The sequence below is a fragment of the Devosia sp. genome (genome assembly GCF_036676215.1).
In the GTDB taxonomy this organism is placed as follows: domain Bacteria; phylum Pseudomonadota; class Alphaproteobacteria; order Rhizobiales; family Devosiaceae; genus Devosia.
The window spans coordinates 1-57671 of the sequence record NZ_JAKFDJ010000089.1; the positions used below are offsets into that span (position 1 = coordinate 1).

Here is a 57671-nt window from a genome sequence, read left to right on the forward strand (position 1 = left end):
GAGAATGAGCGCGAGATCCATGGCTCAGCTCTCCGACTTGACGGTGTTGCGCGCGTCCGCCTCGGCCTTCTGGGCCGGAGAAAACAGCATGAAGGCGCGCTGCAATCCGGGACGGAACATGCCCTCCATGGCGCCAGTGAACAGGATCACCAGGGCCTGGATGACGACGACCATTTCCTTGGACAGACCGGGGATGACATATTGCAGCTCATTGCCGCCCTGATAGAGCGCGCCGAACAGCAATGCGGCAAACAGAATGCCGATGGGGTGGTTGCGGCCCATCAGGGCCACGGCGATGCCCACGAAGCCGGCATCGGCGACATAGTCGAGCACCAGCCGGTATTGCACGCCCACGATCTGGTTGACCGCCACCATGCCGGCCAATGCGCCCGAAAGCGTCATCACGATCATGATGGTGCGTGAATTGGAAATGCCGGCATAGGTGGTGGCGGTCGGGTTATGGCCGAGCGCCCGCATGGTGAAGCCGAAGCGGGTGTGCCAGACGAGCACGTAGACGCCCACCAGGCATAGCAGCGCCAGCAGCAGGGTGAAGTTCACGTCGGTGTTTCGGAACCACGGAATGAAGGTGCCGAGCTTGGGCATGCGGCCCGCGACATCGATCATGGCGGATTCGGGCGCCAGCACGCCGGCGGGCTTGAGCACATTGACCACCATATAGACCATGATCGCGGCGGCGATGAAGTTGAACATGATGGTGGTGATGACGACGTGGCTGCCGCGCTTGGCCTGCAGCCAGCCGGGGATGAAGGCCCAGAAGCCGCCGACGGCAGCGCCCGCCAGGATGGCGATCGGGAAGGTCACCCACCAGGGCAGGAATTGCAGCGGCAGCGCCACGAGGATAACCCCGAGGCCGGCAATATAGGCCTGGCCATTGCCGCCGATATTGAACAGCCCGGCATGGGCGGCGACGGCCACGGCAAGGCCGGTAAAGATGAAGTTGGTCGAGTAGTAGAGCGTATAGCCGATATTGTAGCCGCTGCCGAAGGCGCCGCCGACAATGGCTTCGAGCGCTGCCAGCGGATTCTGCCCGATGGCCAGCACGACCAGCCCGGAAATGACGAAGGCCAGGACTAGGTTGATGATGGGCAGGAGCAGGATGTCCGCCCAGCGCGGCAGGGGTCGCAAAGCGCTCATGTGGTCTTTCCTTCGGCCGCCGCGCGCGCCGGGGCCGTCTTGTCGCTGATGCCGGCCATCATCAGGCCGAGCTCGCCTTCGGTGGCGGTGGCCGGATCGGCCTCGCCGACGATGTGACCATCGAACATCACCAGGATACGGTCGGCCAGCGAGCGGATTTCGTCCAGCTCCACCGAGACCAGGAGAATGGCCTTGCCGGCGTCGCGCATCTTGATGATCTGGTTATGGATGAACTCGATGGCGCCGATGTCGACGCCACGGGTCGGCTGACCAACGATCAGCACGTCGGGATTGCTCGACATCTCGCGGGCCAGCACGATCTTCTGCTGGTTGCCGCCCGAGAAGTTGGCGGTCTTGAGCCGTTCATTGGCGGGGCGGATGTCGAATTGCTCGATGCGATCGCGTGCCTTGGCGCGCGCGGCGTCGATGTCGAGAATCCAGCCCTTGCCGTAGGCGTCGTCATCCTGGTAGCCGAGAATGGCGTTCTCCCATTCCTCGAAGGCGGTCACCAGGCCCATGCGCTGGCGATCCTCGGGGACATGGGCGAGCCCGGCCCGGCGGGCGCGATCGGCGCCATCATCGCCTTCGAGCGACAGCGGCTTGCCCTTGAGACGGACGGTGCCGCTCGACTGGTCGCGCATGCCGGACACCGATTCCAGCAATTCGCTCTGACCATTGCCGGCGACCCCGGCAATGCCGACAATCTCGCCGCCACGAACGGTAAAGCTCACGTCCTTTACGCGGGTAATGCCCAGGTCGTCCTTGACGACGAGGTTCTCGACCGAAAGGAACACTTCGCCCGGGGTGGCGGGGCCCTTCTCGACCCGCAGCAACACGCGGCGGCCGACCATCAGCTCGGCGATCTCACCGGGATCGGTCTCGGCGGTCTTGAGCGTGGCGACCATTTCGCCCTGGCGCATGACCGAAACATAATCGGTAATGGCCATGATCTCGCGCAGCTTGTGGGTGATCAGGATGATGGTCTTGCCCTGGTCGCGCAGCTCGTTGAGCACGCGGAACAGATCGTCGGCCTCAGAAGGGGTCAGCACGCCCGTCGGCTCATCGAGGATCAACACGTCGGCGCCACGATAGAGCGCCTTCAGAATTTCGACGCGTTGCTGGGTGCCGACGGACACATCCTCGATGATGGCATCGGGGTTCACGTCGAGCCGGTATTCCTTGGCCAGCCGCACCAGTTCCTTGCGCGCGCGGGCCAGACTGGGGCCCAGCAGCGCATTGTCCTCGACGCCGAGCACGACGTTTTCGAGAATGGAGAAATTGTCGACCAGCATGAAGTGCTGGTGCACCATGCCGATGCCCAGGGCCAAAGCATGATGGGAATCGGTGATGGCGTGGGTTTTGCCATCGACGCGGATTTCGCCCGAGTCGGCAGTGTAGAAGCCATAGAGGATCGACATCAGCGTCGACTTGCCGGCGCCGTTCTCACCGACAATGCCATGCACGCTGCCGCGGCGAATGGCGAGGTCGATATCCTTGTTGGCGTGGACCGGGCCGAAGCTCTTGTTGATCTTGAGGAGTTCGATGGCGAATTCTGAAGCAGCAGCGGCCCCGGAGGGCCGCTGCGCAGAACTGTTACCCGTATGGGTGTCGGATGCCACGATAGGACTCAGACGCCCGGGCAGGTCGAGTCGACGGTGTAGTCGTGCACCGTGATAGCACCGGACTGGATCTGGGCACTCAGCTCGTCGACCTTGGCCTTGGTGTCCGCGTCGATCAGCGCTTCATTGTGCTCGTCCAGCGAGTAGCCGACGCCTTCTTCGGCCAGGCCCAGCACGGAAATGCCAGGCTTGAAGGTGGCGTCGTCGCCGCCTTCCTTGAAGGCGGTGGTGACAGCGACGTCGACGCGCTTCAGCATCGAGGTCAACACCGAACCGGGATGCAGGTAGTTCTGGTTGCTGTCGACACCGATGGAGAACTTGCCAGCATCGGCAGCCGCCTGCAGCACGCCGAGGCCCGAACCGCCAGCAGCGGCGAAGACGACGTCTGCACCAGCGTCAAACTGCGCCTTGGTGAGTTCGCCGGCAGTGACCGGGTCGTTCCAGGCAGCCGGGGTGGTGCCGGTGTAGTTTTCGATCAGAGTGATGTCGGGGTTGGCAGCCTTGGCGCCCTGGGCATAGCCACAGTAGAACTTGTGGATGATCGGCACGTCCATGCCGCCCACGAAACCGACCGTGCCGGTTTCCGACTTCAGCGCCGCCAGGGCGCCGACGAGGAACGAGCCGGTGTGCTCGTCGAAGATGATCGACTGCACGTTGGGCTGATCGACCACGGCATCGATGACGACAAAGTTGGTATCAGGGAACTCGGCGGCGACCGTGTCGAGCGCCGTGCCCCAGGAGAAGCCGGCCATCACGATGGGATTGGCGCCCTGGCTGGCGAAGCGACGGAGCGCCTGTTCGCGCTGGGCATCGTTCTGTAGCTCAAGGTCGATATAGCTGCCGCCGGTTTCGGCCTTCCAGGCCTCGGCGCCGTTGAAGGCAGCTTCGTTGAACGACTTGTCGAATTTGCCGCCGAGATCATAGATGATCGCCGGGTCGGCGAAGGCGGCACCCGTCAGAACCGCGCTCAGCGCGACGCCGCCAGCGATGGCCTTGGTGAGATTTGAAAATTTCATTGAGTTCGTCTCCCTGTCTCACACTGGAGCGTTGGCGCTTGACGCCAACGGACAATCTCCGTGCGCTAACAAGGGATACAATCGTGCAAACGAAGCGCCTGCAAGAGGGAATCGCGGAAATTTTTCCGATTGGTCAAATTTTGGCCGGCATGCTTACCGGCGCGGCAGCCCCGGCCCGCAGACCGGGCACAATTCACCAATGAGCGAGGACGCCCTCGAATATCTGGCCGAGGTCGGCGTCGGCATAGAGCACAGCCAGGATGGCGAGCGACGCGATGGCGAAAAGGGCGATTGTGTCGCGGGTCCGGCTGTTCATGGTATTTGTTTCAAACTGGAAGAGTGGCGGTGAATCCTAGCCCAGGACCGGTTGCAAGATTGTGATGCTTTGGGGGCATCCGGCGGCACGGTTAAGGTACGCTTAAGGCTCGGTCTGGTCGACGCCCAGCGGCGTCACCTGCGCACCCATGGCGCCACCGAACCGCTCGAAGAAGCCGTCGATGACCTTCTGGGCCGAGTTGCCGATGATGGCCCTGCCCAGCTTCATGACCTGGCCCGAAGCGCCGCCATTGGCGGCAAATATCAGCAAGGTGTCCTCGCCGCTGTCCGATAGCACGATGTCGGCCGAGCCCTCCGCCATGCCGAGCAGGCCACCCTTGCCCCGACCAGCCAGCGTATAGCGCTCGGCCGGCACGATGTCGGAGAGGGCAAGCTCGCCTTTGAACACGGGGTGGACTACGCCGAGGTTCACCTTGATCTCCAGATCAAGTGTGGTCTCGCCCGACCAGACGATCTTGTGGCAACCCGGAATGGCCGCCTTGAGCGCCCCGGTATCATTGAGGGCGGCCCAGACCGCAACGCGGGGCGCGGCGATGATGTAGCGACCACCGAAATCCATCAGCAGGCACCCTGCCGGCGCTGTCGTGACACCGCCCCAATACCGCCTTGATGCAGCTTGAAAGAAAGGCCTGCCATTACTGTGCCATCCCGCTCTTTACGTGCGGCTTTTTCGCACCAATATGGTCTAAATAGTTGCCCCGGCACCGTGATGCAATTGTCATGGGACCGGGCAGCAGCGATCTATAGCGCGAGCAAGCGCATTCCGCCGGTTCGGCATCTGACTACGGGGAGCGAGTGAATGGCCAATGAAGTGAGCACGGCACCGGCAACCGCAACGGCGTCTGCCGTGGTGGCCGAAAGGCCCTTGCAGTATCTGGACAAGGCCGTCAACGCTATCCGCGACCTGGGAATCTGGCCTGAGCAGCAGGGCGAGCAGCCGATCACTGGCCTGCTCAGCCAGATCACCGAACTGGACGAGACCCGCGTGGTGCTGATCGGCCGGACGCTCAGCCAGGCCAGCGCCTTCAACGAAGTGGTGCGCGAGCAGATCGCCGCGATGAAGATCGGCGAGCGCTATGAAGACATCACCAAGGGCTTCGATTCCATCCGCGACGATGCCAAGGGCATGGTCGACCAGTTGGCCGACAACAAGCTCGACATGCTCGAACGCGCCGGCAACGTCTGGATGAAGGTCAGCCGCGGCGACATTGCCACGCGCTTCAACAAGATCCGCGACATCTACCTGTCGGTGTCGGCCGATACCAAGGACCAGATCGACCGCGAACACACCATTCTGGAAGCCTATCGCGATTTCCGCGGTGCGCTGAAGCAGGCCGAAGTGATGGCGCTCGAGGTGCTGCACACGGCCGAGCAGCGCCTTGAGGCCAAGAAGAATATCCTCAACGCTGCGTCGACCGCCGTGTCGGGCTATGCCGGCAGCGTACCGGCGGATCGCGCGCGCCTCGAAATGGATCGCGACGAAAAGCTGCGCGAGATGCAGAACGAGGAAAAGCGCTACCAGATCGCCAAGGACCTCTCGGACAATCTCACCATCTCCTACAACACCTCCGAAGTGGTGATGGCGCGGCTGATGCAGACGACCAATGCCAAGGAGCGGGTCTATCAGCAGTCGATCTCCTTCTTCTCGACCAATGAGACCGTGCTGACGGCCCTGTCGGCATCGTTCACCGGCATGTTCGGGCTGCACGAATCCACCGAAACGCTGAACGCCATGAAGGAAGGGATGAGCAAGAGCCTCGAGACCCTGTCCGAAATCGGCGATCGGGTGACGGAAGAAGCGGTTCGGGCCGGTTACGGCCCCACGATCCGTGCCGATGCGGTCAAGAAGCTGGTCGATTCCGTGGTCAACTTCCAGGAGAAGAGCCGCACGATCATCAACGAGATGCGCGTCGCCTCGACCAAGAACTCGGCCGAAATCCGCGACGCTGTGGAAGACGGCAAGCGGCGCCTGGCGGCACTGGCTGCCGACGGCAACGCCCTGCTACTCGAAACCAGGAACTGAGGACGCCGTAACCACGGGTGAACGCCAACAATGAGTGACGTGACAGCGAAGCCCGCTGCGCCCCTGGATGAAGTCATGCTGGCGATGGACGTGGTCGACACGCTCCGTCACCGGCAGGACCTGGCTGTGCGTGAGCTGGGCACCGATGCCAAGGAAAAGCAGCTGCTCGACAAGCTGCGCGACATCTATCACCACCAGGGCATCGAGGTTCCCGACCATATCCTGCGCGAGGGCGTCGCGGCGCTGCAGGAAAGCCGCTTCGTCTACGATCCGCCCAAGCCGGGCTTTGGCACGAGCCTCGCCAAGCTCTATGTCAGCCGCAAAAGCTGGGGCAAGCCGGTGGGTGCGGCTCTTGTCGCCTTGCTGTTGCTGGGTGTGGGCTATTTCGGCGTCTGGCAGCCGTACCAGAATGGGCAGGCCGAACAGGCGCGGATCGAGCTGGCCGAAGGCCTGCCGGCCCAGATGGATGCGCTCTACCGGACGATTTTCGAGGAAACCAAGGTGCAGCAGGCCGTGGCCGACGCCGAGGCGCTGCGCAGCCGCGGCAAGACCTTCGCCGCCGAAGGCAACCGCGCCGGCGCTGAGCAGGCCGTCGCGGACCTGACCGCCCTGCGCGACCAGTTGCGACAGGAATATACGCTGCGCGTGGTGAACCGCTCCGGCGTGCAGTCCGGCTTCTGGACCATTCCCGAAATCAATACCGCGGCCACCAATTACTACATCGTGGTCGAAGCGCTCGACAGCGCTGGCAATGCGCTAAGCCTGCCCATTCTCAATGAGGAGAATGGGGAGGTCGAGGTGGTCAGCCACTGGGGCGTGCGCGTGCCCGAGAATGTCTATGACAGGGTGGCCGCCGACAAGCTTGACGATGGCATCATCCAGATCAACGAAGTCGGCCGGAAATCTGATGGCTTCCTTGAGGTCGAGTACAATTTGCCGGTTCTCGGCGGCGCAGTGACGCGGTGGTAAAGCAATGAGCATCCGCGGACCCGAAGCACTGGCCAGTCTCGACGAGGCGATGCGCGACATCCGCCGCGAGGAGGAGGAAATCTCCAAGCGCCTCGCACGCTCGGCCGAAAAGCTGGGCAAGATCCGCGAGAACGAGGCCGAGCTGTTTCGGCAACTGGCGCAGTTGCGGCTCGATCCTGCCGTGCAGGGTGAATTGGACGGCGCCATCTCCTCCGCGGAAACCAGGGCCCGCGAGCAGCTCAAGGCGCATGCCAAGAATCTGAGCAAGGCCGAGAAGGACGTCGCGGAAAGCGATGCCGCGCTGACCCGGCTGACGGGTGAGCGGGCCGACGCCCTCAAGGTCTATGAGGGGCACCAGGCCGAACTCAAGGCGCTAGGCAGCCGGCTAGGGGCGTCGATCGCGCGCGATCCGGCCTTTGCCGCAAAGCGACAGCAGGCGAGCGAACTGGCCGACATTGCCGGCCAGTCCATGCGCAAGACCGAGCAGGCAGAGCAGGATCGCGAGCAAAAGGGCAAGCCCTACCGCGACGACGCCCTGTTCATGTATTTGTGGGAGGCCGGCTACGGCACGGCCAGTTACCGGGCCAACAATCTCATCCGCTATTTTGACGGCATGGTCGCCAGTCTCGTGGGCTTCCACAAGGCGCGGCCCAACTTCGCCATGCTCAACGAAATCCCGCTGCGGCTGCGCGAGCATGCCGAGCGGCAGATCGAAAACGCCCGGCATGCCGAGGCCGAGGTCGACGCGCTGGAGATGGCGGCCATCGACGATGCCGGCGGCAAGCCGATGCGCGAGGCCATGGAGGCGGCGCAAAAGCAGATCGACGCCCTCGACGCCGAGATCGTGGCGACTGAAGACCGACGCGACGAGGCTGCCAAGACGCTGGGCATGCTGTCCCAGGGCGGCGATGCTGCATTCGAAGATGCCTTGGCGGGGTTGGCAACGGCGCTCGGCCGCGAAGATATCCAGACGCTGCTGGCCGAGGCGCGTCGCACCCGCACCGGGCAGGACGATACCATCGTCGCCCAGATCGATGATGCTCGGGCGCGTGCCAAGGAAGAAGAAAACGAAACGCGCGAGCTGAACGACCGGCTCAGGACGCTGGCGGCACGCCGGCGCGAGCTGGAAGATATCCAGTGGGAGTTCAAGAAGCAGCGCTTTGACGATCCTCGCTCCAGCTTCCGCGACGACAAGCTGGTGGGCGACGTGCTCAACGACTTCCTGCGCGGCGGCATCTCGGCCGCCTCCTATTGGGACCAGTGGCGACGCAGCCAGAACTGGAGCGCCGGGACGTCCGACTGGGGCGGCGGCGTTGGCCTGCCCAATAACGGACGGCAGCGCTCCAACTCACCCTGGCCGGAAGGGGGTGGCAGCACCATGAACTGGCCTGATGCCAGCTTTGGCGGCGGCGGGAGCGGCAAGCCCAGGAGCAAGGGCGGCTTTGGTGGCGGCTGGGGCAGCGGTTCAGGCAGCGGCGGCGGCTTTTCCCGCCCGCGCACCGGCTCGACCGGCACGCGCAAGCATGGCGGCTTCAAGACCGGTGGTGGATTTTAGCCCGCCTCTAATTCGACGGCGGCTGCGCCATCAATTCCCAGACATTGCCTTCGCTATCCTCGAAATAGGCTGAATAGCCCCATTCCGACTGCGTACCCTCGGTGATGATGGCGCCACCCGCGATCAGCACCCTGCGCAGGATGTCGTCGACTTCGGACGGGCTCGCCGCCTGGTGGCTCAGCACGAAGCCGGGCGTGCCGGGGATCGCCACATCCTTGCCCGCCGTCTGGGCGATCTGGTCGCGCGGAAACAGCACAAAAGAGAAGTCATCGTCGAAGAAGAAGGCGACGTGGTCTTCCCCTGCCCCGATCTGCTCGTCGGTGATGTCGAACAGGGTGCGGTAGAAGGCAAAGGCCCGCTCCAGGTCGTCGACGCCGATGGTGATGATGGAGATCGATGGCTTCACGGGGTGCTCCTGTTTTGCCGCAACCTAACGACGAAGCGGCCGGAGGTCATCCCCCTCCGGCCGTCCAGCAGTGTCGTCAGTGCGCGTGCTCGGTAGTGGGCGCGTCGGCGGCCGAGGCCTCGACCGGCAATAGCACTTCCACCGAGCCGGCCTTTTCGAAGGTCAGCGTCACGGTGATGCTCTCACCCTCGACAAAGGCCTGGTTGAGCCCCATGAACATGATGTGGAGGCGCCCGGGCGCCAGCGCGACGGTTTCGCCGGCCGAGATTTCCAGCCCGTCGGTGAGTTCGCCCATTTTCATCACATCGCCTTCCATCGCCATCGCGTGGATCTGGGTCTTGTCAGCGACGGTGGAGGCGGCCGAGATCAGACGGTCAGCCTCGGTGCCGGTGTTTTCGATGGTGAGGAAGCCCCCACCCACCGGCGCATTGGGCAGGGTGGCGCGGGTGAAGGGCAGCGAGATGTTGATGGGCCCCAGATGGATGACGCCATTGTGGGCGAAAGCGGGCGTGGCGACGAGAATGGCGGCCGCAAGGGCAGCGCGAAGCAGACGAAGCATGATGAAATTCCGGTTTTGAGAGGTCTGGATGGCCGAGTGGCCGACGGGATCAGACCGTGACCGGAGGCGCCCGCGGACCGCTGGGAGAAGTGACCGGAACCGGCGTGAAGGCCGGCAGGTTGAGCAACAGAGGGGTGGCGAGCGACGCGAGGTCGAGAGCGGCGGGCAAGACGGCGGCAGTTGGAAGCACAAATTCAGTCTTGGCCACACCCGTCGCCGGGCATTTGCTGACTTCTGCGTCCTGGTCGCCATCCGTCACGCCAACGGAGGTGCAGAGCGCCCAGCCCGTTTCCAGCGCGGTATATCCCAATTCCTCGAAGGCGCGCTGGCTGGCGCGTGCTTCATGGATCGGCGCCAGCACCGTCAGCAAATAGATTGCCAGCACGGCCAGGGCCGTTCCGATCTCTCTGCTCATGGTGCGCATTGTGGGCATGGCGCATCCTTAGGCGCGATCGCGGCGCTGCTCAATGGCCGTTTTGTCGCGGACTATTGATCCACGTCATGGCATCAAGTGCTGGGCACGTATGTCTCGCTGCACAGCGCGATGAAACTCTTCATCGCGGCCGAGAGCGGGCTGGTCTTGCGACGCGCCACCAGCAATTGCCGCAGGGCCCAGGGTTCGGCCAGCGGTGCGCAGACCAGGTCGGTTCCCGCCAGCAGATGCAGGCTCGTTGAGCGCAGAAAGCCGATGCCGAAGCCAGCTTCCACCATGCGCACCAGCGCGGGAAAGCTCTCGACCCGCACGGTCTCGACCAGCGGCTTGCCGGTCTTCCGCGCTGCCTCGCCGACAAGGCGATCCAGCGAGCCAGCCTGGTGGATGCCGACAATGGGATGGTCGATCACGCTGGCAAAATCGATGTCCTTGCGTGGATCGAGCCGGTCGGCCAGCGCATGATCGGGCGGCGCCAGCACCCAGACGCGATCATCCTCGAAGGCCTTGATCTCGAAACGGGTGAAATCGTAATTGTCCGAGACGATGGCGATATCCGCCCGGCCCTCGTCGAGCGCCAGCAGCGCCTTGGCCGCGCCCATTTCCTGAATGTCCAGATCGATGCCGGCATGCTTGGCCGAATAGCGGGCCAGCAGTTCCGGCAGGCGCCCGGTCAGCGCCGAACTGGTACAGGCCAGCCGCAGGCTGCCTCGCTGGCCGCTGCCGAAATCGGCCATGACCGCGTCGAGATCAGCGATGGCGCGCAGCACAGTGCGGCAGCCCTCGGCATAGGCTTCCCCGGCGCTAGTCAGTTTCACGCCCTGGGCCGAGCGATCGAACAGCACCACGCCCAGCCGGCTTTCGAGATCGGAAACGCGGCGGCTGACCGCCGATGAGGCAATGCCCTCGCGCTCGGCAGCACGGCCGATCGAGCCGGTTTCGGCCAGCAGCAGAATCAGGCGCGCGGTAACACTGTCGAACGGTGCCATTTCGTCTCCCTGAAACGGCACCATACTCATCGGCGTCAGTTCAGCAAGGAAATGCCGCGGGCGAGATAGAAAATGCCAATAGCCGTAACGATCCAACGCGTCCATGCTCTGAAGTTGGCATCCGTCAGCCGCTGCAGCACCCAGTGGCCGGCGCTGGTGCCGGCGATAGCGAATGGCGCGGCGAGCGCAATGGCGGCCCACTCGAAGGGCGTCAGCACCATGGTAGCGTTCCAGTAAAACAGCACCTTGGACGCGTGGGAGATCACCTGGGTCGCCGCCTTGGTGGCGATGATCTTGCGGCGGTCCATCAGCGTGCGGATGAAGAAGATGTCGACGGTGGGCCCGGACACGCCGACCGCCAGATTGAGCCCGCCGCCGAGCAGGCCGCAGATGAAGCCATGATGGGGCTTGCTCGCGTCGAGGGCGAGCCAGGATTGCGGAATCCAGACCAGGATCGGCAAGAGGCCGATGACGATGCAGATGGTTGCCAGATTGGGCGTGTAGCGGATGACAAAGAGGATGATGCCCGCGGTGAGCAGACCCAGGCAGATAATGCCCAGGATTGCCCAATCAATGAACGCACGGGAGAAGACGGCGCGCGACCCATTGGCGATGATCTGGATGGCACCCTGAACGGCGATGGCCGTGGGCGCTGGCAGGATGGCCAGCAAGACCCCGAGCAGGATGAGTCCACCGGCCATGCCGAAAATGCCCGACAGCATGGACGTACAGAACACCGCCAGCAGCAGGGCGGCGGCAAGCCAGAGACTCATGATTGTTTCCCCAAACTGGCTCGTTTCATGCGCCGAGTTGGGCAGAGCGAACAGCGCTAATGCGGCAAGGGGTGTTGCTGTTCTTCACCTCTCCCTGGGGGGAGAGGTGAAAGCGCGCGACCTACTCCAGCAGCGACGGGAAATAATCGCTTGCGGTGGGCGCCAGCAGGTCGGGGATGTCGGAGAGGCTCACCGTCAGCAGATCCTCGGTACAGGCGTGAATGACATGGGGCAGGCCTTCGAGCGTGAACACGACCTTGTCGCCCGACGCGAAGCGCAGGCCCAGGTTGGTGGTGATCAGGTCTTCCATGCCGCATTCCTGGGCGAACCCGGCGTCGCTCGGCGCAAAATTGTTCAGCACATAGTCGATGAGGCTCTGGCCGGCGGCCCAGACATATTGCCCGGGCGCCTCCAGCGCGGCGGCCTGATCGACCACCGCGTCGTAATCGCCGATCTTGCGGGTCGCCACCCAGTCCTTCAGCACCTTGCCCAGTGCCAGTTGCTTGCCGGTCCTGACGTCGATGACGAAACTGTTGAAGTGGTTGTTGGGATGGGCGCCGCCACACCAGGTGCTGCCGGATTCGGTCCAGCCCAGCACGGTCGGCGAGAGATAGCCCAGCGCGATGTTTTCGCCATCGAAGTCGCCCAGCGAGCTACCGTCCATGCTGATGCCATGGCCCGAATAGCTGAAACCTGAATAGGCGGTGTTGAGGCAGGAAAAGGCCGCCAGATTGATGGTGGCGTGGCGTTCGGCCAAGGCCCGGTTGGCCGCCTCGGTGGAGCTGCCATCGGCCAGGGCGACAATGCGCGGAAAGGCGAAGACGCTGCGCGGATCGCTGACGAAGCGGAAGCTTGAGCCATCGAGCGTCTGCACCGGGCCTTCGGTCAGCGCCACATCCATCTTGGCGAAATCATAGGGCGCCGTTGCCGCGGTAAAGGGCTCGCCGTCGCCATCGATCTGCGTGAAGGCGTTATCGGCGAGGCCCATCGGGCTGAGTATGCTACCCTTGGGCAGCGTGCGGCGGCCGATTTCGGTGAGGGCGACATAGAGCGTCTTGCCGGGCTTGTCGGCTGGCGCCCAGGTGCCGCTCAGCTGGCTGCCATCGGCGGAAAAGTTCAGCAACCACAGCCCGCCGATCGGGGGCTCGGTCACGGCGCCATCGGCATCGAGAATGCAGGTCTCTTCGCTGCACGGCGCTTCCTCGGCCAGCTCGATGCTGTCAATGCCGTCCAGATTGTGCAGCGGAATGTCCCCGCCCACCCGCATATAGCTATAGCGCCCCGTCATCATGCCTTCCGCCGGATCGGTCAGCTCGACCAGGATGTCGCTACGCCCCAGCGTGCCCTTGTAGGTGATGGCATCGAGTGCCAGAACGGGCGTCGTGGACAGCAGGATGGCGGTGACGATGAGCTGGCGCATGGATGGTTCCCCCTGTGGCCTCATCTAGCATGCCGACCTGAACGCGTCCTGAATGGCTTCCTCTTCACCTCTCCCCCAAAGGGAGAGGTGAAATGCTCACGTACTCGCGGCCCTGGCATTGGCCTGTGCCACCAGGTCGTCGGGGATGTCGTCGAAGCTGGCATAGTTCATGTTGTAGAGCTTGGCGTAGAGCCCGTTCTTTTCCATGAGCTGGTCGTGATTGCCAGTCTCGATCAGTTCGCCATTCTGCAGCACGATGATGCGGTCGGCGCCGCGGATCGTCGCCAGCCGGTGGGCGATGACCATGCCGGTGCGGCCCTTGAGCAGGGTCAGCAGCGCCTTCTGGATCTGCCGTTCGGTATAGGAGTCGATATTGGCGGTGGCTTCGTCGAGCACCAGGATCTTGGCGTCGGCCACCAGCGCGCGGGCAAAGCTCAGCAATTGGCGTTGCCCCAGGGAAAGATTGGAGCCGCGCTGTTCGAGGATGCTGTCATAGCCCTCGGGCAGGCGCATGATGAAGTCATGCGCGCCCACAGCCTTGGCGGCGGCGATGACGTCGTCACGCGTGGCCGAGGCCTTGTTGTAGCGGATATTGTCGAAGACGCTGCCGGTGAACAGGAAGGGCTCCTGCAGCACCATGGCGACCTGCTCGCCCAACGATTCCTGGGTCACGTCGCGCACGTCGTGGCCACCCACGAGCACGGCGCCGGACTGTACTTCGTAGAAGCGATGGACCAGCGACATGGCGCTTGTCTTGCCCGAGCCGGTCGGGCCGACCAGGGCAACGGTTTCGCCCGGATTGACCTTGAAGCTGACATTCTTGAGCACCGGACGATCGGCGGCATAGCCGAAGACCACGTCCTTGAACTCGACCGAACCGTCCATGTCGCGCGTCAGCGTCACGGCGTCGGGCTTGTCGTTGATCGAGGTCGGCACATCGAGCACTTCGGTGATGCGGCGGCCCGAAGTCATGGCGCGCTGCATGATCGAGTATTGCATGGTCAGCGAGCGGATGGGGTCGAAGAAGCGCTGGATGTAGAAGATGAACGCCACGATGACGCCGATCTCCAGACTCCCATTGAGCACCAGCGAGCCGCCGACCACGACCACAATGGCCATGGCAACGCCGGTGAGGCTGTCGACGATCGGCACCATGACCTGGGCATAGCGCGAGCCGGTGAGCTGGGTCTGCAGGTTGGTATAGGCCTTGTCGTCATAGAGGTCGAAATTGACCTTCTGGCGATCGAGATTCTGCACCGTGCGCACGCCATTGATGCCCTCGGCCATGGCGCCTGCAGTGATCGAATTGGTTTCATGGGCCGCCCAGAAGGCGCGCTTGGCCGGCGGAAGCCAGAAGATGCGCACGATGAACAGCACCGGCATGGTGGAAAGCGTCAGCAGGCCCAGCCGGAAATCGAGCGTCAGCAGCACCACGACGATGCCGACCAGCAGCACCATGTCGCCGACCGAAAGCACCGAGGTCTCGAGGAATTCCTGCATGGAATTGACGTCGCCCTGCAGCCGGCTCATCAGCCGGCCGACTTCAGTCTTGTCCATGAAGCTCAGCGACACACGCTGCAGCTGGTTGAACATGGCGCGACGCATGTCGAACAGCACGTTCTCGGCCACCTGCCCCACCTGGCTTTCCTGAATCCAGGAGGCCGCGTAGTTGATGACGACCGCCACGGCGAAGGCAGCGACGGCCCAAGCCAGATTGGTCGAATTGCCGCCCTCGGTCATGCCGCTATCGATGGCGCGGCCGATGATCAGCGGAATGGCAAGCTGGGTGGCGGTGAAGACCAGCACGGCAAGCACCGACAGATAGATGCGCAGGCGATAGGGACGCACGAAGGCCCAGATGCGCCGCACGGTCCTGGGGTCATAGGCCTTGCCGAAGATTTCCTCTTCGATGCGATGGCTGCCGACGCTGGCGCGGGGTGGGCGCTGGCCCGGAAAGGCGGCGACTTCGCGGTCTTCTTCGTCGACGGCGCTCATTGGGCGGCGCTCCCGATCTCGATATCAATGTCCTCGGTGGGGCGGGTCTGCAGGTCGTAGAGCGCGCGATAGCGGCCGCCCCGCGCCAGCAATTCCTCGTGGCTGCCCTGCTCGATGATCTTGCCGCCCTCGAGGAACAGGATGGTATCGGCATGCAGGAGCGAACTCAGCCGGTGGCTGATCACCAGCGTCACCCGGTCGCCGGCATAGCGGCGCATGGCGCTGCGAATGCGGTGCTCGGTGCCCGCGTCGATGGCGGCGGTGGAATCGTCGAACACCATCACGGCGGGCTTGAGCACGAGGCTGCGCGCAATCGACAGGCGCTGGCGCTGGCCGCCCGACAGGGAAATGCCACGCTCGCCCACCACCGTGGCATAGCCGGCCGGCAGGCCCATGATGTAATTGTGCAGCTGGGCGCTTTCGGCGGCCTTTTCGATCTTGGTTTCCTTCGACCACGGGTCGCCATAGGCGATGTTGTTCTCGATCGTGGTGGTGAAGAGGAACGAATCCTGCTGCACCACGCCGATCGCCCGGCGCAGCGATTGCAGGCTCACCTTGCTGACATCCTGGCCATCTATGGTGATGCGGCCGCCGCTGACATCATAGAAGCGCGGGATCAGGTGGGCGAGCGTCGACTTGCCGCTGCCCGGAGCGCCGACAATGCCGATGGTCTGGCCGGCTTTGGCCTCGAAGCTGACGCCATCGAGCGTCGGATGGGTGGCGCCGGGATAGGTGAAGTGCACATTTTCGAAGCGCAAAGTGCCTTCGCTCACCTTGAGGTCGGGCACGCCGGGCGCATCGGCGATGGCCAGCGGTTCATCGAGAAAGGCGAAGAAGCGTTCGCCGCAGGTGGAGGCGCGGGCAAAGGAATTGACCATCAGGCCAAGCTGGCGCACCGGCATCTGCAATATGGTCATGAAGGTGAGAAAACTGGCCAGCGTGCCCACGCTCATCTCGCCGGCAATGACCTTGTTGCCGCCCACCCAGAGCACCAGCCCCATGGCGGCAAAGAAGGAAAAGGTCATCGCACTGGTGTTGCGCACGCGGATATTGACGCGGTCATGCGCCAGCTGCAGCGCGTCCCTGGAGGCCACATCGAACTTGGCGAGCTCGAAATTCTGCCCGGAAAAGGCGCGGACGACGCGGATGCCGCCGAGATTTTCTTCCATCACCCGGGTCAGGGCCGAGAGCTTCTGCTGCAGGGTGACCCAGGTGGCGCGCAGGGTCAGCTGCGCTACCGAGGAACGCCAGGCGACAAAGGGCACGAAGCTCAGGGCCAAGAGGCCCAGCACGACATCGGTGGTCAGCAGCATATAGGCGCCAACCCCGATCAGCACCGAGAGCAGCACCATGCGCACCTGACCGGTGGCAAAGAACATGCGCACGCCGTCGAGGTCGAGCAGGCCCATGGTGATCAGGTCGCCGGTATGGACCTTGTCATGGTAGGAATAAGACAGCCGCTGCACCTTGTCGTAGAAGGCCAGCCGCAGCTCGTAGCCGAGATGGTGTCCCACCGATTCCGAATAGTAGTTCTGGATCAGGGTGAAAAAGCCGCGCGCCACCGAGACGCCGAGCAGGGTCATGGCGCTCCAGAACAGCGCCTGTTCGGCGCCGGCCGCGCCGGCTTCCAGAATGCCCTGCGCCTGATCGACCGAATAGCCGAGCAGGCGGGGGATCAGCAATTGCAGCACCGAGGCAATGATGGTCGCACCAACCGCTGCGGCCGCCTGCCAGGGGTGACGAAGCGATAGAAGGGTGATCCGCAGCAGCGGCCCCCGGCCCTTTCCGGCCTGGGCCGCGGCCACATGCGCCTGTGCATCGCCGCGTGAATGGACGCGGCCAGCCTTATCGGTGGTCAAGGAAATATCCAGACTTCAATAAATGTGTGGGTCCGAACCGGCGTGGAGCCAACCGTGGCCGGGGCCCGGACAAATCAAAACTCGCGCGACTAATCAACGCCCGTTCGCCGTACCGTTCAAGATCGAATCTGAGCAAAAAACGCAAAGAATAACGTTCGTACGACGCGCAGGCGTCACTGCGGCGCGTTGAGCTCGGGATAGATCACGGCCGAACATTGCCGGTTCTGCGCGTCGAGCATGGCCTGCTCACCGGCGGTGACCATGCCGGTCTCGATGGCGTTCCAGAGGTCGTTGGCCTCCACGCCCTCCAGCCCGCATTGGCAATAGGTGGTGCACAGGCCCGGCGCCGTGCCGCCGGCTTCGCAGGTCGACTGGCAGGAGCGCAGGAAGTCGGCGCCACGCATGGCCAGTTGCGGCTGGAAGAGCTGGGCGGCGGGATAAACCAGACCCAGCAGGATGGGCTGGTGCAGCAGATAGATCAAAAGGCTCCAGCGGCCGAGCCAGGCCAGGACGCGCGGCAGTCTTCCGGTTGGCGCGATGGCAGCAAGGCGCGGCGCCCAGGCGGAGACCAGCGCCAAACGCGTGGCAATCACGCCCAGCAGCACGACGCCGAACCAGGGGAAGACCGGCACAAGATCATTGGTCGGCGGCGGCACCTGCCAGAAGCCGATCCAGGACCAGGCCTTCTCGTTGAACAGGGCATCGGAATAGACAAAGGGCAGCGCAATGACCACGGCGGCGACGGCGATAGCGAGCCAGAGTGGCGTGCGCACAAAGGCCAGGCCCAGGATGCTGAACAGGGCAATGGCATGCAGCACGCCGAAATAGACAAAGCTCTGCGAGAAGGCGAAGAAGGTCGCGACGGTGATGGCCAGCGCCCCGGCGACCACAAAGGCCCAACGCTTCCAGAACCTCCGCCAGCGAATGGCTTTGCCATGGCCCAGCATCAGCCCAACGCCGACCAGGAACAAGAAAACCGCCAGTATGCTGCGCGCAATCAGCACCCATGCTGGGTCATAGCCCACATCGGCGGCGATGAAGCGGAAATAGCTCAGGTCCCAGCACAGGTGATAGGCCGCCATGGCAATAATGGCGACGCCGCGGGCGATATCGACAATGGCGAAGCGCTGGCGGGGGGTGGTGGCGGTATCGGTCAAACGAAGGCCCCCTCACCCGCCGCTGCGCGGCGACCTCTCCCCCAAAGGGAGAGGTTAAGAAAGAAGGTCGCCGCAAACTCCCACCTCTCCCTGGGGGGAGAGGTCGGCCGAAGGCCGGGTGAGGGGGCCTTGCTTTTCAGCTTCATCAACCCGCCACCCTCGCCACCACCGCCAGGAACGCTTCGCCGTAGCGATCGAGCTTGGCCTGACCCACCCCAGGCAGATTGAGCATGTCGTGCGGATGCCTTGGCACTGCCAGGGCCATGGCGCGCAGGGTGGCGTCGTGGAAAATCACATAAGGCGGCACGCCCTGCTGCTTGGCGATGCGCGTCCGCTCTTCGCGCAAAGCTTCGAACAGCGGCAGCGCATGCGGCGGAATGCTGGCGGCGCGCTCGAGCTGGCGCCGAACTTCAACGGTCTTTTTGGGCCGATCCTTGCGCAGGGTCACCGTCCGCTCGTGCTTGAACACGGCGCGGGCGCCCTCGCCCAGCGTCAGCGCACCATGATTGGCATGATCGACCACGATCAGCCCGGATGCGGTCAATTGCCGGATCACCGATTGCCAGACCTTGGCGTCGAGGTCGGCCCCCTGCCCGAACACGGCCTGGTTCTGGTGGCCGAAGCGCTCGACCTTTTCGGTCGCCTTGCCCATCAGCACGTCGATGACATGGGCCGCGCCAAAGCGCATGCCGGTGCGATAGATGGCGGCCAGCGCCTTGATGGCGGCCTCGGTGCCGTCCCAACTTTCGACCGGCGAGCGACAGGTATCGCAGTTGCCGCAATTGCCGGGATGGGCCTCGCCGAAATGATTGAGGATGGCCTTGCGCCGACATTCGGCGGTCTCGCAGACGCCCAGCAGCGCGTTGAGCTTGCCATGCTCGACCCGCTTGATCTCGTCAGGCGCATTGCCCTCGTCGATCATGCGGCGGCGCTGCACCACATCGGCCATGCCATAGCTCATCCAGGCATCGGCGGGCTGGCCGTCGCGCCCGGCGCGGCCGGTTTCCTGGTAATAGGCCTCAATCGAGGCCGGCAGGTCCATATGCGCCACATAGCGCACGTCGGGCTTGTCGATGCCCATGCCGAAGGCCACCGTCGCCACCATGCAGATGTTTTCCTCCTTGAGGAAAGCATCCTGGTTGGTGTTGCGCCGCTCGGCCGAAAGGCCAGCATGATAGGGCAAAGCCGGAATGCCCTTGCCGCTCAGCCACTCAGCGGTGTCCTCCACCTTGGCTCTGGAGAGGCAATAGACGATGCCCGAGCTGCCCTTGTGAGCCGCAAGGAAGGCCAGCAGCTGCTCGCGCGCCTTGTCCCGCTCGACGATGGAATAGGAAATATTGGGGCGGTCGAAGCTGGTGGTGAACACCACCGCGGCTTCCAGCCCAAGCCGCTCGATGATGTCGTCGCGCGTGGTCGGATCGGCCGTCGCGGTCAGCGCGATGCGCGGCACGCCGGGGAAGAGTTCGGTGAGCTTGCTGAGTTCGCGATATTCGGGGCGGAAATCGTGGCCCCACTGGCTCACGCAATGGGCCTCGTCGATGGCAAAGAGCGCGATATCGATGCCCGACAGCATATTGGCAAAGCCCGGCGTCGCCACCCGTTCGGGCGCCACATAGAGCAGGTCGAGCTCGCCGCGCCGCAACTGGCCGCGCACTTCGGATGACTCTTCGGCAGTGAGCGATGAGTTCAGTGCCGCCGCCGCGACCCCGGCCTGGCGCAGGGCCTCGACCTGGTCGCGCATCAGGGCGATCAGCGGCGAGATGACAATGCCCACGCCTGGCCGGCAGATGGCCGGGATCTGGTAGCACATGGACTTGCCCGCGCCGGTTGGAAACAGCACCACCGCATCGCCGCCGCCGACCAGGTGATCGACCACCTCGGCCTGCTGCCCGCGAAAGCTCTTGTGACCGAAGACGTCGCGCAACACGGCGAGCGGATCGCGCGGCATGGCCGGCGCGCCGCTGCTGAACAGATTCCATGCCGATTCAAGCGTGCTCACCCCGCCCTTGGATCACAAGGGCGGGGTGAGCCGCAAGGCGGCACAAATCACGGGTCGGCGCTATCCACCGACGATCGCGCCACCATAGGGTGCATGTCTGCCTGTGGGCGCAAGCGGATCGGGTGAGGCCGGAACGGGTGGGATAAGGGCTCGGCTGCCATTGCGTTGGCCGGACCGGGAAACCGGAAAAACCGGTCCGTTCCCTCTACCACCATGTCCGGCTGACGCGTGCCGGCCTCGTGAAAAATCAATCGCTGGAGGGGTGATTGGTTCCTTCACCTTTCTTCACCTCTCCCCCAGGGGAGAGGTGAAGTCACCGCATCGGTTTGCTCAGGAAGGGCGAGCCGCGCCGCACAAAACGCCAGGGCGTGTCGGTACCCTTGGTTATGCCGATGCGCGGGCCGGTGGCGATGTCGTGGCTGGCCTCGGCCGGCAGCAGCGAAAATGGCGGCGCGTCGAGCGGCATACCGTTGTGGCCGATGTCGACGCCCAGCGACTGGCAGAGCTTGCCCGGCCCAGAACAGAGCTGGCGCGCCGCCACGCCGCCGCGCCGTTCATGCATCAGGCCGACGCCATGCATGGGCTCCAGCGCGCGGATCAGCACCGCGCTGCCGGGCCGGCAAACGAAGTTGAGGCACCAGTGGATGCCGTAGATCTTGTAGACATAGGCATGGCCGGGCGGGCCGAACATGGCGTGATTGCGCAGCGTCGGGCCGTTGAAGCTATGCGAGGCCGGATCGGTCTGGTCATAGGCCTCCACCTCGACCAGCGGCCCGCCGACGCCGTCGATGAGCAGGGTCACGCCGATGAGGTCGCGGGCGACATCGGTGACGGGACGGTCGAAGAAGGTGGGGGGCAGTTGCGGCATTAGTAGACCTCATGGTGAGCTTGTCGAACCACGAGGTCGTGCCCGCATCGTGCCACGACCTCGTCCTTCGACGGGCTCAGGATGAGGTCTACTGGGAGTGAGTCGGCCCGAGGCCGCAACGGCTCACCTGAGCGATCTCAGTCCACCCGACCGCGCGCAGCCACAGTCACCGTTTCCACCACCGCATCGCCCGAGATCAGCGTCACCGTGTCGAACAGGTTGCTGACCACGCAGGCATGGTTGGGAATGATGCGGAGCTTGTCGCCGATCCTGGGCTTGGTCGGGCAATTGGTGAGATCGATGGTGCCATGTTCCTCGCTGAGGCCGACAATCACCGCCTCTGGATAGGCCTCGATCAGGCCGAAGCCGCTCATGCCCAGCGTGTCGCTGGTCAGCGATTTCGAGCCGGCATCGATGATGGCGCGGTTTTCGGTGGGGCGGCTGACCACTGTGGCCAGCACGGTCAGCGCGCAATCGTCAAAGGTGCCGACGCCCTTGGCCACCTGGTAGCGGTCCATATAGATATAGGTGCCCGGCCGGTGCTCGGTGGCGGCAGTCACCTCATGCGCGCGCCAGATGTCGGGTGTGCCGCCATTGGAGACGATCTCGGGCGGCAGGCCTGCCGAGGTCAGCGCCAGTTTGGCGCCCGCCAGCCAGGCGGCATTGGCCTCGACCTGGCCCGCGGCCGGATAGGTCATCAGTCCGCCGAAGTGCAGCCCCGGCGACTTGGCGATCTTTTCGGCCAGCGCCCAGGCCTGCGACGGCGTCTGCACCCCACAGCGGCCCATGCCGGTATCGCATTCGACCAGCACGGTCAGCGGCCTGGCCGACCCCGCAAAGGTGGCCGAGAGACCCTCGACCGTTTCGGCGCTGTCGGCCGTCACACTGATATGCACCCGCGCATGCAGCGCCTTGAGCCGGGCCAGCTTGGCGGCGCCGATAATATTGTAGGGCAGGAAAATTTCGCTGATGCCGGCATCGGCGAACACTTCCGCCTCGCCCAGCTTCTGCACGGTAATGCCGACCGCGCCCAGTTCGATCGCCCGTTTGGCGAAGCGCGGCAGTTTGTGGGTCTTGATATGCGGCCGAAGTTTCAGGCCGTGGCTATCGGCGTAGTCTTGTACGCGTTTGAGGTTGGCCTCGACGCGATCGAGGTCGATCAGCACGGCCGGCGTATCGAGTTCAGCGATATCGCTCATTTGTCCCTCAGCACGTCATCGACGAAACGCAGATTGCCGGCCGTCAGCCCGGCATCGACCGGCAGCACCGTACCGGTAATACCCGAGGATGCATCGGAACAATAGAACACTGCCGCATTGGCGACCTCGGACGGCAGCACCATGCGCCCGAGCGGATAATGCGGCAGCACATTGTCGAGCAGCGTCGGGTCGGCGGCCAGCCGGTGGTCCCAGGCCGGCGTGCGCACCGAACCGGGGCAGATCACGTTGGCCCGCACCCCCTGCCCGCCGCGTTCCACTGCAATGGCCTTGGCATAGGCGACCAGCCCCGCCTTGGCCGCCGCATAGGCCGGATTGCCATAATGGGCCAGCGCATTGACCGAGGAGATGAAGACCAGGCTCCCCTTGCCGCGTTTCGCCATTGCCGCGACGATAGGGTCGGTCATGGCATAGGCGCCGTTGAGGTTGATGGCGAGTTCGGAGGCCCAGACATCATCGTCGAGATGATCGAGGATTTCCGCCCGCGTAAAACCGGCATTGGAGACCACCGCATCGGGCGCGCCGAACTCGGCCAGATAGCGCCCGATCGCCGCCCGCGTGCCCTTGGCATCGGCCTGGTCGAACAGCACCTTGCCAGCCAGATCAAGGCCTTCCAGCATGCTCGCTTCGCGATCGGCACCAATCACCGTTGCGCCGGCCTCGCGGCAGCTGCTGACCAGCGACTGGCCGATGCCGCCGCCGGCGCCGCTGATGAGCACGGTCTTGCCGTCGAGGCGGAAGGGGGAAGCGGTCATTTCAGGGCCCTTTATAGGCAACGCATTCGATCTCGACCTTGCAGTCAACCATCATGTGGCTCTGCACGGCCGCGCGGGCGGGCGGGTTTTCGCCGAAATAGCTTTTATAAACAGCGTTGAAGCTCCAGAAATCGCGCGGATCATCGAGCCAGACGCCGCAGCGGACGACGTGTTCGAGGCCGTAGCCGGCTTCTTCGAGAATTGCTATGAGATTTCTGATGGTTAGGTGGGTCTGATCGACAATTCCGCCATTGATGATCTCCCCGTCTTTCATCGCCACCTGGCCGGAAACGAAGAGGAAGCCGCCGGCTTCTACGGCACGAGCGAAGGGCAGGTTCTGGCCACCAGCACCGGATTTTTCTGCTCCATAGCGCTTGATCGGCATTGGGCACTCCTTTTCGCAATTTCTGAAAGCCAATTTCGTCAGGTGGCACTTTAGCGGGCTAAAAGCGCATTCTCATCGGCAATTTGCGCTCAAAAATGTAAATTTCTTACGTGATTGACCCTCTATGCCTATGCTAGCCTGAGCAGGCATGCGCTTGCAGCATGCTGCCATCTTTCTTGTCATTTTCTGCGGGATTTCTCGTGCGCGTCTTCACCGCTGCTCTCGCCACCGAGACCAATACGTTTTCGCCCATCGCGATCGACAAACGCGCCTTCGAGGCGTCGCTCTATGCCCGGCCCGGCGAGCACCCCGCCACGCCGACGCTGTGCACAGCGCCGATCACAGTCGGCCGCGAGGTCTGTGCCCATGAGGGCTGGACGCTGATCGAAGGCAGCGCCAGTTGGGCTGATCCGGCGGGCCTCGTTGCCCGGGCGACCTATGAGGAGCTGCGCGACGAAATCCTCGACCAGTTGCGCGCCGCGCTGCCGGTCGATGGGGTGGTGCTGGGGCTGCATGGCGCCATGGTGGCCCAGGGCTATGACGACCCCGAGGGCGACCTGCTTGCCCAAGTCCGCGATATTGTCGGGCCCGATGTGCTGGTCTGCGCCGAGCTCGACCCGCATAGCCATCTCACCGCCAGGCGCGTGGCGGCGGCCGACTTCTTCGTGGTGTTCAAGGAATTCCCCCATATCGACTTTGTCGACCGTGCGCGGGACCTGTGGGCCATTGCCGTGCGGGCGCTCAAAGGCGAGATCAAGCCGGTCATGTCGGTATTCGATTGCCGGATGATCGACGTCTTCCCCACCAGCAAGCAGCCGATGCGCGGCTTCGTGGACAAGCTCTACCGCCTCGAAAAATCCGAGCCGGGCCTGCTGTCGCTGTCAGTCATTCACGGCTTCATGGCCGGCGATGTGCCCGAAATGGGCACCAAGGTGATCGCGGTCACCGACAACGCTCCGGGCAAGGGCGAAGCCCTGGCCGAGACGCTGGGGCGCGAGCTGTTTGCCATGCGCGGCACCTTCATGGTCAGCCAGGTGGATGAAACGGCCGCGGTCGCTGCCGCCCTCGCGGCGGCGCGCGGGCCGGTGGTGATCGCCGATGTGTGGGATAATCCGGGCGGCGGCACGGCGGGCGATGCCACGGTGATCCTGGCCGAGCTAATCGCGCGCGGCGTCACCGATATTGCCGTGGGAACGATCTGGGACCCGATCGCGGTGCAGATCTGTTTCGCGGCCGGTGAAGGGGCCGTGATCCCGCTGCGCTTCGGTGCCAAATCCGCGCCCCATACCGGCAGTCCGATCGACAAAACCGTCACCGTCAAACGGCTGGTCCGCAACGCGGAAATGCGCTTCGGCGACAGCTTCGCGCCCTTCGGCGATGCGGCCTGGATCGCGTTTGACGGGATCGATGTGATCCTCAACTCAACCCGCGCGCAGAGCTTTGATCCGTCGCTGTTTTCCGCCATGGGGATCGACCCCAAATCACGGAAAATCCTGCTGATCAAATCGACCAACCATTTCTACGACAGCTTCTCCAGAATTGCGTCGGAGATCGTCTATTGCGCGGCGGGGAAGCCCTATCCGAATACACCGGCAACGACGGATTACAAGAAGGCGCGGCGGACGATCTGGCCGATGGTTGAGGATCCGTGGGGATGATCTTTCTTCCCTTCTCCCCTTGCGGGAGAAGGTGCCCGAAGGGCGGATGAGGGGTCTCTTCCTCGAGCTTCTGGCATGGGCGAGCGCAACCCCTCACCCTGACCTTCCGCTGAACGCGTCAGGTCGTCCCTCTCCCGCAAGGGGAGAGGGTTGGCTCCACTCCGCCCATCAGTCCGCAGCCCAATTTCCATACATGATCGGCATCAGGCCCACGAGTGCCTTGAACCGATCCCAGCTCTTGCGCTCCGGCGTCGTCCAGCCGGCTTCCGCAATAGCCGACAGCCTTGGAAACACCAGGCGGTCGAAGATGGCGCGGTCGGTCATGGACTCGCTCCAGATACAGGCCTGGATGCCGAGCAGATGCGCCAGGCCCTGTTCTGAAAAGCCGGCACGGGCTTCGAACTCGTAGGTTTCCTGCGGGCCGGACCAGCCGGCCCAGCCGGCGCCCGGTTCGGCCCAGGCGACGCCATTGGCCATGTCGAGATAGTAGCGCTGGCCGGGGGAAACCACGATGTCATAGCCGCGCTCGGCCAGCGCCGCATTGATTTCCACATTGCGCCAGCCGATGACGAAGCTCTTGTCCTTGTCGACGGCATCGCCATGGGCCGCTTCTTCCCAGCCGCCGGTTACGGCGCCCTTGCTCGCGATGTACTTGTGTACGCGCTTGATGAACTCGGCCTGGATCACCGCCGTGGGCGAACCCTCGATTTCGTCGGCGCCATGGTGGTTGCCGAGCACATTGTACTGCGCCTCGTGCTTCTTGCGCATTTCCGGGCCGGCCAGCTTTTCGATCATGTCGAGGGCCAAAGGCGAGCCTGACCAGGCGGCCAGCGGCACCTCGTCGGCGCCGATATGGAAGATGCCGGCCGGGAACAGCTCGAGCACTTCGTCGACAATAGTTGCGACGAAGTCATAGACCGGCTCATAGGCCGGGTTGAGGCTGTTATTGGGGAAGCCCTGCACGGACTGGTATTCGCCGGTTTCGGCGGGATCACGCAGCTGCGGCAGCGCCTGCAAAGCCGCATAGAAGTGGCCCGGCATGTCGATCTCGGGGATCACGCTCATGGCCAATCCGTCGGCCAAAGCCACGATCTCGCGGATCACCGCCTTGGAATAGTAGCCGCCGGTCGGCTGCGGACCGGAGCCGAGCAGCGGTGGCAGGGCCTTGCCATGGCCGCGCCAGGCACCGATTTCCGTCAGTTCGGGATAGGCGTCGATCTCGACCCGCCAGGCTTCGTCTTCGGACAGGTGCCAGTGGAACTTGTTGAGCTTGTTCCAGGCCATGAGCTTGATCAGCCGGCTGACTTCGGCGCCGGAATAGAACTGGCGCGCCACGTCGAGATGGCAGCCGCGATAGGCAAAGCCCGGCTCGTCGGTGATGGTGCCGCCGGTGGGGAAGACGAAGGTCTGCGGATAAAGCTTCGCGCCGCGCTGGATGTGGCCGAGCGTCACGAGGCCATAGAACATGCCCTGGCGCGTGGTGGCCTCGACGGTGGCGGCGTCATCCGCGAAGTGGACTTCATAGGCCTCGGCGCCAAGGCCATCCTTGTATCGGACGGTGACCGGCAGGCCGGCCTCGGACGCCGGGCGAACGATACCCTCGACAGCAAAGAGATCGTCGACGAGGCCCGCGAAGGCGGCAGCGGCCCTGCTCGCATCGGTACCTTCAGGCCGCAGATCGAGCCCCGGAGGGGCGATACGGGCGCCGGTGGTGGCGACCGATTTGGGCCAGGGAATGATCGAGACCGCTACCGGCGCCCTGGCCGGAACGGGGAACTTGACCGCGCCCTTGAGCAGGGGCGAATTGTGCCCCTTGGCCTGGGTCGGGGTGGTGGCAAGGGTCACGATGGTGCCGTCGGCCAGCACGACATAGGCGGCATTGGCGCCGTCGCTCCAGTGGCGCAGCCCATAGGAGAGGCCGCGCGCGATGGACGTCCAGGTCTCGCCGGGCTGCAATACGAAGCCGTCGGGCGGCGCTATCAGCGTGTGATTGGAGAGGCGTTTGAGCAGCTTGCCGTTTTCCAATGTGGCGTGCGGGTCAATACGCGCCGGGCCGGAAAAGCCGAGCTGGAAATTGCTGACTGGGGTGTCGCCGGTATTGGTGAGCTCGATGCCATAGCCGAGCGGCGCGCCATCCGTGGCAGGGGTCCAGGTGGTGACGAGAGAAAAGGACGTGGTCATGGGAATGTCTCTTGGTCGGATGTGTGGCTCCCCTCCCCCTTGAGGGGAGGGGTTGGGGGTGGGGGTCCAGCAGTGATGAACTGAACGACCCCCTCCCTCGATCTGGCCATTCGAGCATAGCTCTCATGGCCGCCTTCTTGTCTTGAAAGGCTCCGCTGGAGCCCTTTATCGGCCTTGCCGACCGACGGCGAAGCCCCTGGGGGAGGGAAGGCTGACTGAAGATGCGGCGGACTAATCCCCCAATGGCTGGGCGTCGTCGCCGTCGCGGTTGACGACGAGCTGGTGCTTGATGCGGCGCATGGAGGCGACCGCCGGCGAGCCGAGACGGGTCGCCACCGTCTGGGCCAGGATGTCCACTGCGGCGAGGAGGGCGTAGCGTCCGGGCGTCGGCCGCAGGATATCGGGATTGTCGCGCCGGTCGATCGGCAGCAGGATATCGGCCTGCTCGGCCATGGGCGATCCGGAGCGGGTGACGACGATCCGGGGGAGGCCATACTCGCCGGCAACGGCCATGGCTTTGACCAGCGGCAGATTGTTGCCCGAGAGCGAGAAGGCGATGATCGCGGTGCCGGGCGGCGAGGCGGCGGCCCGCATCATCTGCAACTGATGATCGGTGGAAGAGGCGACCTTGAGGCCGAGGCGGAACAGGCGCACCTCGGTTTCGGTGGCGACCATGGAAGAGGAACCGCCCGAGCCGAAGGTCAGCACGAAGCTCGCCTTGACGATGCTCTCGGCGGCGCGCTCGACGGCGTCGAAATCGAGATGGTCAAAGGTTTCGTAGATGGTGGACTGGATGCCGTTGACCACGCCCTGGGCGATCTCGCGGACACTGGACGGCCCGGAGGCCGGGGCGAAATAGCGCTGCCCGACGAAGCGCGACTGAGCCAGGCGCACCTTGAAGTCAGCGTAGGAGTCGCAACCCAGCCGCCGGCAGAAGCGGGTGACGGTGGGCGGGGAGACCTCGGCCTGGGCGGCGAGGTCGACAATGCTCATCTTGAGCACGCTGTCGACATCGGCCAGCACGATTTCGGTCAGAGCGCGCTCGGAACGGGTGAACTCGTCCTTTTCGGTCTGCAGCAGTCCGACGATGTCCAGCATGGCGGCTCCTCATTTCCAGATGGGCACGGGCGAACCCCACCCACCGACCCTCCCCGCAAGCGGGAGGGTGTCGACTGCAGCATCATGCCCATCAAGTCGGCTATCAGCCGATATTGCCGGGCTAATAGACCGCCAGACCAGCCTGGTCAAAGAGGTGGACCTGCTCGGTGGCGAAGCCGATCGCGCGCGGTTCGCCTTCGGGGACATCCGGGTCGCCTTCGAAGAGGCCGATGAAATTCTCGCCACCCGGCAGGGTGGCGTAGGTCACGGTGTGAATGCCGAGATGCTCGACAATGCTGGGCGTGACCGTAAGGGTGAAATCGCCCTTGCCCAGGCGCAGGTGTTCCGGGCGGACGCCTACAGTGACGGTCTGACCGGCCACGGCCTTGGACTGGCGCGGCAGGGCGATGGTGCCCAGTGCGCCGAGGTCCACCGTGACCGTGGTGCCATCGGCCGCGGTTACCTTGCCGTTGATGAAGTTCATCTTGGGCGAACCGATAAAGCCGGCGACGAAGAGATTGTCGGGGCGGTGATAGAGATCGAGGGGCGAGCCGACCTGGGAAATGGTGCCGGCATCGAGCACCACGATCTTGTCGGCCATGGTCATGGCCTCGACCTGGTCGTGGGTGACGTAGATCATGGTGGAGCCGAGGCGCTTGTGCAGTTCCATCAGCTCGATGCGCATCTCGGAACGGAGTGCGGCGTCGAGGTTGGACAGCGGCTCGTCGAACAGGAAAATCTTGGGCTGGCGCACGATGGCGCGGCCGATGGCGACGCGCTGGCGCTGACCGCCGGAAAGCTGGCCGGGGCGATGCTGCAGGCGGGATTCGAGCTGGAGCACCTTGGCGGCGGCGCCGACGCGCTCATCGACCTGGGCCTGGGGCAGACGCTCGACGCGCAGCGGGAAGGCGATATTCTCGTAGACGGTCATATGCGGATAGAGCGCGTAGGACTGGAACACCATGGCGATGCCGCGCTGCACGGGGGGCAGGTCGTTGACGACCCGGCCGCCAATCTCGATCTCGCCGCCGCTGACATCCTCAAGGCCGGCGATCATGCGCAACAGGGTGGACTTGCCGCAGCCCGAGGGGCCGACAAAGACCACGAACTCGCCCTCCGTCACCTCCAGGTCGATGCCCTTGATGATGCGGGCTTCGTTGAAGCTCTTTTCGAGGTGCTTGAGGCTGAGCTGAGACATGGCGGTTATCTCCGGGCGGCGGGACCAATCCCGCGGGCGGGGTCAAAGGATGCCGCCGCCCCGAGGTATGGGGCGACGGCCAGGTCAGGAGGACCTTACTTGTACTGCTCGAGTTCGCCAGCGGCCGTGGTGAGGGCAGCGGCAGGCTCGGCGGCGCCGGTCACGACGGACTGGACCATTTCGATCATCACGTTCTGCAGGCCGATATAGTCGGTCAGCAGCGGCTCGGGACCACCGAATTCGATGCCGTCGAGGAAGGGCGCCCAATAGGGCGTCTCGGCGACCAGTTCATCGGAGTGGATCGGACGCAGCGGGGTCAGGCCCTGGGCCATTTCGGCATCCCACTGGCGCTCGCCTTCGGTGATGAACTTGGCGAGGCTAATGGCCTGGTCTTCAACACCGGTGCCCTTGAAGATGGCCAGCGAGTCGGTGATCAGCAGCGTGCCAGGACCCTTGGAGTCCGGGCCGCCCGGCAGCGGAGCAACGCCCCAGTTCATGCCGGCTTCTTCGGCACGGAGAGCCGCACCGACGCCGGCTTCGATCATGGCGACGCCACCGTCGAGCCAGATGGCGCGGACTTCGTTCTGCTCGTAAGCGGTCGGGCCTTCTTCGGAATAGGGCACGATTTCCTTGAGGGCGGTCAGGGCAGCCAGGTTTTGCGGGCTGTCGAGCACGATGTTGTCGTCAGCGTCGATCACCAGACCGTCATTGGTGTAAACCCAGTGGAGGAACTGGTGCATGGTGTTGTCGAACGTCTTGGCGACAAGGCCATAGCCGGCCGCATCGGTGTTCTCGGTGATCTGCTTGGCGAAAGCGATCTTTTCTTCCCAGGTCTTGGGCGGGGTTTCCGGATCGAGGCCAGCGGCTTCGAACAGGTCCTTGTTCCAGAACAGGGCCTTGGTGGAGAAGGCCACCGGCACGCCCCACTGGGTACCGTCGAAAGTGACGGTTTCAGGAACGAAGTTGTAATAGGAGGCCTTTTCCTCGTCGGTCATCGGCACCGGTACGATCAGGTCGTTCTGGGCGAACTGCTTGAGGGTACGCGAGCCGACATAGGCCAGGGAAACCGGCGTGCCGGCGGCGGCGAGCGTGGTCACCTTGTCCTGGCACTGGCCCCAGCCGACGACTTCGGGAGCGACCTTGAAGCCGGGATTGGCGGCTTCCCATTCGGCAAAGTATTCGGCATAGCCGGCCGTCAGTTCGTCACCGCAGTTGATGAAGGTGATTTCCTTGACGTCCTGCGCATGGGCGGCCGGCGCGGCGCTGGCCAAAGCCAGCAGCGACACGGCAAAAAGTCCGGTAGTTTTTCTCACGTTTAGTCTCCCTTGGTGTGCGACCCGATCGGGTGCGCTTCTCCGGGCTGGGGCTGACAGACCCCGTGCCCAAAATCCTACTGCTTGACTGCCCCAGCCGTGAGCCCGGCCACCAGGTAGCGTTGCAGGAATACGATGACGACCATGACCGGCAGCACGCCCACGAAACTGGCGGCCATCAGCTCGTTCCAGATCACCTCCTGCTTGCCGAAGAAGGCGAACAGCCCGATCGGCAGCGGCATGAATTCGGATTTGGAATTGAAGGTCAGCGCGAAGATGAACTGCTGCGCATAGGCGCCGATGAAGGTCATGATGGCGACCACGACGATGCCCGGCATGGCCAGCGGCAGGATGACCCGGCGCAGGGTATAAAGGCGCGATGCGCCATCGACCCAGGCCGCCTCGTCCAGCTCCTTGGGGATGCGGATCATATAGGTGCGCAGCAGCCAGATGGACGAGGGGATGAGGAAGGCCGCGCCGGGCACAATCATGGCCCAATAGGTATTGAGCAGGCCCAGCTCGCGCATCAGGCGGAACAGCGGGATCAGCAGCACGGCACCCGAGAACATGTTGACCGCGAGGAACCCGCCAAGCATGAGCCCGGAGCCATTGAACTGGAAGCGGGCGAAGGAATAGGCGGCCGGCACCACCACGATCACCACGACAATGGTCACGATCGAGGAGATGAAGAAGGAATTGAAGATGTAGAGGCCCAGCAGCGGCACGCTGTCCCACATGCGGAAGTAGGCGTCGAAAGAGCCGTTTTTTGGCAAGAAGCTGTAGGGCGTCGAAAACAGCAGCGCGAGCGGCTTGAGCGACACCAGGAACCCTTCGATGAAGGGGGCGAGCACAAAGAACAGGAACACGGCCAGCCCGGCATAGAGGCTGAGGGCCTCATACCAGCGGTAGCGGTCGATCATCGGCTTGGCGCTGCGCAGCCTGAGCCGGGGCCGGACGATGGCGGGGCTGTCAACGGCTGCCACTTCGGTGGTGCGGGCGACGTCGCTCATTTGGCTTCTCCCTGCGAAAGCTTGCGCACGGCGCGGAAGTAAACGATGCAGAAGATCGACACGAAGATGCAGATGACCACGGCGCGGGCGGCGCCCTCGCCATATTTGCGGGAGCCCATCGCGGTCTTGTAGGTGTCGATGATCATCGTGGTGGTGGAGCCCGAGGGTCCGCCCTGGGTCAGGATCCAGATGATGTCGAAGGAATTGAAGGTGGCGATGAGCGAGAGCAGGCTCATGGTCAGCACGGCCGGCACCATCAGCGGTAGGGTGATGCGTCGGAAGCGGTAGAAGCGCCCTGCCCCGTCGGTCCAGGCGGCCTCGTGCAGATCGCGCGGAATGGATTGCATGGCGGCCAGGAAATAGATGGTGACCATGGGCACGCCGATCCACACGTCGGTGACGATGGTGGCCCAGAAGGCGGTGTCGCCATAGGCCAGCCAGGCGACCGGCCCGTCGATGATGCCGAAATTCTGCAGCAGCCCGGAAATCATGCCGAACTGGCCGTTATACATCCAGCCCCACATGAAGATGCCGATGGCCATGGGCACGACCCAGGGCGGCATGATGAGGATGCGGAACAGCGTCTGGCCGGGAATGGCGGCGTTGAGCAGCACGGCGCCGCACATGCCGATCACCATCTTCATGCCCACCGAGAGCATGGTCCAGATGAAGGTACGGATGATCACCTCGGTGAAATTGCCGGCGGTGAAGATGCGCAGGTAATTGGCCCAGCCGACGAAGTCATAATCGGCGCGCAGCGAGGCGTTGGTGAAGGAGAGAATGAAGGTATCGACCAGCGGATAGGCGACGATGATCAGGATATAGATCAATGCCGGGGCCAGCAGGGCCAGGGCGAACATTACGGCGCTACGGCTGCTGGTCATGGCCTGTTCCTCAGTTCGCTCGCCCGAGGGCGGCGTCGAATTGCTGCCAGATCGGGGTCATGTCGATGACGGATCGGGTACGCATTGCCTGATCCATGGTGAGGGCCAGCAGGCCCGCCTCAAGTGCGTCGGTCACCGATACGGGGAGCGGGACGCCTTCGAGCATATGCTTGAGAATATCCTCGGCCATCTGCTCATCGGCGCCGTAGTGCTGGCTGAGCGTGCTGGTCTTGTAGGTGGTGTCGACCAGCCGGTCGGAGCTGCGCGAGTCAGTGACGCGCAGGAAATTGCGGATGAAGTCACCCTCGGCCATGCCCCTGGCGCCCATCACGGCGAAGCGGCGGAAGTCGTCGGGGACATTGAGATTGGTGTGAAAGCTCAGCGCCGCGCCGTTTTCGTACTGCACCATGGCGGTCTGGAAATCGATGATATCGCCGTCGCTGTCGAAGACCTTTTCCGATCCCATCCAGCCGGCCGGCTTGCGATGGTAGACTTCCATGTCGTTGATGCCGACATTTTGCGGGGCATTGGCCGGCACGAAGGTACGGCGGCCGCCGAAGCTCGATACAAAATGGGGCCGGCAGCCCATGACCCCGTTATAGAGATCGAGATCGTGGCAGCACTTTTCCAGCATGAAGCTGCCCGAATAGCGCTCATAGCGGCGCCAGTCGCGCATGAAGAAGGCGCCGTGATAGGGCGGGATATGTTCGGAGGCCTCGATGGAGGTGATGTCTCCCAGCAGGCCGTCGGCCTGGGCCCGGCGCAGGTCGACATAAAGCGGCGCATAGCGCAGCACCAAGCCCACCATGACATTGTCGGAGCCATACTGGGCGATGAGCTTGGCCAGTTCCATGGTCTCATCGACCGTGGTCACCACCGGCTTTTCGGTGAAGATCTTCTTGCCGCGCTCCAGACCGATGCGGATGTGTTCAAGGTGCAGATGGTTGGGCGAGCCCACCATCAACAGATCGAGTTCCTCATTGTCGAGCAGAGCCTCGAGCGAGGCATAGGACTTGCCAACGGAAACACCATGCTCGGCGGTATAGGGCAGGCCGGCGGGCGCGGGGTCGACATAGCCGGCAATCGTGAAGTCGGGCCGGGCGAGGGAGAACACCCGCGCCAGATAACCCAGACGATAACCAAGGCCGATAATGCCTACGCGCATGCTGTGCCGTACCCTGCTGATGAGCGCCAATCTCTTTCGGATTGGTCGGGAATTCTGTAAACGATTTTCAAGACTAGGATCGTTCCGAAAGCAATGTCAACACGAATCCGCCCCACTTTCAATACCAATTTAAGCCACCCCGAAACTTTGCCCAAAGTGGCGCCATTTTGCTGAATATCTGGGCGTTTGTATCGTGTTCGGCGCAGGGTCAGGTGTGGACAAGCTCCAAATAAACAGGCAGCATGTTCAGATTGGTATTCATCTGGGCTCCATCGGCCGGTTTCACACAGATGACATCAATGAAAATATGAAACACAAATAGCGCAGGACTGATCGCAGCGCCGAGACGCTGCCCTGCGAACCGCGAGAGCCCCGATGAGCAGCACCAATCCGTTTCCCCACGATCCTGACCGCAGTTCCATCTGGACCATGCTGGTGGAGCGCGACATCGCGGCCTTCGTCGCCGCCGACTGGGCACAAGTGGATGGCGACTTTGTCAAAGAGGGGTTCCTCGGCATCAACGGCCAGAAATCGGGCAACCCCGATGACTGGCGCATCAGCTTCCCGACACTGGAGGCCTATCGTGACGACTGGATCCGCCAGGCGCGGGAAAGCCAGAAACTGGTCTATGCCGAAGACGTGCTGACCGGCATTCATCGCGCCACCAGCCTCACCGAAATCGAGATCAATGGCGACATAGCCATCGCCCACAAGAAGTTCGATGGCTCGATCGCACTGGCCGACGGCGGCAAGGATGTCCTCAACTGGCAGACGCTCTACTTCTGCCGCAAGGTGGACGGGGTGTGGAAGCTGACGGGGTTTGCGGGGTACCTGCCCTATCCGATGGGCTTGGCGGCGTCCCGCTAGGGCAAATTGCTCCAGTGGAGCAATTTGAGCCGACAAGGCCAAGAGAGCTACGCTCGATTGGCGCGGCGACGCCCCCTCATCCGCCCTTCGGGCACCTTCTCCCACGAGGGGAGAAGGGGGGCTCCGGGTTGCCGCAACAACCGGACGGCACCTCCCCCTTGACGGGGGAGGCTGGGAGGGGGTGGCGGTTGGCCCGAATACCGGGGCTAAACACCCCCCACCCTTGATCCCTCCCCACGAGGGGGAGGGTGTCGACTGGGACTATAGAGACAAAGCCGAAGAGACCCCTCATCCGCCCTTCGGGCACCTTCTCCCGCAAGGGGAGAAGGGGACGACTGAAACCTCGAGACCCATCCATGTCCCTCCTCACCCCCCAGCGCCTGACCATGCTGATCTTCTTCCTCCAGCCGATTGCGTTCGGGTCGTGGTTGCCGCGGATTCCCGAGGTGCAGCAGGCATTGGGGCTGGGGCCGGCGGGGCTGGCACTGGCGCTGCTTGGCCTGCCCTGCGGCACCTTGCTGACCCTGCCCTTTGCCGGGCCGCTGGTGGGGCGGATCGGGCCGCGCACGGCGATCCTGGTCGGCATGGTGCTCTATTCCATCGCGGCCAGCCTGCCGGCTTTGGCACCCAATCCGACGATGCTTTTTGCTACGCTGATGCTGGCGGGTTCGTCGCTGTCCTTCGTGGAACTGGGCCTCAACGTGCAGGCAGACCTGGTGGAGAAATCGACCGGAGCGACGATCATGACCACCTCGCATGGATTCTGGTCGGTGGGCATCATGGTGGGGAGCCTGCTCGGCTCGGGCCTGGCAGCGCTGGACATCGAGGCCCGCTGGGCTATCCCACTGGTGGCCATCATCGTCCTGCCGCTGGCCCTGCTGGTGGCCAATGGCTTGCCGGTGATTGTCGCCGAAGACCCCAGGAGCCAGCACCAGCGCTCGGTCTGGGTCTTTCCGAGCTGGGCGCTGCTCGGCATCTGCTTTTTTGTCTTCGGCATTACCATGACCGAGGGTGCCATGGCCGACTGGTCGGCCATTTTCCTGCGCGACGCGCTGGGCGCCGAGGGCGGACTGGTGGGCCTGGGCTATTCGGTCTTTGCCTTCATGGTGGCGGCGGGGCGCTTTGGCGGCGATAGCCTCAAGCGGCGCTTCGGCGCCGTGACGACGGCGCGCATCTGCGGCAGCCTGGCGCTGGCAGGCGCGGCCCTGCTCTACATCGCCCCCAATACGGCGCTGGCTCTGGTGGGCTTTGGCATTATCGGGCTGGGCGTATCGGTGGGCTTTCCGCTGGCAGTGACGGCGGCCGCGAGCCTCACAGACCGGACGGCCTCGGCCAATGTCGCCATTCTCAGTTTCGTCGCCCTGCTGGGCTTTCTGGTGGGTCCCCCGGTCATCGGCTTTGTCGCCGAACATGCCGATATGCGGCTCGCCATTGCCTGCCTCGTGCCGGTCTTGCTGGTCAGCCTGATGCTGACCGGACGGCTGGTCACGGCAAAACCATCCTCATCCACCAATCTTGAAGCCGAAATTCCCGGAGTGCTCTGATGCGCATCGCTGTTGCCGGGCTGCATACCGAATGCAGCACCTATAATCCCGTACTCGCCCGCGAGGCGGATTTCCGCGTGCTGCGCGGTCCCTCCATGCTCAAGGATGCCTATTTTGACTTCCTGACGCATTTCCCGGCCGAGTTCATCACCATATTGCACGCCCGCGCCATTGCGGGCGGGCCGGTGGAACGCGGCATTTATGACCGCTGGAAGGCCGAAATCCTGGACGGCATTCGCGCCGCGCTGCCGCTCGACGGCGTCTATCTCGCCATGCATGGCGCCATGTTTGTCGAGGGCCTGTTCGATGCCGAGGGCGATTTCATCGCCGCAGTGCGTGAGGTGGTCGGCCCGGATGTGCTGATCGCTGCAAGCTATGACCTCCATGGCAATATCAGCCAGGCGATCATCGACGGCCTCGATATCTTTTCCACCTATCGCACGGCGCCCCATATCGACGTGCCGGACACGATGCGCCGCGCTGTGACCATGCTGGTGCGCGCGCTGACCACGGGCCAGCGCCCGGTCGTGGCCTGGGCGCCGGTGCCGGTGCTGCTGCCGGGCGAACGCACCAGCACGCAGGACGAGCCGGCGCGCAGCTTTTATACGCAATTGCAGGCCGTGGAGGACCCGACCGGCATCTGGGATGCCTCGTTCCAGGTGGGCTATGTGTGGGCCGACGAGCCCCGCGCCACCGCCTGTGCCGTCGTTACCGGCACCGACCGCACGGCGATGAGCGAAGCGGCGCGGCATCTGGCGCAGAACTATTGGGATATCCGCGAGCGCTTCGTCTTCGGCACCAGGACTGGCTCGATCGAGGACTGCGTCAACTGGGCGATCACGGCGGAGACCGGGCCCGCCGTGCTGGCGGAATCGGGCGACAATCCGACCGGCGGCGGGGTGGGCGACCGGGCCGAAGTGCTGGCGGAGCTGATCGCACGCGACGCGCAGGGCGTGGTGTTTGCCGGCATTGCCGACAAGGCAGCGACCGACGCGGCCTATGCGGCGGGCGTCGGCCAGTCGATCACTATCAGCATCGGGGCGACGCTCGATACGTCGAGCAAGCCGGTCTATGCCGAGGTTGAGGTCGCGTTCCTGCTCGAAACCGAGGACGCACGCCTGCGCGAGGCGGTGGTGCGCATTGGCGGCATCGCGCTGGTGCTGACGGCACGGCGCCGGCCGTTCCACAACATCGCCGACTTCACCCGGCTGGGGCTCGATCCGCGCACGGCCAAGGTCGTGGTGGTCAAATCGGGCTATCTGTCGCCCGATCTCGGCCCCATCGCCAATCCAAGCCTGATGGCGCTGTCGCCCGGCGTGGTCGACCAGTTCGTCGAGCGGCTGCAGCGCAAGCACAAGTCCATTGCGCAATATCCGTTCGACAGGGCCTTCGCCTTCACGCCCGAGGTGCGCTGGTCGGCGCGCGCCAGAAGGTAACGGCTGCGTACTGCGCTAGCCTGCGAGGCTCAGCACCAAGCGGAAGGCAACCATGCCTTCCCACCACATGGGGAAATTGGTGCCCCATTTGTTGTTGTAGAGGTTGAAGCGCAGGCCGGCGCCGTAGTCGGGAATGGCCTATTCGTCGCGGTGCTGCTGACCAGACGATCCGCCGCGCCATCGGCAATCCTGTCTATATCGAGGGCTGAGCCATACTGATCGCCAATGCGCCCTGCTCCTGGGGCATCACCTACCCCACCGGCAACGCCGTCACCTGGCAGCAATAACGTGGCGTCCGACGCCGCTGCAACTGGCCGCCCGCGACCTCGCCTATATGAGCGCCATCGCCGGATAATCCTGTTCATTTGCCGGTCAGCATCGCGGCGAAACGGTGGCGGCGGTGTTCGACCAAGGCCATTTCGGCGCCCTCTACCCCTAGCGGAATGGCAGCCCTTGCCGCTTTTCGAGACCAAGGTCTGATGGACTGAGCGACTAACGTCGTCGGCCATTTGATGCGTTGGTCTGAATATCAGCCGGACCATCGTGAGTAGTTGAGAGGACCGTTTCCAGTCTAAAAATAGTATTCATAATCAAGCGGGACAGGAACATCCAATGAGACGTCCATTCTTGCTCAGCCCCGAATATCCTGTCGCACAGCAGCAGCGGAATGACGCGCCGATAGCGGGGCACATTCTGACCGAGAAGTTCGGCCCACCCTCGCATATCCGCCGGTTCTCGCGCGGCGATACGATCTGGGAGCCGGGCTTGACCGCCATAGTGGGCTATATCGTCAAGGGTACGGTGAAACTCGTGACCTGCCTGCCCGATGGCCGGACCAACATCGTGAGCCTGATCGAAGCGCCAGGGTTTTTCGGCCGGGTCTTCGGCGTCACGACCGAGTTCACGATCGAGGCAGCCACAGACGTGGTCGTTGCCTGCTTCGAGCCTGCCGCGTTCGAAGCCCGGCTCTCGGAAAGCCGGGAACTGGAACACTTCATCCATATGGAAAACCTCTATCAACTGGACGAGGCGCACGAACGCATCATCGTCCTTGCCTGCCAGAGCATCGCCGAACGCATGGCCACCTTCATGGTCCTGCGCCTGGTTGCAGAGGAGGTGCGGCGAGGCGGGGTGCGGGACGATATCGTTCATGTCCTTCCCAATCGGCGCGATTTCGCAGCCTATCTGGGTACGACGGTGGAAACGGTCAGCCGCACCATCCAGGCGCTGGTTCGACGCGGCACCATCAGCATCATCGACAGCGCCAATTTCCGCGTACTGCGGCGCAACGATCTGTTCAGGGTCGCCAGGCAGGACGAGCACGACCTTGTCGAGATGATTCGCAGCCGCCGTCCCCACACGCGCGAGGTTGCCGAATACGCCCAACCGGGTGGCCAGCCTGTGCCCCGACACACCTCGCATTCACTGCAGCTCGCGGCCGAATAACCATCGTCGAGACGGTCTTTGCGTGGGAACACGACCTGACGCAGCGCAACAGGCAGCCCATTGCTGTCGCCACCAGTGGCAAGCGCCTAAGGGCGCATTGCGCTGTCCGCGTCGTGGTTCTGACTGGCGGCGATGACGACTTCCACCCGGTTACGGGCCTTGAGCTTGGCCATGAGCCCCGTCATGTAGTGCTTCACCGTCTTCTCGCTGATCCGCAATTCCGTGGCGATCTCGCGGTTGGTGCGGGCCTGCATGAGATGGCCAATGATCTGCTGCTCACGGACATTGAGTTTGACCGCGTCGCTCAACGCTTGCCGCCGCGCCCGGTCGCGCAGCCCGTTCATCACTTCGCTGGCATATTCCCGGGTCACAAACATTTGGCCGGACATGACCATGTCGATCGCCTCGAACAGTTCCGAGGACGGACTGCCCTTGAGCACAAATCCGGTGGCGCCAGCATCCAGCGCCTTCAACGCTGAATCGATGCTGCAGTAGGCGGTAAAAACCACGACCTTGGTCTGGGGTGCTGTTGCCACGATCTGCGCAATGGTCCGGAACACATCGCCTGGCATGCTCAAATCCATGACGATCACATCCGGCGTCAGCGCTTTCACCAGCTCCATGCTGGCGTCGGCACAATCGGCCTGTCCGACGATCTTGTGGCGGGCGCTATTTGAGAAAAGCGAGGTCATGCCCGCTAACAAGACCGGATGATCGTCGGCAACTGCTAAGGTTATTAAGCCACTCTTGTTCATCAGCAAAACCGCCTTCGCGCCTGCCTGACTTCAATCCGCCGACTATACTTGGTAATTAACCAACGGTAAATTCCATTGTCGGGAAATTGACGATGTGATTAACGCGTAGAATGATTAGTAACACTTACGTGATCGGCGCAAGAACGACAGTAATGCTTACTCTTCTCGGAATGCTCGCGTAATCTGGTCGGTGAAGGGCTTCACGAAGTAGGCGATGGCCACCTGCTCCCCGGTCTGCACAAAAACCTCCACTGGCATGCCGGGGATCAGACCGCGGTCACCCAGTACCGACAGGTCGCCGGTGACTTCGGCTTCCATGAGGTAGTAGCTCTGCCCGCTATCGGGGTCGCTGGTAGCGGCCGCGGAGACGCGCGACACCACGCCGGCTATCTCGGGAGTGGTGCGCTGGTTGAAGGCGCTGAACCTGAGCTTGGCATCCTGGCCGAGATCGATCTGGTCGATGTCGTTGACCGCGACCTTGAACTCGATCTTGAGCTTGGCATCCTCGGGAACAATGGTCATGAGACGCTCGGCCGGTCTGATGACGCCTCCCAGCGTGGTGACCGACAGTTCATTGATTGTGCCGGCGACGGGGGATCTGATCTGGGTGCGAGCCAGCCGGTCGTCCACAGCGGCCAGGCGGTCCTGCAATTCGGCGACATTGGCCCCCACGGTCCGCAGTTCCCGCTGGGCCTCGGTATAGCCAATTTCGTCGATGGCCAGGATCTGCAACTGTATTTCACTGATCCGCGCATTGGCCCGGGCCGTGCTGGCGGTGAGCTCGCCCTGGGTACCCAGCATGCGTGCCAGTTCGCGGTCGGCGGAGTTGAGACGCGTCGTTTCGAGCAGGCCTTTTTCTGACAGTTCGCCCATGCGGGCACGTTCTTCGCGCGCCAGCACCAGCTCGTCGGCCAGCGCTGCTGCCTGGAAACCCAAGCCGCCGACTTCTTCGCGCAATTGGGCGACCTGGAACTCCAGCTGCCCGCGCTGCGACAGCCGGTTGCGCCTGGTGCTGTCGAACAACTGTTGTTCGCCCTGCAGAATGGGACCGGCATCGGGATAGGTATCGAGATAGTCGGCGGGGAAGGCAATCGCCGATGCAGCGTCGCGTTCGGCAACGAGCCTCGCCTGACGCGCCAGCAACTCGGCCAGCTGACCACGCAGTATGGATTGCTCGCTGCGAATCGGCACATCCTCGAGCTGCAACAGGATCTCGCCGGCGGCAACAGTCTGGCCCTTACGCACCTCGATGGATCGGACAACGCCACCATCGAGATGCTGGATGACCTTGACGTTGTCGTCGACCAGCACGGTGCCGCTCGAGATGATCGCGCCCGACAGTTTCGCAGTCGCAGCCCAGCCTCCGATACCGCCGAGCAGCAGAATGGCCATGATACTGCCAGTGACGACCCGGCCGCGGAGCGGAAAATCCGACAGCTTGACGCTGCCTGCGGACAGCCCCTCGGAACGCGCATAGGGTGCTATCACATCCATCGAACTCATAGTCCTACTCCCTGCTCGCCCTTCAGGCGAAATGGCTGCCGACAATCATCTCGGGCTGAACGCCATCCAATGCGATATGAATTTCATAGAAGTCGTCGCGGTTTAGATCGGCCTCGATGATCGTGTGGTCCATGTCGTCATAAAACGCGTGGGTGACCCGGATCGGCAAAGCGGATTCGAAGCCGTCATCGAGTTCATCGTAGAATTGCTCGAAGCGCTCCTCCTCAGCCCGCTCGTCGCGCCGGGAGATCTCGTAGTCAGCGACGTGAATGCGGTCGCCGACCACGAAGTCGAGGATTTCATGCACCAACTGACGACTGAGCGCCGGGGTGTTGTCCGTCACGGTGAAGATGAAGAGATCATCGCCGTGCCCGCCGGTGATCACCGCCGCGGTGGCGCCGATGACGAAGACGTCGTCGCCTTGCCCGCCAATAACCGCCTCGATCTGCTCGAAACGGTCCGCGTCGATCTCCTCGCCACTGGCCACGCCCCTGTCAAGATCGACAAAAATTGGGGCGGTAAAGGCAGAGTAGTCGAGCGTGTCGTGCCCCGCGCCACCGTCAATATGATCGTGCCCGGCACTGCCGATCACCGTATCATCCCCAGCGCCGCCGAACACCCGATCGTTGCCGGAGCCGCCGTCCAGTAGGTCGTTCCCTTCGCCGCCGTCCAGGATATCGTCGCCGGCGTCACCCATCAGCTCGTCGTCGCCATCGCCGCCATTGATGACGTCGTTGCCCTCGCCGCCGCGCGCCACATCGCTGCCGGCGCCGCCAAACAAGGTGTCATTCCCCGCTTCGCCAAAGAGGATATCGTCGCCCTCGCCGCCATCGAGGATGTCATGGCCTTCCCCGCCGAACAAAACATCGTTGCCGGCGTCGCCATCGATGATGTCATCGCCGGCCTCGCCAAACAGGGTATCGTCACCATCGCCACCGCCGATGATGTCCTCGCCGTCGCCGCCATTGATGTGGTCGTCCCCCAGGTCGCCGACCACGACGTCATTGCCGGCGCGCGAGTCGATAATGTCATCGCCCGCCAGGCCGTCGATATCTTCGTCCCAGGGCGTCAGCAGGACCGTATTGCCAACCACTTCGAGGTTGGCGGTTTGCACAATCTCGAGCAGGCCGTCGCTGATATTGTAGCTAAAGGTGATGACACCCAGCATGCCCGGCACAGTCATGAAGGACCAGCCGCCCCCCACCTGGACCAGCATGCCTCCGCTTACCGTTATGTCGTTGACGCTCAGCGCGTCGCCATCGGGGTCGCTGGTGCCCATCAGGAGATGCGAGAGGCCGATCAGCACGACCTGCCCTGCAAAGACATCGTTGAGGCGCACCGGCCCCACGGTGACCGGGGCTCGGTTTGCCTGCGGGTCGGAATCGTCGTCCTCATTGTCGTCATCGTCGTCGGAGACCCCGGGATCATCCTCCGCGGGGGGGACGTCCAAAGCGGGCCCAATTTCCGCCTCGACCGGCACCACAATGGCAGGTCTGGTCGCCCCGCCGCGAGGCGGGTCATTGTCATTTTGCGGCTGCACACTGAATGCCGCCGGAAAGAAGGCAGCCACCTGCGGACCCAGCAGATCGATCGAGGCTGTGTAGTTGAAGGACAGCGGGTCGATCAGCGTGAAGCCGCCCTCCCAGCTGGCGCTGGGCCGGAGAACGCCAAAACCGGGCTTCTCGTCCGCGATCGAGCCGGTCACTGTGTCATCGACCTGCGGCGGCGTGCCCGGTTCGGTCCGTATATCGCGCGGCGTGTCTCGAATGGCGGCATCTCTGTTGCCTTCGGGGCCGGCCTGCTCTTCCACTGAGCGCGCTGGAAAGACGCTCTTGAGAAAGGCGGCGAAGCCGGTGATCAGCATGGCGAAATAGATCGGCAGGCGAGAGCCCTTCTCGGGCGTGGACTCATACGGCTTGCGCGGGTCAGCAGCCTCGGGCGGTTGTCGGTTGGCCTTGGCCTCGATGATCATGCCGGTTCTCCCCCCTCTGCACGCGGTTCGACGATCCTCGGAGCGTTGACATTGGCCTGGCGTTGGCCGGCCACGATCTCGTCCTTGGGCCCGAATGCCGACATGCGACCGTTCTGGATGACAGCGACCATATCCACCTCGGCCAGGATAGACGGCCGGTGGGCAACAATGATGGCGATGCCGCCGCGCGCCCTTATCTGCCGTATGGCCAGGTTGAGGGCCTGCTCGCCCTCGGCGTCGAGGAAGGCATTGGGTTCATCCATGATCACCACGAAGGGGTCGCCATAGAGTGCTCTCGCCAGGCCGATGCGCTGGCGCTGGCCGGCCGAGAGCGACGTGCCCATCGGACCCAGCTGCGTGTCGTAGCCATCCGGCAGGCGCACGATCATCTCGTGCACGCCGGCGGCCCTGGTTGCCGCCACGATGGCGCGGGCATCGCGCTGCGGCGCCAGCCGCGTGATATTCTCGACGATCGTTCCATCGAGCAGGGCAACGTCCTGCGGCAGATAGCCGACATATTCACCGATCCTGTCTTCGTCCCACTGCGTCAGGTCGGCGTCGTCGAGCCGGATGGAGCCGCGCAGCGCGGGCCATATCCCGGTCAAGGCGCGGACCAGCGTAGTCTTGCCACCGCCGCTGGGACCAATGACGCCGAGCGCCTGGCCAGCCTTCAGCTCGAAGCCGACCTCGGTCAGCAGCACCCGCCCGGAGGCCGGGGCCGCCACGGTGATCTTGTCGACCTTGAACGACTTGGCCGGCGCGGGAAGCTCCAGCGGACGCACCATGCCGGACAAGGCGATCATGGTGTCGCGCAAGCGCTTGAACGACTGGCGCGCCGCCACCACGCCCTTCCAGTTGGCGATGGCCATGTCGATGGGCGCCAGGGCCCGGGAAGCAGCAACCGAGACGGCGATGATGGCGCCAGCCGACATCTGGCCCTGGATGGTGAGATAGGCACCCAGGCCAAGCAGTGCCGACTGCAACACCATGCGCAGCACGCGGGAAAAGGCGCCGAAGGTACCGATGACGTCGCTGGCGCGCGTTTGCAGCGTCAGGTGGTCCTGGTTGGCCGTGTTGAACCGGGACACGGCCCGGCTGGAAAAGCCCATGGCCTTGATGACGTCGGCATTGCGCGCGTTGGAATCGGCGATGGAATTGCGCGTCAACTGCGCCTGCTGGGCAGCCGATGCCAGCTTGCGCGACCGCAGCTCCGTCCACACGGTCAGCAGGGCCAGTACAATGGCACCGCCAAGGGTGACGGCGCCAAGTACGGGATGAAGGAAATAGACAAAGAGAATGTAGAGCGGCACCCAGGGCAGGTCGAACAGGGCGACCGGCCCCTGGCTGCCCATGAAGGTGCGGATCGTATCGACGTCGCGACCTCGCTCCAGCGCCTCGCCGGTCGAAAAACCGAAGCGCGGCATGTCCACGCTGACGCGGTGAGCGATCGGCGCCAGCATGCGGTCGAAGCGGGCCCCCATGCGCACCAGCAACTGCGAGCGGATGACGTCGAACACGCCCTGGAAGAGATAGAGACCGATGACCAGGGCGGAAAGGGCCGCCAGGGTTGGAACGCTGCCGCTGGTCAATGCGCGATCATAGATCTGCAGCATGTAGAAGGAGCCGGTAAGCGCCAGTACGTTGATGATGCCGGATATCCAGAAGACGAATACCGCTACACCCTTGAATTCCTTGCGCAGCAGCTCGTCGCCGCGATGTTCCGCTATTGCCTTTGCCGTCGATGTCATGGTTCTGGCCCCGGGTTGGATGACCGAAAAGCCCGGCCGGTGGGACATCGGCAGGGTGAAGTTGGAGGCTAGAGATGAAGTCGTCTGTAGTCAGCGCGTGGTTGCCCGCGATGTTGATGCAGAACTCAGGCGCGTTGTTTCCCGACGTATCGCCGGAAACCGCTGTGTATTCGCCATCCTCGCGGGTCTCATGGGTGACCCCGATCTGGCCCGGTGCGGTGGTAGTCTGGCCGCCTTCCAGGGTGGGGGTGTCATTGCCCACTGTCCCGGTATTGGCATCGATGCCCGACTCGATCTTGTCGCCAGCTTCGAAGCCGCGGATGGTGTCATCGCCGTCGCCCGCATCCAGCAGATCGTTGCCATTCTCGCCGAACAGTCGGTCGTCGCCATTGCCGCCGAACGGATCGTCGTCACCGTCCTCGCCGAACAGCACGTCCCGACCGGCCTCGCCAGCGACGAAGTCGTTACCGGCACCGGCCCGGGCCACGTCCGGCCCGGCCCCCGTCACGATGTGGTCGGTCCCGGCAAAGCCGAATACCAGGTCACCACCCGAATTGCCGAGCAGCAGGTCATCCTGTGGCGTGCCGACGACAGGCCACGATGTCGACGGCGCCGGAGCATCGTCGTCGTCGTCGTAGTCGTCATCGTCCCCTTCATCGAAGACGGTGCCATCTGCGGGCCGATAGACAGGGTCCAGCAATTCCGGGAACTGGCGATCAGCGGCGCCCCGCTGTTCCTGGCCCGGCAACAGGTGGTTGTAGCTGCCGTCGACCGTCCGCGGCCCGGAGCTCAGGTTGTAGGTGGAAACAAGACCTCCCGGACCAAAGAGCGGCGTCCCAGCGGCATGCGCTTCGGCGAGCTTGATCTGGTCGAGAATGAACTCCAGGTCGCTTCGGATGTAGGTTACCATGATAACTCCCTCCGCCGCCCTCAGCGATACTGACATAGTGACCCGACCGACCATTTGGCGGGCTGATGCAACGGACAGGGCAGGCCCCTAACGGCCTGCGTGGGAGGATAGTGCCCAAGTGATGCCCTGAGCGTCAGGTCGAAAGGTCCAACTATCTAAGGGCATCAAGGTCCCCGGGGTTTTCGGACGTTTGGACCCCCAAAAATCTGGACTTTGGACCAGCTCCGGCCTTCAAGGCGGCAGAGGGCCTATTCCGGTGCATGCATTGCATTTTAAGGCACTGGTTGGCTCCATTTTGAGCCCGCGAGAGAAAAATAGTGCGTTGCTCTCGCTCCGCGCGGGTGATTAGCTAGGCATTCATAGGGAGGGCGCGAGCGGGCCCCCGGGTCGCGCGCTGAAGCACAGGATGATCGACTTGCTCGGTCGTCGGAAAGAGTGGGAGCGGCGCTGGGAAAGGCTTGCCCTGTCCCAGAAGTTCGTAGTCGCCGGTGCGGCCTTCACGGTCGCGGCGATGCTGCTGAGTGGCCTGATCACAACGACCGTCATGGCCGACAACATCGTGCAGCGCCGTGGCGAGGCCATTGCCATTGGCACCAGCCATATCATCGCGCCAGCCGTGCCGGACCTGGCTCGTGGGTCGCTGGGCGCGGAGGCACGCGAACGACTTGACGTGTTAATGGCCGACGACGTCTTCACCGCCCAGTTTCCCTATCTGGACCTGTGGCTGCCCGATGGCACCATCGTCTATTCGAACAGTCCCGGCGTGACAGGCCGACAACTTGCCTTGCCACCCCCGGTCGCCCAAGCATTGGCTGGCGGCGTCGTGGTGGAATTTTCCGACATCGATGCACCCGACCCTTTGCAGCGCGGGTTCGCCGACGACTTTGTCGAAGTCTATTTTCCACTCCTCGACAAGGAAACGGGCAAGGTCGTCGCCATTGCCGAGTTGCGCGAAATCACGCGCCCGCTGGACGACGCATTGTGGTCGTTGACCATTGCGAGCTGGACGACGGTCGCAGTCGTTTCCATTGTGGTGATGCTTGGCCTGTTCGGTATCGTTGCCGAGGGTAGCCGCACCATCGAGCGTCAGCAGCGTACCCTATCCAAACGCCTGAAGCTGACCCATGCCCGGGCGGCCCATCTTCGCCAGCTCAAGGAGGATGCCGTTCGCGCCTCTCGCAGCGTCACAGAACTCACCGATCTTCATCTCAGGACCGTCGGAACCGACCTGCACGACGGACCCGCGCAATCGATAAGCTTCGCCATGTTGAAGCTGGAACAAATCCGCCACGCCCCCAAGTCCGTTGATCGCAGTGCGGTGGTTGCGGAGGTCGAGGATGCCCTTTCGGGTGCGCTTGGTGAAATCCGCGCCATAGCGGTGGACTTCGTGCTGCCTGACATAGCTCATCTCAACCTGCGCCAGGTTATCGATCATGCCGTCAGCCAGCACACACGACGCACGGGCATCACCGTTTCCGTGGACACCCGGGTCGAACCGGTTCATGTTGAGCCGGAGGTCGCGATCTGCGTGTTTCGCTTCATCCAGGAAGGCCTCAACAATGCCTTTCATCACGGCTTGCCTGAGGGGCAGGCGGCAGTGGCCTCTTTGCAGGGGGGGGTGCTCAAGCTATCTATCAGCAACAATTACATTGTAGGCGAGCATTCCAAACACAGCGATCACCCCGGCCTCGGCCTCTACGGGTTGCGGGCGCGCGTCCAGAGCGTCGGCGGGAATTTTACCTTTGTGCAGGAGAACGGCCAGACACGGATCGAAATGTGGTTACGCGGCGTGTAGCCACGGGTGGCCATGATGGCCGTTGAGCCCATCAGGGTCGTGGTCGTTGACGACCATCCGATGTTTCGGGCGGGACTGATTCAGGCGCTCTGCGTGGAAGGAGAGTTCGCCGTCATTGGCGAAGGTGGCAGTGCCGCCGAAGCGCTGGGTCTGGTGCGCAGCCTGCGGCCGAGTGTGTTGCTCCTCGACGCCAGGATGACCGATAGCGGCATAGACCGCGTGAGCGAAATTCTGGCGGCCCATCCGGAGGTACGGATCGTCATGGTCACGGCGTCGCAGGACCAGGAGGACGTAGCGCGCGCGCTTGACGCCGGCGTCTGCGGATATGTGCTCAAAGGAACGACCGGGCCGGAAATGCGGCAGATCATCCGCTCCATCGTGGCGGGCGAGAACTACATCGCACCCGATCTGATGAAGGGGCTCTGGGGCGCGCTCAAGACCAAGAGCCGGCAGGCCGAGGACGACACAAAGCTCTCCAGGCGCGAGGTGCAGGTCCTGCAGCTGCTGGCGCTGGGGATGAACAACCGGGAAATAGGATTACGCCTCAACGTGACCGAGAAGACGGTGAAGTTCCACCTCTCGAATGTCTTCGCCAAACTGCACGTTCGCAATCGTGTCGAAGCTAGCATCATCGCCCGCCGGACATGGCCGGATCTGACGAGCAAGGGCTAATTCAGGTCAGAAGGCCCCAAAGACCGTATCCCGCCATCAGAATTGCAGTCCAGGTCCCTAGCGCCAGCCCGGCGATTACCCAGCCGCGGGGTATATGCCGGCGTGAAGGCGTGGCATCAGGCAGGACCTGAATTGTTCTGAACATGTCAGGGTTGCCGTCATGCTTCATCGTGTGGAGCCCAGCGCAGAGGATCGTCAAAGGCGCGCATCCGACTGCCCCGGCGTTTGGCGAGGCGACTTGTGAGACTTCGGTCTGGGTCGGACCACCGCCTCGGCCGACGCAGAGGCATTGCCGGCATCGGTATGATTGGCCAGTTGGCGCTCAAGCTGGTGCGTGCGCTGCGCCAGCACTTCATACTGGGCCGCGATCAGGTTTTCAGCGAGCATCGCCTTGTGCAGCTTGGCCGCCTGTTCTTGCATGACGCGGACCCGGTTCGAGGTCACAGCACCGACCATCAGCCCCGCCAGCACCCAGGACAGGGCGTCCGCCCACACATAGCCGAAATAGGCGGCATAGGACATGTCGATGGGACGGGACGGCCAGCCATCAATATGGGACAACCCGATCGCGCCCACCGCGGCAAGTATGCCACCATGAATCCCATACTGGGCGCTCAGCAAGACAACGGCAAAGAGGAAGGGATGAACCGGCCAGTCAGTGAAGGATATGGCGCCGACGTAGTCGAGCAGCGTAAGCCCTACCAACAGGAACGCCCCCTCGCCGAGCGCCAGGCCATTGGACCGATCAGGCACCAATTGTGGGGATGCCGAGCCTGCAAAAGGTCTGGAAACGAGCGAACTATCCCGACGCATGAAAACCTCGCATGAGTTGAGTGTCGCGATTATCCGGCTACAGCCGGATTGTTGACGACGAATGTGAGCCGATTGAGGCTGCCCAGAGTTCGCCGCATGGCGGCATAGGCAAGCGTTCCGCTGACCATTGAGGCCAGCACGTAGCCCATTCCCAACAGATCGGGATTGGACAGCATGATTGCGGTGATCCCCGTGTTGAGCGCGAAGAAGAGCACCTGCAGCCACAGATAGGCTTTGCCGTACTGGACAAAGAGTATGACGCCACAACTGGCCTGGAACAGAAAGTGGAAGGCTGCCCCAACCAGCGCCAGACGCAGCACCGAAACGGCGTCGTATGGCAGCCCCAGCAGGTTGGCGAGGAACGGGGCGGCTATGACCAGAGCCGCGCTGATGGCGAGTTGCATCAGGAATGCTGAGAAGACGGCATCGACTGTATCGCTCATCAATGCCCGGCGCTGCTCGTCGATCTGGCGCAGCGTGCCGCCGGTGTGCACGATGTCACGATAGTGGCGGTAGCTGTCGAAGAAGGTGGTTTCCAGCCAAACCACAAAGACCGACATCACCGGTACTATGGAGATATAGGCCATGAACATCGGGCTATCGTAGCGCGCAGCATAGAGAAGGCCTTCACCGACGGCAGTCGCTTCGCTGGACTGCCAGACAACAAGCTTGTCGGCCCACACCGCGAGCGCGCTGCACACACCCGCGATAACGAAGGTGACCGATGTCGGACGGACCGTGGTCAGCTTCGACAGCAGCTCATGGAACGGGGTCAGCCGACCCGGAAATGTCCTGAGGACGAGGAAGTTGAGAATGCAGAACGCTATGCAGAGGCCCAGGCTGAAGCCGAGCAGCATGCCTCCCGGGCCATGGCCGAGTGCTGCGGACGCGCCACCGAAAAGGATGGAGCAGGTCAGGCCCAGGGCAAAGGCCGAGGTCACCGCCGGATACTGCTTGATGGCCGCCACAAAGGCCATTGCCAGCCAGAGATGGGAAACCTGAACCACACACACCATCGCCGCCAGCCCCAGCGCGAGCGGCAGTCTGACCAAGCCAAAGAAGACGATTGCGCCACCCATCACCGCCAATACGGTGGTGATGAACAACGCCGCCAGATAGACCCCTTGCACCTCCTGGAACCGGCGCTGGAACAAGATGCGCGACACGCGCAGGGTAGCGTCGAGCGAGATGGGCGCCGTAATCACCAGCGACAGCGCGAAGCTGTAGATCACCAGGACGCTGAAGGTCTTGAGGTCCAATGGCGTCAGGATGGGCCGGCCCAGATAATGCAGCAGCGCCAATCCGACCATGATCACGATCCATGGACCCGATGAGATAAGGATGGCGTGGCCGCCAGCCAGTGATCGCGAGGCCAGGCTATCCTGGCTGCTCAGCTTTCTGAGCGCAAACCCTATCCCGGCCATTATGCCACCACCTTGATCTGCGGTGCAAAATTGCGCGCATAGAGAGCTCGATAAGCGTCCGCCACCACCTCGGAACGGTATTGCTCACGGACGCGGCGTTGCAGCCTTTCCCCATAGGCGCGCAGGCGCTCGGGGTCCTCGATCAGCATGGCAATGGCTTCGGCGATCTCCTCGCTGGCCCCCACCGGGGCAACGAGGCCGCCGGGGCCAATGGCACTATGCTCGTTCGGCCTCCCTTCCAGTATCTCGCGACACGCACCCACATCAGTGGCAACGCAGGGCACGCCGGCGGCGCCGGCCTCGAGAATGACAAGCGGCAGGGCCTCGCTGATACTAGTCAGCACCATCACGTCGATGCGCCCCAGATAATCGGAGACCTTGACCGGACCGGTAAAGGAAACCGTGTCGGCGAGTTGTCGCCGATTGACCTCCGCCACACACTCCTGGGCATATTCGGGTTCCTCATCCATGGGCCCGATCACCAGCGCCTGCAGATCGGGGAAACGATCGCGAAGCCGTTCGGCCACATCAATAAAGGTCTGCACATCCTTGATGGACGTTACCCGACCGATGAAGGCGATAGTGGGCCGCGCGTGCGGCTGCCGTTCTACCTGGCCGTAGCGCTCGATATCGACGCCATTGGGGATGACGCTCAGCTTTTCGGGTTCAGCCCCCAGCGCATACTGAAAGGTCTGGTTGGCTTCGTAGAGAGCGGTGATTTCAGTGGCCGCGCCATAGGCGAGATGGGCGAAGCTTTCGAAGGCACGCGCCCAAAGCTCGCGGATGTCCTTGCGGTCATCGGAGAGGTCGAGGCCATTGTCGATGCTGTTGGCGATCCAGTCCGCCATCAGGATCTCGATACGGCGTTCATTGGAATAGATGCCGTGTTCGGTGATCAGCGAGGCGCGTCCCGTTTCGACGGCGGCGCGTGCGCCGATCAGGCCGGCATAGCCGGTGGAGACTGCATGATAGATCCGCGCCTGTGGCAGCGGACAGGTCAAGACGCGGAACAGCCCGCCGACCAGGGTCCGCCATGCCCAGAAATATCCCAGAAACGCGGCATGCGGCATCGAGCCGTAGTGATAGCACATGGTTTGCCAGGCTTCAGGCGAGTTCAGCAGCGTATCGAGGCACACCCGGTGTCGCCCCCCGCCGAGCAGACCCATCAGCTCGCGCAGGTCCCGGGGGCTTCCATCATTCAGGAGCTGCCCGAGAAGCTCGGCCATATGCTCGGCGGTGACAGTCGGCCAGTTTCGCGAGGTACCGAGGTGATTGTCATCGAGCAACACATGCTCGATCGCGACCAGATTGTCCGGCCGGCCGTAGCGCGGCGCGGTTTGTGGAGTGCCGGGCAATATTGCCAGGACGGTGAAGGTCAATTCGGGCTGGGAGCGAATGAGCCAGTCGATCCATGTGGATACGCCGCCGGCGACATAGGGATAGCATCCCTCGGCTATCAGGCAGACATCGGCCATGTTCTCGGGTTTGCCCGGAAGTCGCATGCTCTCGTCGCGCCACATGATGGAACTCCACTACTTCGGTGATCAGATGTTTCGCCGGGAGATCCGCGACGCGGCGAGGTCGGCACCGGAAACTCCAGTCTTCCTGCGGCGGGCGCGGGCCCTGGTATAGGCGGCAACGGCGGCGGCCTGCACCCGGACGCGCTGGTCGGCGCTGCGCAGGGCCAGAGCCAGGGCGACCTCGACGAATTTCTCGTCGTCCTCAATGGCGAGATAGGCGAGGAGCGCCTGCTTCTCCTGCATCGTGCCGGTGCTCAGCAGGGCGTCATAGGGACGGGGCAACCGTGATCGCTGCTGCACCAGACGGCCGTCAATGATCAGGTCGACCAGCGTCACGGCGGGGGCTTCCGCCGGCGCAATCATATTGTACCAGCGCTCAAGGGCATCGGCCTTGGGCCGCCAGGCCAGTTGTTCGCCTATCAAGGCCGCCGCCCCGCCGATGGCACCGCCGGCAAAGGTCAGCAAGACAAAGGTCTGCAATGCACCCGTCTCGATCTGCACACGCTCAAGCATCAGGACGAGCAGGACCAGAGACGCGACGATGCCGACATGGCCCAACGCCAGGGTCTCCCAGCCGTTGCCGGTCGCAGCATGGGCGATCAGCAATATCTCAGCGATGATCGTGCCGATCTTCAGAAGGACCATCGCTACGTTATTGGGCGCACGCCGCAGGGCGGAATCAGGAGCTGGGGCCGCAATGGTCATATGCTCGTTCATTTCTTGGCTCCCGATTGCGCGCCAGCCAATCTACTGGCCTTGTGCGGACGATATGGCGCCGACCCAGGCACTGCATTGATGGTCATCAATGCCACCTGGGCAGGCCTGCTTTATCCATGGTTCAGCGCAGGTTGCCGATTGTCGGCACTGCCTTGGCCAAAAACATGCTCATCAGCGAACTCCTCACACCCCGGGCCGACCGCGCCCACATGTCGCCGCTACTGAGCGCGTCCGCGATCCTGCAACTGGCCGTGGCCGTTGCTGCTGGACCGGTATTGGCGGCGCCTCGCATCAGCCTCGAGGCGGTGCGCAGTTGGGGTTATCAGTTGCAACAGGTCGACCCTGCGGCGGTCGCGGCCACTCCTTATGATCTAGTGGTGATTGACTATATGCGGGACGGGGCTGCAGCAGGCCCGTTCGAGCCCGCCAAGGTGGCGCAGATGCAGCGCAAGCCTGACGGCCAGAGACGGATCGTGCTCGCCTATCTCAGTATCGGCGAAGCCGAGGATTACCGCTTCTATTGGCAAAGAGACTGGGCGGGCGCGCCGCCAGCCTGGCTGGGCGCAGAAAATCCCGATTGGCCAGGCAACTACGCCGTGCGCTACTGGGACCATGCGTGGCAGGACCTGATCCTGGGCACCCCTGGCGCCTATCTCGATGCCATTCTCGCTGGCGGCTTTGATGGCGTCTATCTCGACCGCATCGACGCCTTCGACGTTCCCGACCCCGTCTTTTCTCGCCCGCACCGCATGCAGCTGATGTCCAACTTCGTGGTCAGGATCGCCGGCTATGCGCGCCAGCGTCGACCCGGCTTCATCGTGGTAGGCCAGAATGGCGAAGAGCTGCTGGACGATCCGGACTATGCCTCAACCATTGATGCCGTGGGCAAGGAGGATCTGTTCTTCGGCCTTGCCGGCGACGGCGTGATCAACGGCAATGCCGAACTACGCGCCAGCCTCCGGCACCTGCAGCGTTTCCAGGCGGCCGGCAAACCGATTCTGCTCGTCGAGTATCTCGACGCGCCTCAATCCATAGAGCTGGCCCGTCAGAAGGCCGCCGCTCTGGGCGCCCCGCTCTTCATTGGCGACAGGGAGCTCGACGATGTCGGATCACGCTGAAACCGTCGCATTACACCCCGCCACGGCCAGCCATCTTGCGGCCGACAAGCCTGACCGAACGCTCGCGACCATCGTGGTCCTGGCCGGACTGGCCTTGGCGGGGACGCTAGCGTTGCTGCCGGGTTCAGAGGAAAAAGCCGCCGGCCTGTTCGAAGAGGGACGCTATGACGAAGCCATCGCGGTGCTCATCTCGCTGGAAGATCAACGGGCGCTGAACGCCTACGAAGACTACATGCTGTTCCAGCTCTATGTGCTCACCAAGCAGCCGGACAAGGCTGCAGCGGTGCTGGAGCAGGATGTCGCGATGCAGGTCGACCGCGTCTGGGCGCTCGGTCAGCTGGTCGCGCTCTATCGGGAAAGCCGCGACTATGCCGGCGAGGCGTCCGTGCTGCGTCGCCTCTACGACGCTAATCCAAGCGACGCCGCCTTCCAGCGTCTGCGCGCGCTCTATCGCCTGACCGGTGATGCCGAGGGCGAAGCCTGGTTGCTGCTGCGAGCCATTGCCGCCGGACAACCCGCAAGTGCCCATGTGGAGCGACTGTCCTATCTGCGATCGCTGCCTCGATCCGGCGGCGATTCGGCGCTGTGGACCGTGGCCTCGGGCGATTTCGCCAGCATCGAGGCACCCGGAATCCGCATTGTCGCGGTGTCGGAGCCAGCTTCCACGCAACCCATACCTGTCGAATAGGAAACCAAAATGGCCATTGCTCTGGACGGATCATTGCTCGACTGGACCACCCTGGATCGGCTGGAGACCGCCGCTACCACGATTGCCGGCTACGAGCTATACGGCCGCCTGGAGGGGGACATCTTCTACTTTGCCCTGCGGTCGGCGCAACCGATCGGGCCAACGTCAACGCTCTGGCTCAATACCGATGCCAATACCGCGACCGGATACCAGGTCTGGGGCTTCGCTGCCGGCGCCGAGTTCAATGTCAATTTCGGTGCCGACGGCGTGCCCCGGCTCTATACCGGCGCCGATGGCCAGACGCTGGTCGGCGATCTCAGCTACGCCCTCAGCGCCGACGGCACGGTGCTCGAGATCGCCCTGCCCAAGGCGCTGCTCGGCGCCACCGTGTCGAGCGTCGGCATCATGGCGGATATCAACAACTCCGTGTTGCTGCCGGCCGACTATACTCAGCCGGCATATACTATCGTGACGCCCGGTCCGTTCGACGGACTGCTGACCGAATGGACGGCTGAGCAGCGCCTGGATACGCCCGAAACGGGCGTCGCCGGGTATGAGCTCTATGGAAAGTTCGCCGATGGCAGCTTCGTCTTCGGGCTGAGCAGCGCCGTGCCGATCGGACCCAACACCACGTTCTGGCTCAATACCGATGGCAACGTCGCCACCGGCTACCAGATTTTCGGGTTCACCGGTGGAGCCGAGTTCAACGTCAATATCGGTGCCGACGGCATCGCGCGACTCTATAGCGGGGCCGCGGGCGAAACGCTGGTGGGGACCATCGACTACAGGATTGCTCCGGACGGGCTGAGCATGGAATTTGCCGTCCCCAGGGCGCTGCTCGGTGCCTCGGTCAACTCGGTGATCCTGCTGACCGACGTGAATGACAGCGTGTTCCTGCCGCCGACCTATGCCAATGGCGGCTATGTCCTGATCGACCCGGCCTCGGTCCCGGTCAGCCCATATGACGGGCTATTGACCGAATGGACCCCGGAGCAGCGTCTCGACAACGCTACGACCGGCGTTGAGGGCTACGAGCTTTACGGCAAGTTGGACGGCGACAGTTTCGTCTTCGCGCTCAAGAGCGCCGTCGTGATCGGACAGGGCACCACCTTCTGGCTCGATACCGACACCAATGTCGCCACCGGCTATCAGATTTTCGGGTTCACCGGCGGCGCCGAGTTCAACGTCAATATCGGCGCCGATGGCGTGGCGCGGCTCTATAGCGGCGCCGACGGCCAGACCCTTGTCGGTGAAATCGATCACAAGGTTGCACCAGATGGCATGAGCATGGAATTTGCAGTGCCCCGCAGCCTCATCGGCGCCACGGTAACTGCGATCACCCTGCTGGCCGACGTGAACAATTCCGTCTTCCTGCCGACGACTTATGCCAATGGCGGCTACACGCTGGTCGATCCGGCCTCCGTTCCGCCCAGCCAGTTCGACGGGCTGTTGACGGAATGGACCGCGGGCCAGCGGCTTGAGACGCCGATGACCACCATCGATGGCTACGAATTCTATGGTCAATACGCTGACGGCAGCTTCAATTTCGGCTTCAAGAGTGCCGTCGCCATCGGGCCCAACACCACCTTCTGGCTCAATACCGACGGCAATGCGGCCACCGGCACCCAGGTCTTTGGCTTTGCCGGGGGCGCAGAGTTCAACGTCAATATCGGTGTGGATGGAGTCGCACGGCTTTATAGCGGCACCGCGGGCCAGACGCTGGTCGGCACGATCGACTACAAGCTGGCACCCGATGGCCTGAGCATCGAGTTTGCCGTGCCCAAGGCGCTGGTCGGCGCGTCGGTCAACAGCATCAGCATCCTGGCCGACGTGAACGAAAGCGTTTTCCTGCCGTCCAACTACCAGCAGCCGGCCTATACGGTCTACGATCCCGCGTCACTGCCAGCAGCAACGGAAACCGGCAACAAGGTCGCCATCGTCTTCTCGCAGACTACCGCCAACAATTACTTCAGCCAGATGGCATACTCGCAACTGGTGATGGCGGCGCAAAGCCAGGCCATGGCGGCCGGCATCCCGTTCGACCTGATCGCCGAGACCGACCTCACCGACCTTTCCAGGCTGGTCAATTACGACGCGATCATCTTCCCGTCGTTCCGCAATGTGCCCGCCGACTATGCAGTCATCCAGGATGTGCTGACCAAGCTGGTCTACCAGTATGACGTGTCGCTGATCGCAGCCGGCGATTTCATGACCAATGACGCTGCCAATGCCAGCCTTCCGAACAATGCCTATGAGCGCATGCAGACCCTGTTCGGGATCACTCGCACGGGCGGCGCTTCGGGGACTGTTGAAATTCAGGCGACCGATACCGGCCACGCGATGACCGAAGGCTACGCCGATGGTTCAACCATCCACACCTATACCAATGCTGCCACGTCATACTTCGCCGCAGCAAACCCCAATGCGGCCTCGGTCAGCATAATTGCCGAGCAGGTGGTCAATGGCGTCACCAATGGCGCGGTGCTGGGGACTGTCACCGGCAGCCGCAATGTCCATTTCGCCACCGACGCCCTGCTGGGCGACGTGAACCTGCTGGGTCAGGCCATTGACTGGGTCAATGAGGAGGCGGGCGGCCCCAGCGTGTCCCTGCGCATGACCCGCAATTCCTCCATCCTTGCCTCGCGCAACGACATGGATCAGTCGCAGGAAACCTATGACGTCGATGGCGGCATCTATGACGCCATGGTGCCGATCCTGCAGCAGTGGAAGACCGACTACAATTTCGTCGGC

The 57671-nt window shown here is 63.4% G+C and carries 47 protein-coding genes and 1 pseudogene (1 of these 48 running past the window's edge); 13 read left to right on the plus strand and 35 right to left on the minus strand.

Annotation, left to right across the window (positions count from 1 at the left end):
- Positions 1 to 24: 24 nt before the first annotated feature.
- From V6M52_RS09200 to V6M52_RS09220, 5 genes are all read right to left on the minus strand, one after another.
- A complete protein-coding gene (locus tag V6M52_RS09200) occupies positions 25 to 1155 on the minus strand; it encodes an ABC transporter permease (RefSeq protein ID WP_332688526.1) in 1131 nt (376 codons plus the stop codon).
- Positions 1152 to 2699: an ABC transporter ATP-binding protein gene (locus tag V6M52_RS09205; protein WP_332700829.1), complete on the minus strand. Its 1548-nt coding sequence runs from the start codon at positions 2697 to 2699 to the stop codon at positions 1152 to 1154. Before V6M52_RS09205 ends, V6M52_RS09200 begins: the two co-directional genes overlap by 4 nt.
- Positions 2700 to 2782: 83 nt before the next feature.
- The gene (locus V6M52_RS09210; RefSeq protein WP_332688528.1) at positions 2783 to 3790 is read right to left on the minus strand and encodes a BMP family lipoprotein; all 1008 of its coding nucleotides are present in this window, start codon (positions 3788 to 3790) and stop codon (positions 2783 to 2785) included.
- A gap of 193 nt (positions 3791 to 3983) precedes the next feature.
- Positions 3984 to 4106 carry a hypothetical protein gene (locus V6M52_RS09215; RefSeq protein WP_332688530.1) on the minus strand — a complete coding sequence of 41 codons (123 nt, stop codon included), beginning with the start codon at positions 4104 to 4106 and terminating at the stop codon, positions 3984 to 3986.
- 102 nt (positions 4107 to 4208) lie between these two features.
- Positions 4209 to 4685, minus strand: coding sequence for a CoxG family protein (locus V6M52_RS09220; RefSeq protein WP_332688532.1), 477 nt, complete (start codon positions 4683 to 4685; stop codon positions 4209 to 4211).
- A gap of 240 nt (positions 4686 to 4925) precedes the next feature.
- Here V6M52_RS09220 and V6M52_RS09225 point away from each other — a divergent pair, with 240 nt between their 5' ends.
- The 3 genes from V6M52_RS09225 to V6M52_RS09235 are packed head-to-tail and all read left to right on the plus strand — an operon-like array spanning position 4926 to position 8673.
- A complete protein-coding gene (locus V6M52_RS09225; protein WP_332700801.1) occupies positions 4926 to 6149 on the plus strand; it encodes a cell surface protein in 1224 nt (407 codons plus the stop codon).
- 30 nt (positions 6150 to 6179) lie between these two features.
- Complete coding sequence (locus V6M52_RS09230; protein ID WP_332700802.1) at positions 6180 to 7118, plus strand: DUF6384 family protein; 939 nt, start codon at positions 6180 to 6182, stop codon at positions 7116 to 7118.
- A gap of 4 nt (positions 7119 to 7122) precedes the next feature.
- Positions 7123 to 8673 carry a hypothetical protein gene (locus tag V6M52_RS09235; protein WP_332700803.1) on the plus strand — a complete coding sequence of 517 codons (1551 nt, stop codon included), beginning with the start codon at positions 7123 to 7125 and terminating at the stop codon, positions 8671 to 8673.
- A 7-nt stretch (positions 8674 to 8680) separates the two neighbouring features.
- Here the strand turns inward: V6M52_RS09235 and V6M52_RS09240 are convergent, their stop codons facing one another.
- From V6M52_RS09240 to V6M52_RS09305, 14 genes are all read right to left on the minus strand, one after another.
- Positions 8681 to 9079: a VOC family protein gene (locus V6M52_RS09240; RefSeq protein ID WP_332700804.1), complete on the minus strand. Its 399-nt coding sequence runs from the start codon at positions 9077 to 9079 to the stop codon at positions 8681 to 8683.
- Between the two features lie 76 nt (positions 9080 to 9155).
- On the minus strand, positions 9156 to 9638 hold the full coding sequence (locus tag V6M52_RS09245) for a copper chaperone PCu(A)C (protein ID WP_332700805.1): 483 nt from the start codon (positions 9636 to 9638) through the stop codon (positions 9156 to 9158).
- 49 nt (positions 9639 to 9687) lie between these two features.
- Entirely contained in the window at positions 9688 to 10071 is a 384-nt protein-coding gene (locus tag V6M52_RS09250; RefSeq protein WP_332700806.1) for a hypothetical protein, read from the minus strand.
- Positions 10072 to 10145: 74 nt separating this feature from the next.
- Positions 10146 to 11057: a LysR family transcriptional regulator gene (locus V6M52_RS09255; protein ID WP_332688546.1), complete on the minus strand. Its 912-nt coding sequence runs from the start codon at positions 11055 to 11057 to the stop codon at positions 10146 to 10148.
- A 35-nt stretch (positions 11058 to 11092) separates the two neighbouring features.
- A complete protein-coding gene (locus V6M52_RS09260) occupies positions 11093 to 11830 on the minus strand; it encodes a TSUP family transporter (RefSeq protein WP_332700807.1) in 738 nt (245 codons plus the stop codon).
- A gap of 121 nt (positions 11831 to 11951) precedes the next feature.
- Positions 11952 to 13250 (minus strand): hypothetical protein, encoded by a 1299-nt coding sequence (locus V6M52_RS09265; RefSeq protein ID WP_332700808.1) that lies wholly within the window; start codon positions 13248 to 13250, stop codon positions 11952 to 11954.
- A gap of 96 nt (positions 13251 to 13346) precedes the next feature.
- Positions 13347 to 15245: an ABC transporter ATP-binding protein gene (locus V6M52_RS09270; RefSeq protein ID WP_332700809.1), complete on the minus strand. Its 1899-nt coding sequence runs from the start codon at positions 15243 to 15245 to the stop codon at positions 13347 to 13349.
- The gene (locus V6M52_RS09275) at positions 15242 to 17050 is read right to left on the minus strand and encodes an ABC transporter ATP-binding protein (protein WP_442881841.1); all 1809 of its coding nucleotides are present in this window, start codon (positions 17048 to 17050) and stop codon (positions 15242 to 15244) included. Before V6M52_RS09275 ends, V6M52_RS09270 begins: the two co-directional genes overlap by 4 nt.
- A gap of 227 nt (positions 17051 to 17277) precedes the next feature.
- Complete coding sequence (locus V6M52_RS09280; RefSeq protein ID WP_332700811.1) at positions 17278 to 18261, minus strand: heparan-alpha-glucosaminide N-acetyltransferase; 984 nt, start codon at positions 18259 to 18261, stop codon at positions 17278 to 17280.
- Positions 18262 to 18406: 145 nt separating this feature from the next.
- The gene (recQ, locus tag V6M52_RS09285; protein ID WP_332700830.1) at positions 18407 to 20209 is read right to left on the minus strand and encodes a DNA helicase RecQ; all 1803 of its coding nucleotides are present in this window, start codon (positions 20207 to 20209) and stop codon (positions 18407 to 18409) included.
- 364 nt (positions 20210 to 20573) lie between these two features.
- A complete protein-coding gene (locus V6M52_RS09290; RefSeq protein ID WP_332700812.1) occupies positions 20574 to 21128 on the minus strand; it encodes a DNA-3-methyladenine glycosylase in 555 nt (184 codons plus the stop codon).
- Positions 21129 to 21265: 137 nt separating this feature from the next.
- The gene (locus V6M52_RS09295) at positions 21266 to 22327 is read right to left on the minus strand and encodes a D-TA family PLP-dependent enzyme (RefSeq protein WP_332700813.1); all 1062 of its coding nucleotides are present in this window, start codon (positions 22325 to 22327) and stop codon (positions 21266 to 21268) included.
- Positions 22324 to 23100 (minus strand): SDR family oxidoreductase, encoded by a 777-nt coding sequence (locus tag V6M52_RS09300; RefSeq protein WP_332700814.1) that lies wholly within the window; start codon positions 23098 to 23100, stop codon positions 22324 to 22326. Before V6M52_RS09300 ends, V6M52_RS09295 begins: the two co-directional genes overlap by 4 nt.
- A gap of 1 nt (position 23101) precedes the next feature.
- Positions 23102 to 23485 carry a RidA family protein gene (locus V6M52_RS09305; RefSeq protein ID WP_332694134.1) on the minus strand — a complete coding sequence of 128 codons (384 nt, stop codon included), beginning with the start codon at positions 23483 to 23485 and terminating at the stop codon, positions 23102 to 23104.
- A gap of 200 nt (positions 23486 to 23685) precedes the next feature.
- Between V6M52_RS09305 and V6M52_RS09310 the strand changes: the two genes are divergently transcribed.
- Entirely contained in the window at positions 23686 to 25143 is a 1458-nt protein-coding gene (locus V6M52_RS09310; protein WP_332700815.1) for a M81 family metallopeptidase, read from the plus strand.
- Positions 25144 to 25311: 168 nt separating this feature from the next.
- Here V6M52_RS09310 and V6M52_RS09315 read toward each other — a convergent pair whose 3' ends face one another.
- The 7 genes from V6M52_RS09315 to V6M52_RS09345 all read right to left on the minus strand — a co-directional run bounded on the left by V6M52_RS09315 (position 25312) and on the right by V6M52_RS09345 (position 33992).
- Positions 25312 to 27324 carry a beta-N-acetylhexosaminidase gene (locus V6M52_RS09315; protein ID WP_332700816.1) on the minus strand — a complete coding sequence of 671 codons (2013 nt, stop codon included), beginning with the start codon at positions 27322 to 27324 and terminating at the stop codon, positions 25312 to 25314.
- A gap of 231 nt (positions 27325 to 27555) precedes the next feature.
- Positions 27556 to 28422: a MurR/RpiR family transcriptional regulator gene (locus tag V6M52_RS09320; RefSeq protein ID WP_332700817.1), complete on the minus strand. Its 867-nt coding sequence runs from the start codon at positions 28420 to 28422 to the stop codon at positions 27556 to 27558.
- A gap of 121 nt (positions 28423 to 28543) precedes the next feature.
- The gene (locus V6M52_RS09325; RefSeq protein WP_332691450.1) at positions 28544 to 29620 is read right to left on the minus strand and encodes an ABC transporter ATP-binding protein; all 1077 of its coding nucleotides are present in this window, start codon (positions 29618 to 29620) and stop codon (positions 28544 to 28546) included.
- Between the two features lie 95 nt (positions 29621 to 29715).
- On the minus strand, positions 29716 to 30933 hold the full coding sequence (locus tag V6M52_RS09330) for an ABC transporter substrate-binding protein (RefSeq protein WP_442881839.1): 1218 nt from the start codon (positions 30931 to 30933) through the stop codon (positions 29716 to 29718).
- A gap of 77 nt (positions 30934 to 31010) precedes the next feature.
- Entirely contained in the window at positions 31011 to 31853 is an 843-nt protein-coding gene (locus tag V6M52_RS09335; RefSeq protein WP_332700831.1) for a carbohydrate ABC transporter permease, read from the minus strand.
- Between the two features lie 86 nt (positions 31854 to 31939).
- Positions 31940 to 32827 (minus strand): carbohydrate ABC transporter permease, encoded by an 888-nt coding sequence (locus V6M52_RS09340; RefSeq protein WP_332691453.1) that lies wholly within the window; start codon positions 32825 to 32827, stop codon positions 31940 to 31942.
- A 10-nt stretch (positions 32828 to 32837) separates the two neighbouring features.
- Positions 32838 to 33992, minus strand: coding sequence for a Gfo/Idh/MocA family protein (locus V6M52_RS09345; protein ID WP_332700818.1), 1155 nt, complete (start codon positions 33990 to 33992; stop codon positions 32838 to 32840).
- A gap of 375 nt (positions 33993 to 34367) precedes the next feature.
- Here V6M52_RS09345 and V6M52_RS09350 point away from each other — a divergent pair, with 375 nt between their 5' ends.
- From V6M52_RS09350 to V6M52_RS09365, 4 genes are all read left to right on the plus strand, one after another.
- Complete coding sequence (locus tag V6M52_RS09350) at positions 34368 to 34859, plus strand: hypothetical protein (protein WP_332691459.1); 492 nt, start codon at positions 34368 to 34370, stop codon at positions 34857 to 34859.
- Between the two features lie 356 nt (positions 34860 to 35215).
- Positions 35216 to 36403 carry an MFS transporter gene (locus V6M52_RS09355; protein ID WP_332700819.1) on the plus strand — a complete coding sequence of 396 codons (1188 nt, stop codon included), beginning with the start codon at positions 35216 to 35218 and terminating at the stop codon, positions 36401 to 36403.
- Positions 36403 to 37839 carry a M81 family metallopeptidase gene (locus V6M52_RS09360; protein WP_332700820.1) on the plus strand — a complete coding sequence of 479 codons (1437 nt, stop codon included), beginning with the start codon at positions 36403 to 36405 and terminating at the stop codon, positions 37837 to 37839. Before V6M52_RS09355 ends, V6M52_RS09360 begins: the two co-directional genes overlap by 1 nt.
- Before the next feature lie 612 nt (positions 37840 to 38451).
- Entirely contained in the window at positions 38452 to 39285 is an 834-nt protein-coding gene (locus tag V6M52_RS09365; RefSeq protein WP_332700821.1) for a Crp/Fnr family transcriptional regulator, read from the plus strand.
- 86 nt (positions 39286 to 39371) lie between these two features.
- Here the strand turns inward: V6M52_RS09365 and V6M52_RS09370 are convergent, their stop codons facing one another.
- The 5 genes and pseudogenes from V6M52_RS09370 to V6M52_RS19975 all read right to left on the minus strand — a co-directional run.
- A complete protein-coding gene (locus V6M52_RS09370) occupies positions 39372 to 40040 on the minus strand; it encodes a response regulator transcription factor (RefSeq protein ID WP_332692784.1) in 669 nt (222 codons plus the stop codon).
- Positions 40041 to 40196: 156 nt separating this feature from the next.
- The gene (locus tag V6M52_RS09375) at positions 40197 to 41543 is read right to left on the minus strand and encodes an HlyD family type I secretion periplasmic adaptor subunit (protein WP_332692787.1); all 1347 of its coding nucleotides are present in this window, start codon (positions 41541 to 41543) and stop codon (positions 40197 to 40199) included.
- A 22-nt stretch (positions 41544 to 41565) separates the two neighbouring features.
- The gene (locus V6M52_RS09380) at positions 41566 to 43515 is read right to left on the minus strand and encodes a cadherin-like domain-containing protein (protein ID WP_332700822.1); all 1950 of its coding nucleotides are present in this window, start codon (positions 43513 to 43515) and stop codon (positions 41566 to 41568) included.
- A complete protein-coding gene (locus tag V6M52_RS09385) occupies positions 43512 to 45263 on the minus strand; it encodes a type I secretion system permease/ATPase (protein ID WP_442881840.1) in 1752 nt (583 codons plus the stop codon). Before V6M52_RS09385 ends, V6M52_RS09380 begins: the two co-directional genes overlap by 4 nt.
- Before the next feature lie 325 nt (positions 45264 to 45588).
- Positions 45589 to 46227 (minus strand): annotated as a pseudogene (locus tag V6M52_RS19975) (calcium-binding protein); the annotation flags it as partial.
- Between the two features lie 352 nt (positions 46228 to 46579).
- Between V6M52_RS19975 and V6M52_RS09395 the strand changes: the two are divergent.
- Complete coding sequence (locus V6M52_RS09395) at positions 46580 to 47968, plus strand: sensor histidine kinase (protein ID WP_332700824.1); 1389 nt, start codon at positions 46580 to 46582, stop codon at positions 47966 to 47968.
- A gap of 12 nt (positions 47969 to 47980) precedes the next feature.
- A complete protein-coding gene (locus V6M52_RS09400; RefSeq protein WP_332700825.1) occupies positions 47981 to 48640 on the plus strand; it encodes a response regulator transcription factor in 660 nt (219 codons plus the stop codon).
- A 195-nt stretch (positions 48641 to 48835) separates the two neighbouring features.
- Here the strand turns inward: V6M52_RS09400 and V6M52_RS09405 are convergent, their stop codons facing one another.
- The 4 genes from V6M52_RS09405 to V6M52_RS09420 all read right to left on the minus strand — a co-directional run bounded on the left by V6M52_RS09405 (position 48836) and on the right by V6M52_RS09420 (position 53114).
- Complete coding sequence (locus tag V6M52_RS09405; RefSeq protein ID WP_332690070.1) at positions 48836 to 49393, minus strand: hypothetical protein; 558 nt, start codon at positions 49391 to 49393, stop codon at positions 48836 to 48838.
- An 89-nt stretch (positions 49394 to 49482) separates the two neighbouring features.
- Positions 49483 to 50877: an exopolysaccharide Pel transporter PelG gene (gene pelG, locus V6M52_RS09410; protein WP_332690073.1), complete on the minus strand. Its 1395-nt coding sequence runs from the start codon at positions 50875 to 50877 to the stop codon at positions 49483 to 49485.
- The gene (pelF, locus tag V6M52_RS09415; protein ID WP_332690076.1) at positions 50877 to 52397 is read right to left on the minus strand and encodes a GT4 family glycosyltransferase PelF; all 1521 of its coding nucleotides are present in this window, start codon (positions 52395 to 52397) and stop codon (positions 50877 to 50879) included. The genes pelG and pelF overlap by 1 nt, the downstream gene beginning before the upstream one ends.
- Before the next feature lie 24 nt (positions 52398 to 52421).
- Positions 52422 to 53114 (minus strand): hypothetical protein, encoded by a 693-nt coding sequence (locus tag V6M52_RS09420; RefSeq protein ID WP_332700826.1) that lies wholly within the window; start codon positions 53112 to 53114, stop codon positions 52422 to 52424.
- Between the two features lie 164 nt (positions 53115 to 53278).
- Here V6M52_RS09420 and V6M52_RS09425 point away from each other — a divergent pair, with 164 nt between their 5' ends.
- From V6M52_RS09425 to V6M52_RS09435, 3 genes are all read left to right on the plus strand, one after another.
- Positions 53279 to 54232 (plus strand): MJ1477/TM1410 family putative glycoside hydrolase, encoded by a 954-nt coding sequence (locus V6M52_RS09425; protein ID WP_332700827.1) that lies wholly within the window; start codon positions 53279 to 53281, stop codon positions 54230 to 54232.
- The gene (locus V6M52_RS09430) at positions 54216 to 54920 is read left to right on the plus strand and encodes a tetratricopeptide repeat protein (protein WP_332690085.1); all 705 of its coding nucleotides are present in this window, start codon (positions 54216 to 54218) and stop codon (positions 54918 to 54920) included. Before V6M52_RS09425 ends, V6M52_RS09430 begins: the two co-directional genes overlap by 17 nt.
- Positions 54921 to 54929: 9 nt before the next feature.
- Positions 54930 to 57671: part of a hypothetical protein coding region (locus V6M52_RS09435; protein WP_332700828.1), annotated on the plus strand (this coding region is incomplete at its 3' end). 1446 nt of the annotated region lie beyond the right edge of the window; the window shows 2742 of its 4188 annotated nt.

What these genes read in the sequence shown, in the direction of transcription:
- V6M52_RS09200 (WP_332688526.1), bottom strand. Translation starts at nt 1,155, where the DNA reads ATGAGCGCTTTGCGACCCCTGCCGCGCTGGGCGGACATCCTGCTCCTG.
- V6M52_RS09210 (WP_332688528.1), bottom strand. Translation starts at nt 3,790, where the DNA reads ATGAAATTTTCAAATCTCACCAAGGCCATCGCTGGCGGCGTCGCGCTG.
- V6M52_RS09215 (WP_332688530.1), bottom strand. Translation starts at nt 4,106, where the DNA reads ATGAACAGCCGGACCCGCGACACAATCGCCCTTTTCGCCATCGCGTCG.
- V6M52_RS09220 (WP_332688532.1), bottom strand. Translation starts at nt 4,685, where the DNA reads ATGGATTTCGGTGGTCGCTACATCATCGCCGCGCCCCGCGTTGCGGTC.
- V6M52_RS09225 (WP_332700801.1), top strand. Translation starts at nt 4,926, where the DNA reads ATGGCCAATGAAGTGAGCACGGCACCGGCAACCGCAACGGCGTCTGCC.
- V6M52_RS09230 (WP_332700802.1), top strand. Translation starts at nt 6,180, where the DNA reads ATGAGTGACGTGACAGCGAAGCCCGCTGCGCCCCTGGATGAAGTCATG.
- V6M52_RS09235 (WP_332700803.1), top strand. Translation starts at nt 7,123, where the DNA reads ATGAGCATCCGCGGACCCGAAGCACTGGCCAGTCTCGACGAGGCGATG.
- V6M52_RS09245 (WP_332700805.1), bottom strand. Translation starts at nt 9,638, where the DNA reads ATGCTTCGTCTGCTTCGCGCTGCCCTTGCGGCCGCCATTCTCGTCGCC.
- V6M52_RS09250 (WP_332700806.1), bottom strand. Translation starts at nt 10,071, where the DNA reads ATGCCCACAATGCGCACCATGAGCAGAGAGATCGGAACGGCCCTGGCC.
- V6M52_RS09255 (WP_332688546.1), bottom strand. Translation starts at nt 11,057, where the DNA reads ATGGCACCGTTCGACAGTGTTACCGCGCGCCTGATTCTGCTGCTGGCC.
- V6M52_RS09260 (WP_332700807.1), bottom strand. Translation starts at nt 11,830, where the DNA reads ATGAGTCTCTGGCTTGCCGCCGCCCTGCTGCTGGCGGTGTTCTGTACG.
- V6M52_RS09265 (WP_332700808.1), bottom strand. Translation starts at nt 13,250, where the DNA reads ATGCGCCAGCTCATCGTCACCGCCATCCTGCTGTCCACGACGCCCGTT.
- V6M52_RS09270 (WP_332700809.1), bottom strand. Translation starts at nt 15,245, where the DNA reads ATGAGCGCCGTCGACGAAGAAGACCGCGAAGTCGCCGCCTTTCCGGGC.
- recQ (WP_332700830.1), bottom strand. Translation starts at nt 20,209, where the DNA reads ATGCCGCGCGATCCGCTCGCCGTGTTGCGCGACGTCTTCGGTCACAAG.
- V6M52_RS09290 (WP_332700812.1), bottom strand. Translation starts at nt 21,128, where the DNA reads ATGCCGCAACTGCCCCCCACCTTCTTCGACCGTCCCGTCACCGATGTC.
- V6M52_RS09295 (WP_332700813.1), bottom strand. Translation starts at nt 22,327, where the DNA reads ATGAGCGATATCGCTGAACTCGATACGCCGGCCGTGCTGATCGACCTC.
- V6M52_RS09300 (WP_332700814.1), bottom strand. Translation starts at nt 23,100, where the DNA reads ATGACCGCTTCCCCCTTCCGCCTCGACGGCAAGACCGTGCTCATCAGC.
- V6M52_RS09305 (WP_332694134.1), bottom strand. Translation starts at nt 23,485, where the DNA reads ATGCCGATCAAGCGCTATGGAGCAGAAAAATCCGGTGCTGGTGGCCAG.
- V6M52_RS09315 (WP_332700816.1), bottom strand. Translation starts at nt 27,324, where the DNA reads ATGACCACGTCCTTTTCTCTCGTCACCACCTGGACCCCTGCCACGGAT.
- V6M52_RS09320 (WP_332700817.1), bottom strand. Translation starts at nt 28,422, where the DNA reads ATGCTGGACATCGTCGGACTGCTGCAGACCGAAAAGGACGAGTTCACC.
- V6M52_RS09325 (WP_332691450.1), bottom strand. Translation starts at nt 29,620, where the DNA reads ATGTCTCAGCTCAGCCTCAAGCACCTCGAAAAGAGCTTCAACGAAGCC.
- V6M52_RS09335 (WP_332700831.1), bottom strand. Translation starts at nt 31,853, where the DNA reads ATGATCGACCGCTACCGCTGGTATGAGGCCCTCAGCCTCTATGCCGGG.
- V6M52_RS09340 (WP_332691453.1), bottom strand. Translation starts at nt 32,827, where the DNA reads ATGACCAGCAGCCGTAGCGCCGTAATGTTCGCCCTGGCCCTGCTGGCC.
- V6M52_RS09345 (WP_332700818.1), bottom strand. Translation starts at nt 33,992, where the DNA reads ATGCGCGTAGGCATTATCGGCCTTGGTTATCGTCTGGGTTATCTGGCG.
- V6M52_RS09350 (WP_332691459.1), top strand. Translation starts at nt 34,368, where the DNA reads ATGAGCAGCACCAATCCGTTTCCCCACGATCCTGACCGCAGTTCCATC.
- V6M52_RS09355 (WP_332700819.1), top strand. Translation starts at nt 35,216, where the DNA reads ATGTCCCTCCTCACCCCCCAGCGCCTGACCATGCTGATCTTCTTCCTC.
- V6M52_RS09360 (WP_332700820.1), top strand. Translation starts at nt 36,403, where the DNA reads ATGCGCATCGCTGTTGCCGGGCTGCATACCGAATGCAGCACCTATAAT.
- V6M52_RS09365 (WP_332700821.1), top strand. Translation starts at nt 38,452, where the DNA reads ATGAGACGTCCATTCTTGCTCAGCCCCGAATATCCTGTCGCACAGCAG.
- V6M52_RS09370 (WP_332692784.1), bottom strand. Translation starts at nt 40,040, where the DNA reads ATGAACAAGAGTGGCTTAATAACCTTAGCAGTTGCCGACGATCATCCG.
- V6M52_RS09375 (WP_332692787.1), bottom strand. Translation starts at nt 41,543, where the DNA reads ATGAGTTCGATGGATGTGATAGCACCCTATGCGCGTTCCGAGGGGCTG.
- V6M52_RS09380 (WP_332700822.1), bottom strand. Translation starts at nt 43,515, where the DNA reads ATGATCATCGAGGCCAAGGCCAACCGACAACCGCCCGAGGCTGCTGAC.
- V6M52_RS09385 (WP_442881840.1), bottom strand. Translation starts at nt 45,263, where the DNA reads ATGACATCGACGGCAAAGGCAATAGCGGAACATCGCGGCGACGAGCTG.
- V6M52_RS09395 (WP_332700824.1), top strand. Translation starts at nt 46,580, where the DNA reads ATGATCGACTTGCTCGGTCGTCGGAAAGAGTGGGAGCGGCGCTGGGAA.
- V6M52_RS09400 (WP_332700825.1), top strand. Translation starts at nt 47,981, where the DNA reads ATGATGGCCGTTGAGCCCATCAGGGTCGTGGTCGTTGACGACCATCCG.
- pelG (WP_332690073.1), bottom strand. Translation starts at nt 50,877, where the DNA reads ATGGCCGGGATAGGGTTTGCGCTCAGAAAGCTGAGCAGCCAGGATAGC.
- pelF (WP_332690076.1), bottom strand. Translation starts at nt 52,397, where the DNA reads ATGTGGCGCGACGAGAGCATGCGACTTCCGGGCAAACCCGAGAACATG.
- V6M52_RS09420 (WP_332700826.1), bottom strand. Translation starts at nt 53,114, where the DNA reads ATGAACGAGCATATGACCATTGCGGCCCCAGCTCCTGATTCCGCCCTG.
- V6M52_RS09425 (WP_332700827.1), top strand. Translation starts at nt 53,279, where the DNA reads ATGCTCATCAGCGAACTCCTCACACCCCGGGCCGACCGCGCCCACATG.
- V6M52_RS09430 (WP_332690085.1), top strand. Translation starts at nt 54,216, where the DNA reads ATGTCGGATCACGCTGAAACCGTCGCATTACACCCCGCCACGGCCAGC.